Here is a 54,992-nt window from a genome sequence, read left to right as displayed (position 1 = left end):
GGTATTATAACCGGCACAGCCCAGCCCTACCATTAAACGGGTGAACAGCAGGCCGCCGTAACTGTTCATCCATGCGGTGGCCAGACAGAAGAAACTCCAGACGGTAGACATGAACTTTTCCTCGCGGATTACCGGGACTACAGTCGTATAGAAACGATATTGAGGAAACTGGGGAACTATAGAGATAGTTTTTTCGATGTCACTGAAATCGATGGTTTCTCCTGCGATTTGACTGTATAGTGTCTTGGGGCCCAATACTTCCATTACGACCATATCGGCCAGGCCTTCTTTTAAAATACGACCTAGAAGTTCGCTGTTTTTGCCGTTGGTATCAATTTTAAGCTTCATGGCTTTGCTTTTTAAATAACGCAGGAGAGTTAAAAAGTCTTCACCATATTCGGGATTGCCGCGGGAAACATTGAGTCCGTCTACCCATTCTTTATGCATGACACCTATTTCAACAAATCCGTCGAGGTTTGTGCCTGATTGCAAATAGGCAAGTATAGGTCCTAACCCCTGGCGAATTTTCGTGCCATCGGTAAATATGGGAAAAACAATACCCTCTGAATTTCTATAAATAAATTTACGGTTTTTAACATAGAACTGTTGAAAATCTTCTTTTCCTTCATTTTTAACATTTTTTTCAATAAAAGGTATACTCTGTTCATGTAAAAAATCTTTTGCTATTTTACATTTAATACACCCCGGCATTGAGAAAATTATATTATTCATAATCAATTATTACCTCCTACGATGCCTTTCTACCAACAATTTTATTTAGCCCGCGCTCCTTTATCTATTGTGATAACTACAACTAGTATGTAGTGATGGCTACAACTTTTTTGTTAATTAAATCATATACAGGTGTTAGAAAAACTCCCCGAAATGCTCCATCCACCAGCGGGCGTACAGTTTGTCCGCATCCTCATTTTCCAGAGTAACGCCTGCTGCCAGCCGGGAGTTACGGCCGGGCAGTTTATGGTATAGAAGGTACTGATAGGCTTCTGTGATCAGGAGGAATTTTTCTACGACGGTCTTATCATTAGGGTTTCTATCGGGGTGGTACTGCCGGGCCAAGCGGCGGTACGCCTTTTTTATTGCCTGGGCGCCGGCCTCGGGACTGACTCCCAGGATCTGGCGCGCCCTTTTTTCTAATGTACTGGTGCCAGGAGACACCGGTAGCTCACTCCTTTGGCGCCAAATTCGGACGGCCAGAAGGATTTTGCCGTTATACAGCGAAGATAACAAGGTTATGGTAAACTGTCAAGAGGTATATTAATAGAGGCCGGTGGAGGAAATTTGCCGGGGTGAAGGTAACATCTTACTTTTATTTCGGGGGAGGAATTATTTTTGCAGGATGACATTGCTGAAGTCCTGGTCAGCGCCGCTGAGATAAAAAAACGGGTTAAAGAAATGGGCGCGGCCATTAGCCGCGATTATGCCGGCAAGGACCTGCTGGTGGTGGGTATCCTCAAAGGGGCGATTATTTTCCTCGCCGACCTGGTGCGGGAGATTACCATTCCCCTACAGCTCGATTTTATGGCCGTTTCCAGTTACGGCGCCGGGACCACCACGTCGGGAGCAGTGCGCATCTTGAAGGACCTGGAAGTGCCGGTGGAAGATAAGCACCTCCTGATTGTGGAGGATATTGTTGATACCGGCCTGACTTTAAAATACCTGCTGGAAAATTTAAAGGCCCGCAAGCCTTTAAGTGTCCGTGCCTGCACCATCCTGGACAAGCCCGAGCGGCGGTTGGTGGATGTCCATGTCGATTACAGCGGCTTTTCCATCCCGGATTATTTTGTTGTTGGTTACGGCCTTGATTATGCCCAGAAATACCGCCATTTGCCGGACATCTGCGTCTTAAAACCGGAGGTTTACGCCCGGCAGAAATGAGATGGGAACGAGAATGGTTCATAGAGGGGGTTAGCCCTCGTAAGGAGCAACTTAAAAATTGCAGCTAATTGAGTGAGGTTAGGTGTGAAATGAGTAGTAATAACAAGCAACCTGCGGAAATAGTCCTGGTCCTGGACTTCGGCGGCCAGTACAACCAGTTGATTGCACGGCGCATCCGCGAAGCCGGGGTTTACTCGGAAATGATCCCCTTTAACACGCCCCTGGAGGAGATCCTGGCCCGGCGGCCCAAAGGTATTGTCTTTTCCGGCGGGCCGGCCAGCGTTTACAGCCCGGGGGCGCCGCGCATTGACCGAGCTTTATATGCGAGCGGCATCCCCATTTTAGGCATATGCTATGGCATGCAGCTCATGGCCCACGACCTTGGGGGCCGGGTGGAGGCAGCCGCAGGGCGGGAATACGGTAAGACCGAGCTTGAAGTAACGACTGACGACATCCTCTTTGCCGGGTTACCCCGGAACATGCAGTGCTGGATGAGCCACGGCGACTATATCAGTGCCCCGCCGCCGGGCTTCCAGGTAACGGCCCGCTCGGTCTACACGCCGGTGGCAGCCATGAGCGACCCGGGGCGCCGGCTTTACGGCGTCCAGTTTCACCCGGAAGTCAAGCACACGCCCCTGGGCCAGGAGATGCTCCGCCGTTTCCTCTTCCAGGTGTGCGGCTGCCGCGGTGACTGGTCGGTCAGCTCCTTTATCGAGGAGCAGGTAGCGGCTATCCGGGAGCGGGTGGGTGACGGCCGCGTCCTCTGCGCCCTGAGCGGCGGCGTAGATTCTTCCGTAGCCGCGGCCCTGGTGCACCGGGCCGTGGGCGACCGTTTAACCTGCGTCTTTGTCAATCATGGCCTCCTGCGCCAGGGCGAGGCGGAGCAGGTGCAAAAGACCTTCGGCCAGGCCCTGCAGGTGAACCTGATCTATGTCGACGCCAGCGAGCGTTTCCTGGCTAAGCTGGCAGGGGTGACCGACCCGGAAGAGAAGCGCAAGATTATCGGCCACGAGTTTATCCGCGTTTTTGAAGAGGAGGCCAGAAAGCTGGGGAAAGTGGATTTCCTGGTCCAGGGAACCTTATATCCTGACGTCATCGAAAGCGGCACCGAAACGGCGGCCGTTATCAAAAGCCACCATAACGTCGGCGGCCTGCCGGAAGACATGGAGCTGGAGCTAATCGAACCGCTGCGGCTTTTATTCAAAGACGAGGTGCGCCGGGTGGGGGAGGAACTGGGCCTGCCCGAGGAAATAGTCTGGCGCCAGCCCTTCCCCGGGCCGGGACTGGCCATCCGTATTCTGGGGGAGGTAACACCGGAAAAGCTGGCGATTTTACGCCAGGCGGATGCCATTGTAACCGAAGAGATCCGGCGGGCCGGTCTCTACCGGGAAATTTGGCAGTCCTTTGCTGTTTTGCCCTCCATGAAAAGCGTGGGTGTTATGGGCGACGAGCGTACCTATGCCTACCCCATCGTCGTCCGGGCCGTGACCAGCGACGATGCCATGACAGCCGACTGGGCGCGGTTGCCTTACGAATTGCTGGAGCGCATCTCTTCCCGCATCGTCAACGAGGTGCGCCACGTTAACCGGGTGGTTTACGACATCACCTCCAAGCCGCCGGCGACCATAGAGTGGGAGTAGGTAAAAAATTGCTAAGGCCAGGAGCGGTGAGTTATACTTTATAATGAGGGTTTGGTAAGGGGGGTTATTTATGCTCAGCAACTATACGGCACGTTATACAAAGATCAGTTCAGGTTACCTGGGACAACTGGTCGAGTGGCCTGAGGTAATAACTGAAGGGAAAACCCTGGAAGAATGTAGAGAAATGCTTAAGGATGCCCTTCGGGAGATGATTCTGGCCTATCGCCAGCAAAAGAAAGAAATTCCCCCTGGAGGCGCATTATTAGAACAGGTGCCGGTGGAGTTTTAGCAGTGTCTATAAAACGTCGGGACTTGATTCGTTACTTTGAGGCAAATGGTTTTTATTTACTACGGGAAGGTGCTAACCATTCAATCTATACCAATGGTATAAAAACGGTACCTGTTAAAAGGCACCGCACGCTGGACCGGATTACAGCCAATGAACTTTGCAAGCAGGCGGGTTTAAAGCCAATATTTTAAAAGCACGCTCCGTTTAAAAGTAGCGTGCTTTTTTTATTGCTTTCTTATATCACCCGCCGGGCGCCGCGGTAGCGCCGTCCCCAGTAGTAGGGGTCATCAATGTTATCAATAGCTACCCCCCGGGAACTGGAGGCGCTGATGAACTTGCCGTTACCTATGTAAATACCGACGTGGCTGATTCCGGTACCATAGGTGTTGAAAAATACTAGATCGCCTACCTGGAGATCCTCCTTGGCGACGTGACTGCCGCTGGCGGCCTGATCGGATGCGGTGCGGGGCAGTTCGATGCCCACCTGGCGGAAAACATACTGGGTAAATCCGGAGCAGTCGAAACCACTGGGGCTTGTCCCCGCCCAGCGGTAGGGGACACCAAGATATTGCCTGGCAATGGCGGCCACTCGTTTAGCGGTGGTGGTGGTAGTAGTTTCTTCCCCGCGGGAGGCAGGCAAGACGTTGCGCACTTCTGGCCCAGAGGAAGGGATGGATGCGGGAATCTCCAAGACTTGTCCAACTAAAATTAACGAAGAATGAAGGTTGTTGGCCGCCTGGATTTGTTCGACGGTGACGCCGTAGCGGCGGGAGATGGCCCACAGAGTATCGCCCCTTTTTACTTCATAGGGCTGGGCCAGGGCCACCCCGGCGGCTGCGAAAATAAAAGAACCGGCCAAGGCGGTGGTCAGGCAGTATTTACCCCACTTCTTCAATTTTCTTGGACCTCACTCTCTCCACACCTACGAGGTTAGTTGCCGGGTTCGGACCGAGAGTTAGCCCGGAGCCAGGAGGCTCTTCACCCCTAAATTATCTCTGCTTCCCGCCCTGCGCGGGAATTTGGTGTTAAAAAGTGTAACTATTCTATTTTAACGTCGAAAAAGAGAGAAGTAAAAAGCGCATTAAGTATGTCCGGCGCCATGAACTGCTAGAAAGGGCAAGAATTCCCCGGTTTATAGACTTTTTCTTTAAATTTCGGTAGTTTATTGATGCCCGGATTCGCACTTTGGATCAATCATCCTAAGCCGCCTATTTATGCGCCTTGCACATCCGGTTAAGTTTAACGCTGAATAGAGAGTGCACCATGGCGATAGGTTTTCTAACTTGAATGAAGAAAATTGAATGAAGAAAATAAATTTAACTATATAGACCAGTTATCGAAAAAAAGGCAAAGAAAGGAGGTTGAATGCTGGCCAGCGATAACAGGTCGAAAAATTCATTATTATTGGGGGGTGCAATATGTCTGGGCCGTTATTGCTGCTGGTAGTTGTTGCCGTCATTATTCTATTGATTCTCCTGGTTTCCAAGGTTAGACTAAATGCCTTCTTGGCTTTAATTGTGACTTCAATAGTGCTGGGACTTCTCGGTGGCATTAAACCAGTAGAGGTAGTGAAACTGGTAACCGAGGGTTTCGGCGGCCTGATGGCCAACATTGGTATTGTTATTGCCCTGGGTGTTATTATTGGAGAGTTTCTTGAAGCGACAGGTGGCGCTGAAAAGATTGCCGAATCGGTTCTAAAGGTAGTCGGTCGCGAACGCAGTGTGCTGGCTATGGGTATAACCGGCGGCATTGTTTCGATTCCTGTTTTTTGCGATTCCGGTTTTGTCATCCTTAATCCTGTCATCAAAGCCCTATCGCGGGTAGGTAAAGTCCCCCTATTTAGCCTGTCGACGGCTCTGATGGCCGGTCTTTTGACTACCCATGTCTTTGTCCCACCGACACCGGGTCCTATCGCTGCTGCCGGTATCCTGGGTGCTGACCTGGGTAAGGTAGTATTTTATGGGATCTTAGTTTCCATTCCGCCGATTATTGTTTGCTCCCTGTGGGCCAACTCCAGATTCATCCGTAACAAGTTCCCGAAGTTAGCGGAAGAAGATAAGATTATTGAAGACCAGGAGGCCGCCCGGCGAGCTAAATGTCCTTCCACGATACAGGCCTATTTACCCATAGTAATACCTATTATTTTGATTGTTTTGCAGTCTTTTGGTAACCAGTTATTACCCAAAGGAAGCAGCGCCCAGAATTTCCTAGGCTTTATCGGTCATCCTGTCACCGCCCTTTTAATCGGTACGGCCCTGGCCTTTACCCTGGCCCCTTTGGGTAACAAGGATATTTGGGATACCTGGGTAGGCCGCGCCTTGGAAAAATCAACGATTATTATCCTGGTCACTGCTGCTGCCGGTTCCTTTGGTAAAATCCTGGGTGCCACCGGCATCGGTGAATACCTGGGCAAGCTAATCGCGGGTAGTGGCGTCCCTGGTATTTTGCTTCCTTTCTTGATTTCCGCTTTTATCCTTACAGCCCAGGGCTCAGCAACGGTGGCCCTGTTGACTACTTCAGCCATAGTCAAACCCATGCTGCCGGCCCTCGGTCTTTCGCCGGAACTGGCTGTTCTTGCCATTGCCGCCGGTGCCGTGACCGTCGTTCATGCCAATGGAAGTTATTTCTGGGTGGTTGTTAAGTTTTCCAACATGGATATTACCGAAGGTTATTGGAGCGTCACCCTTACAACCCTTATCTTAGGTATTGTCGGCTTCTTAAGCGTAGCTGTTCTTTCCCTCTTTATTTAAACGTAATTTAAACGTAAGATTTCCGGCCAAGGTGTAAATCCGCCCTGTGCCGGCATGGATATTTCCCAAATTCATTTTAAGGAGTTAATCTGTCATGTGTGCCATGACCCCCAAAGAGCGTGTTCTGCGTGCTATAAATCGCCAGTGGGTAGACCGTATCCCTGTGGGCAACCCCACTTCCGTAGCTACTGTCGAGTCCATGGAGGCCTGCGGTGCTTATTTCCCTGACGTCCATCTGGACGCCGAGAAAATGGCCACCCTGGCTGCCACCGGCCATGAGATCCTGGGGTTCGATACCATTGCCCCTTACTTCAGTGTCCAGCAGGAAGCGGCGGCTTTTGGTCTCAAGATGAACTGGGGCGAAGTTGATTCCATGCCCGACGTTCTGGAAAATCCTTACGAGGAACCGGAGGACATTATTATCCCTTCCGATTTTCTGGAACGCCCCTCAATACGTACTGTACTAGATGCTCTGCGCATCCTGAAAAAGGAGTATGGCGACCATGTCTGCCTGGTTGGCAAGGTTATGGGGCCTTGGACACTCTCCTATCATTTGCACGGTACCCAGAACTTCCTCATAAAAACAATCCTGGAACCCGATAAAGTACGCCGTTTCCTGGATAAACTCAAAGGCCTCAGCGTCATGTTTGCCAATGCTCAGTTTGCCGCCGGAGCTGATGTGGTAACGGTGGCCGACCATGCCACCGGCGATTTGGTGAGCGGCGCCTGTTACCGCGACTTTCTCCTGCCAGTGCACCAAGAGATGACGAAGCAGATTAACGGCCCGACAATCCTGCATATCTGCGGCAATACCACCGACCGCCTGGATTATATCGCTCAGGCCGGGTTTACCTGTTTCCATTTTGACTCCAAGGTCAATCCCTGCCAGGCCCATGAGATTGTCGACGGCCGTATCTCCTTGGCCGGCAGCATTAACAATCCGGTCACCCTTTTCAACGGCACGCCCGAGGATGTGCGCCGGGAGGTAATCGCGAACATTGAAGCCGGTATCGAGATTATTGCTCCGGAGTGCGCCGTACCTCTCCGGACCCCAAATGCCAACCTGAAAGCCATTGTAACTGCAGTGGAAGAATATTGCCGTAACCATTGATCTCGGCCTGGTTGGCCCCTCTGCCATTGGCAGAGGGGTTTTACCTTTTGTTATCTGAAATGCTCTGCAGGTTGGCCTTCCTGAGAGCGTTTACTTTTTGCCAACTCGTGGATAAGTAGCGATGGCAGGATTGGGGCCTGTAATTGCGTATTTTATCATAAAGCTTGCCCTGAGAAAAAAATTAGCTTTTGTTAGCCAGGCGGTGGCACATTATCATTAAAGGCAGGATGTGGATGTAAGTATGGCCATGGGAAATATCGGAGGGAAAGGGAATGCTGCAGCAGGAGTTAATTCAGCCCTTGCTGGACCGGGTCGCGGCAACTGGTCGGGTGGTAATAGAAATAATCAACCCGGACGGAGTAGTAATAGCCAGTTCGGACCCGGGCCGGGTACATTCATTACGGCCGGAGGTGCAGGAGTTAACTGCGGCCGGGCTTTATTGCCGCCCGGTATCTTCTTTCGAGGTAGATGCTGGTGCCACGCCTGTGGTACCAGCAAAGGAAGAAACTCATTTTCTTCCTTTAACGGTGAACGAACAGCTGGTAGCCTGGCTGGGGTGGCAGGGGTCGTTCCCCGGAGAAACCGCGGCTCTATTACAAGCTTCCCTAGAAGGGATACTGGCAGCGGCCCGGCGCCGGGATGAGCAATACTATACTACCCGGGAAGAGGAGGCCCTTTTGAGTGCCCTCCTGGGGCGGGAGGCAGCTTCCCGGGCGGAGGAATTAAAGCTGCGGGCGCTAAATGCCGGGTATGACTTAAACCTTCCCCGGGCCGTCATCGTCCTGCGGCTGGAGCCCAAGGAGAATCGCTATTTTAATATTAATTTGCACCTGGGTTATGACGTTACCCGCGAACAGCTAAAAAGTGAAATCCTGGAACATGTAAAAGGGGATCTTTATATAACCGCCCAAGACCTGGTGGCCTTTTATAGTGAAGATTACCTGGTGATTTGTAAGGCCTTTTTAGATACTGATAATCTACCCCGCCTTTATCAGGCCCTGGATGTTATAGGGAAGCATCTATATGACCTGGTCAGTGGGAATCATCTTTTCTCCGTTCAGGTGGCCTACGGGAGTATTGTCAAGGAGGTTGCCGGTTTAAGGAGATCTTACCAGGAAGCGGTAGAGTTAATTTCCCTGGGGTCTGCGTGCGGTAAAAGCAACGGCTTCATTGATGCCGACACCATCCTCTTTGAAGCTCTGGCCTGTGCCCTGCCGGGCCGCCTGACCAGCAGATACCTGGAACCCCTCCTTCAGAAGGTTGAGGCAGCAGGCGAGGAAGGGATCCAGTTACTGGAGACTGTCGAAGCCTTTATAGATAACAATATGAATATTAAGCAAACGGCCGAGCAATTACACTTGCACCGCAATACCGTCACCAACCGCCTGGAGCGCATTAAGCAACTGACTGGGTTGGACCCGGCCACAGGTTTTCGCGCCATTTTCTGGCTAAAGATGCTGGCCGTTTACCGGCGCCTGGGCCGGCTCCACCAGCATGAAGATTGAGATTTAGAAAAGGGGTATGGGTTCATGGCAGCCAGGGAGCAAATGGCCGGCTGTGAGCGGGTATTAGCAGCTCTCAGGGGCAGAGATGTCGACCGTCTACCTTTAATTACACCCACCTCGGTAGCTACGGTGGAAAGCATGACTGCCACCGGCGTCTTTTTCCCCGAAGCCCATACCGATCCCTATAAAATGGCCGCCCTGGCGGCAACCGGCCACGAAATACTGGGATTTGATACCGTCGCACCCTATTTCAGTATCCTGCTGGAAGCAGCGACCCTGGGCTGTACGGTGGACTGGAACCCGGTGGACGCCATGCCGGCTATTAAAAAAAATCCCCTGCAGAAATGGGAGGAGTGGCGACTACCCCCGAATTTCCTGGACCGGCAGCCGATTAAAGCTCTTCTCACGGCTATCAGCCTGCTGAAAAAGCGTTACGGTCACCGCGTAGCCGTGGTGGGCAAGGTTATTGGCCCCTGGACCCTGGCCTACCACTTGTGCGGGGTACAGAATTTCCTTCTGGGACTGGTCCTAGAACCGGAGGCTGTACGGGATCTGCTGGGGCGGCTGGTGGCCGTTCCTTTGCTGCTGGCGGCGGCAGAGGTGGAGGCCGGTGCTGATGTCCTAACCTGGGCCGACCATGCTACGGGCGACCTAGTTAGTGCTACCGCCTATCGCGAGTTTCTCCTGCCTTTGCACCAACGGGCCGTTAAGGCATTGCCCGCGGATGTCCCGGTTATTCTCCATACATGCGGCCGGGTTACCGACCGGTTGGGCTACTTTACTCAGACGGGTTTTACGGCCTTTCATTTTGATTCCCGCAACCCGCCGGCCGAGCTCCTTATCCTGGCCAATGGCCGCCTGACCTTGGTAGGAGGCATCAATAACCCTCAGACCCTACTGAACGGCAGGGTAGCGGAGGTCAAGGTCGAAGTAGAAAGGCTGCTTAAGGCGGGCATCAGGCTGGTAGCGCCGGAGTGCGCTGTACCTTTGCGGACGCCGAACCAGAACTTGAAAGCCGTGGTCCAGGCAGTACGAGATTTTAGCCGCCGGCAACGGTAAAGGCCGCATTGCCTTGCCTGAGGCTGTGTGGTAAAATGTAAACAAAATTAGTATTTCCTGTGGGGAATTATGCCTTATGATTCTTTCTCGCAAATTGATCGTTGACTTTCAAGTTAAAGATCGAAAAAATCGACAGGGTTTCTTTTTCGTGGTTTCCGGGCCTTCCGGGGTGGGGAAGAATACCCTGTTGAACTATGCCCTGGAGCGGGTCCGGGGTATTTACTACCTGCCCTCAATAACCACCCGCCCTATGCGACCGGGGGAAGCCCAGGGCTTCCCGTATTTTTTTGTCAGTAAAGCTGATTTTGAAGCAATGATCGCTCAAGGAGCCTTCCTGGAATGGAAGCAGATTCATTCCGGGGACTACTACGGTACCCATTTGCCGACAATTTTATATGCCCTGGAGAACGGCTATGACATTATTACCGACATGGATGTCCTGGGATGCGTTGAGGTCATGGAGCGCTTCCCTGAAAATGTCGTCCCGATTTTTATTGCCCCGCCAAATATGGAAGAACTGCGCCAGCGGCTGGCCGGGAGGGAAAAGGACGCCGGGGTCATTGCCAAGAGATTGGAGCGGGTGGCTATGGAAATGAGTTATGCTGGTAAGTACCGGCACGTGATTATTAATGATGACCTGGAGCGGGCCGGCAGGGAACTGGTCAAGATTTTAAGGGAATATTCCCCAGAGTAATAATGGGTCTCAAAAGCGACATAGGCCTGATTCTAAGGTAATACTTCGTGCTGCAGCTCCCACATCCGGCGGTAAAGCCCTTCTTGCCGGAGAAGTTCCTCATGCCGTCCCCGCTGGACGATCCGCCCTTTATCCAGGACCAGGATCTCATCCATGGCCTCCAGGCCCGCCAGGCGGTGGGTTATGACCAGGGTGGTCCGGCTGGCCATTAAACGGTAGATAGCCTGCCTTACTTCCCCCTCAGTCACCGGGTCCAGGCCCGATGTGGCCTCATCAAGTATCAGGATGGGAGCATTTTTCAAAAGGGCGCGGGCGATGGCCAGACGCTGGCGCTGGCCCCCGGAGAGTTTCAATCCCTCTGCACCGATACAGGTTTCATATCCCCCGGGCAGGCTCTGGATAAATTCGTCCAGCCTGGCCTTCCGTGCGGCCTGCCGGATCTCCTCCCGACTGGCACCAGGCCTGGCCAGTAGGAGGTTTTCGGCAATGGTGGCATGGAAGAGATGGGTTTGCTGGGAAACTACAGCTATCAGGCGGCGCAACTCTTCCGGGGGATAGGCCTTGAGTTCATACCCACCCAGGCGGATAGATCCTTCCTCGTAATCCCAGAAGCGCAGGAGCAGGTTTACTAATGTGCTTTTCCCGGCCCCGCTGGGACCGACGATAGCCACCCGGCCCCCTTCGGGCACGGTAAAGTCGAGGCCGTCCAGGACCCAGGGTTCTTCCGGGGCGTAGCGAAAGCGCAGTCCTTTTACCTCCAGGTGGTAGTTTGCCGGCTGTGGCGGCGGGCCGGGCGGGTCCTGGACGGCAGGCCGGGTATCGATAAGGGCAAAGAGCCGCCGGGCTGCAGCCAGACTTGCTTCCAGGCGCTGGGGTATCATGGCCAGGGGCAGGACGGCCTCAAAGCTGCCAGCCGCTCCAAGGGCCAGCATGGCCAGGTAAACGCCGTCCAGTTGTCCGCTGGCCACCAGGGGGATGGCCAGCACCAGGACCGACCACAGGGCCAGGTTCATGGCCAGGCCTGACACGGCGGCCGCTAGGCCGGCCACTCCCGCCTCGCGGCCCTGGAGAACCAGTAGTTCCCGGCTCAAGGCGGCGATGCGTTCCTGCTGCTGTCTGGCGTATCCGCAGGCCAGGATTTCAGGCATGCCCTGGACGGTATCCACCAGGGAGGCGTTAAGGGCCGCTCGTATTTCTCCCTGCTGCCGGGTCGCCCGCCGGCCGGCAGCCTTGAGGCCCAGGGGTGCGATGATGCCGGCCCCCAGAAAAAATAACAGCCAGGCCAGGGCCGGTTTGATGGCAAAATTGGCCAGGAAAACGAAAACGGCCACCATGACCAGCAGGGCTACCAGGGGCGGGGCCAGGACGCGGAGATAAAAGTTTTCCAGGGTAGCCACATCGGCCACGACCCGGCTCAACAGGTCGCCACTGTGGTGGTCCGGCAGCCGGTCCGGGACCAGGGGCTCAAGGGCCCGGTAAAAGGAAACCTGCAGCTGGCTGAGGATGTGCAGGGTGACGCTATGGTTTACATAACGTTCCAGGTAACGGCTGGCGGCCCGGGAGATACCAAAAAAGCGCACCCCGACGATGGGGAGCATGAGGTCTGAAACCGGCGGGTGGAGGGCGGCGCTGGCAATGAGAAAGGCCGCGGTGGCCATGAGGCCGACGTTGCTGGCTATGGTAAAAAATCCAAGCAGGGTGGCTCCCAGTATAGCGGCCCAAGAGGGTGCAAGCAAACCCAGGAGACGGATGCAAGTGCTGGTGGTAGTTCTCCCCTTAAAATAGGTAGGGGGTAACTGCCGGTACAGGGCGGTGCAGTTCTGGGGGCCAGGGGCAGGCGTGCCTTTAGGCTGGTGATGTTTTTGGCGGCATGAAAAGTACGGCATATTGAGAGAGCGTGCGGAGCGGGCGGCCATGCTAACGGATTTACGCCGGTCATGCCCGAAGGTATAGTCCACCGCTCCGGTGAGGCTTCCGGAATGGAGCGAGTTAGCGGGCGCTGAGCTAACCTTCACCCTTCCGGCTGCGCAATGAAAGGCTGTGACCAGGCGGTAATAGGCACCCTGCCGCGCCATTAATTCCTCGTGCCGTCCTGCCTCCACCACCCGGCCGGAGGCCAGGACCACGATGCGGTCCGCCCGGTAGACGGTGCTGAGGCGGTGGGCGATAATCAGCACCGTGCGGTTTTCCATCAGGCGCTCCAGGGACGCCTGGATTAGCCGGTCAGTGGCTGGATCCAGGTTGGCCGTAGCTTCGTCCAGGATCAGTAAGGGGGCGTCCTTCAAAATGGCCCGGGCAATGGCCAGGCGCCGCGCCTGGCCGCCGCTCAAGCGCAGCCCCCGCTCACCGATGGGCGTATCATAACCCCGGGGCAGGGCGGCAATGAACTCATGGGCCCCGGCGAGGCGGGCCGCGGCCACCACTTCCTCCCGCGAGGCTTCCGGACGTCCCAGGAGGATATTGTCGGCTATAGTACCGCTGAAAAGGTAGGGATGCTGGGGAACCAGAGCCACCTGCCGGCGCCATTCCTCCAGGGGGATCCTGTTTAAAGGAAAGCCGTTGACGGTAATCAGCCCCCGATCGGGCTCCAGGAAACGCAGGAGCAGGTGGGCGATGGTGCTTTTCCCCCCGCCGCTGGGACCAACCAGGGCCACCTTTTCCCCCGGCCGGAGTTCCAGGGAGACCTCTTCCAGGGCCGGCCGCTCCCTATCCGGGTAAGTATAATGAACCCCTGCCAGGACAATATGCAGCCCCGGCTGCCGTACGCGGCTTTCCCTGCCCGGCGGGAGATTTCCTGTTTCCGCGCCTCGAGGCAGGGATTTGACCCTCACGTCCGCTACTGCCGGGGCCGGGGTAGTGCAAGGGCCTGCCATATCCAGAACGGCGAAGATCCGCCGGGCGGCGCTGACGCCGGCCAGGCCGGCATGAAACTGGCTGCCCAGGAGGCGCAGGGGCAGGTAGAATTCCGGGGCCAGCAGCAAGAGGAAAAGGGCCTCATTAAAGGGTATTTGGGCATAAACCAGGCGCAGTCCCACGGTGACGGCCACCAGGGCGGTGCTGATGGTAGCTACAAGTTCCAGCACCAGGGCCGAGAGAAAGGCCACCCGCAGCACTCCCAGGGTGGTGGATCGGAAACGGTCGCTGAGGCGGGCCAGGACTTCAGCTTGCTCCTTGCTGCGGCCGAATATTTTCAGGGTGGTAAGGCCCTGCAGCACATCCAGGAAATGGCCGCTCAGGCTGCTCAGAGTTTGCCACTGCTGTTGAGTGAGGGCTTCTGCCCGGTTGCCGATAAGGAACATGAACAGGGGAAGCAGGGGAGCGGTAAAAAGGAGGAGCAGGCCGGAAAACAGGTCCAGGGGGAAGACGAAACCTAGGACCATCAGGGGCACCAGGGCCGCCAGGGCCAGTTGGGGCAAATAGCGGGCAAAATAAGCCTCTAGGTCCTCAATTCCTTCCACCAGGACATTGACCAGCTCCCCGGTATGCTCATCCTTCAAAGGTAACGGACCTACGGCCAGGAGGTGGCCCACCAGGCGCCGGCGCAGGTCATATTTGATCCGGGCCGCGGCCCGGTGGGCCGCCACTTCTACACCCCAGGCCAGGCCCGCCCGGAGGAAAATGATGCCCAGGAGGGCCATGAGCCAGTGCCAGACACCCCGCAGATCCTGCCCTTCCAGGAAGACCCCGTTCACCACCCGGGCCAGGTAACCGGCCTGCAGGATGGCCAGCAAGCCGGCCGCCAGGCCCAGGCCGATGGTCACGGCCAGGTGCCAGCGCACCCGGCGTGCTTCGCCCAGGAGGTTCCTTTCCAGCAGCAAATTACCTTCCCCTCTCTCCGCAGGACCTTCCTTGCTCTAACCCTTTCTGGTGCGTATTCGAAAACTCCTGGCTAGCCCCATTCACCTTTTGCCGTACTTTCGAAACAAAAAGGGAAGTAGCCAGTTCCGGCAAGCCCCCGGCCTCCAACTCCTAATATTCCAGGTTTCTGGCCTTAACCCGCTGGCGGAATACCCAGTACGTCCAGCCCTGGTAAAGGAGGACCACCGGTACCAGGGTGAGGGCGACGATGGTCATAACTTTAAGGGTATAGGGGCTGGAGGAGGCCTGGTAAATGGTCAGGCTCCACCGGGGATTCAGGCTGGAAACCATTACCCGGGGAAAGAGGCCGCCAAAGAGAGCCGCAGTGCCCAGGAGGATGGCCAGACCGTTCAAGATAAAAGCCCCGCCGTAGCTCCGGGAGCTGAGCGACCACCAGGCCAGGAGAAGGGCCACCAGGGCGCCCCAGGCGGCGATTCCGGGTACAATCCGGGTAAAGATGTCGGTTTCCCGGTAACTCATAATTAGCAGCAGGAGGAGGGCCGCCACAGCGCCGGTACCTATCTTTAGCCCCGCCTGCCGGGCGCGCTGCGGCAGTTCATCCCCGGTTTTGAGGGCCAGGAAAAGTGCCCCCTGCAGGGTGAAAAGGAGAAGAGAGGTCAAGCCCCCCAGCAGGGTGTAGGGAGAAAGGAGATCGAAAAAGGTACCGGCATACTGCATGCGGGCGTCAATGGGTACGCCCCGGATCAGGTTGGCCATGGCCACGCCCCAGAGGAGGGCCGGCAAGAGGCTCCCCAGGAAAAGCATCCAGTCCCAGAAGTTACGCCAGGCCGGGCGGTCATCCTTGCTGCGGAATTCAAAGGCTACCCCGCGCACGATCAGGGCGACGAGGATAAGGAATAACGCCAGGTAAAAGCCGCTGAAAAGGGTGGCGTACCAGTGGGGGAAGGCGGCAAACATGGCCCCGCCGGCGGTGAGCATCCACACCTCGTTGCCGTCCCAGAAGGGGCCGATGCTGTTGATGATGGCGCGGCGTTCCCCATCGCTTTTCCCCAGGAAGGGCAGCAGGATACCGACGCCGTAGTCAAAGCCTTCCAGGAAAAAGAAGCCGGCAAAAAGGACGGCTACCAGGATAAACCAGAGGACAGTTAGATCCATAAGGATACCTCCCTGGAATTATCTAACATCCTGGTGGCAGGAGTTGTCTCAACACCCTGCCGGGCGTATTTAGCCAGGAGGTAGACGTCGGCTACCGCCAGGACCCCGTACAGCAGGGTAAAAGCCACCAGGGTTGTCAAAATAGCGGCGGCGGATACCCCGGGCGAGACGGCCGCCTCGACCCGCTGCAGCCCGTAGACAATCCAGGGATAGCGACCGATCTCGGCCATCAACCAGCCGGCGGTGTTGGCGAGATAGGGCACGGGAATGCTCCAGAGGAGGGCCTTGAGGACCAGGGGTTTTTCTTCCAGGCGTCTCCGCCGCCACAGGTACAGGCTGTAAAAGGACAGTAAAATTAACCACAGCCCGGCGACGACCATCAGGCGGAAGCTCCAGAAGACCGGGGCGACCGGCGGGATATAATTGCCGGGGCCGTAGCTGGCCTCTGCTGCGGCCTGAAGATCCTTCAGGCCTTTAACCTCGCCCTGGAAGCTGTTATAGGCAAGAAAACTGGCCAGGGCGGGAATCTTAATCTCGAAGGTATTGGTCTGGTCTTTTGTATCAACCAGGGCCACCAGGGCCAGGGGGGCCGGATCGGCACTCTCCCACAAGGCTTCGGCGGCTGCCATCTTCATGGGCTGGGCATTGACCAGGTACTGGCCCTGGAAGTGGCCGACGGCCGCCACCAGCAGGCTGCTGATGACGCCCGTTATCAAAGCCAGCCGGAAGGAACGGCGGAAGGGCTCTAATTGGCTTTGCCGCAGGAGGTGGTAGGCACTGATCCCCATGACGAAAAAGGAGGCTGTCACAAAGCCGGCCAGGACGGTGTGGGGGAATTGATAGAGGACATGGGGGTTGGTCAGCAGGGCGAAGAAATCCGTCATCTCGGCCCGGCCGTTACGCAAGACATAGCCCACCGGCTCCTGCATAAAGGAGTTGGCCACCAGGATCCAGAAGGCGGAAAGATTGGTTCCGAAGGCCACCAGCCAGATGCAGGCGGCGTGAAGGGCTTTAGGCAGCTTATCCCAGCCAAAGAGCCACAGGCCCAGAAAGGTGGATTCCAGGAAAAAGGCGGCCAGGGCTTCCACAGCCAGGGGGGCACCGAAAATGTCTCCGACGAAGCGGGAGTACTCGGACCAGTTCATGCCGAAGTGAAACTCCTGGACGATACCGGTCACCACGCCCATGGCAAAGTTGATGAGGAAGAGCCTGCCCCAGAAGCGGGCCATGTTCTTGTAAGTTTCATCACCAGTGCGGACATAGATGGTTTCCATGATGGCCACCAGGACTGATAGTCCCAGGGTCAGGGGAACGAAGAGGAAGTGGTAAACTGAGGTAATCCCGAACTGCCACCTGGCCAGCAAGAGTGCATCCATAACTTTTCTCCTCCCCTCAAAAAACATCAAAGTATACCCAAATAGTATAGTTTATTTGAAAATAATCCCTCCTTTCAAGTCTTTACTCAATTTTTCCCGGCTAGCTCGGCGAAGTTGTAACGCTCCAACTCCCGGCGCAGGGCGTCCTGGACTGCGCCCAGGGCCCGGTGTACCGGGCAACAAGGAGCGCCGTGTTTATTACAGTACTCCGGGTCCAGAAGGCAGCGGTTAACGCTAACCGGTCCTTCTACTGCTTCGACGACATCCAGCAGGGTAATTTCCCGGGCCGGCCGGGCCAGGGCAAAACCGCCGCTGACGCCGCGGTAGGATTGCACTATTCCGGCCTGGACCAAGGAACGCATGATTTTAAGCAAGAAGCGCATGGGGATATCTTCGCGGGACGCAATCGTCTGGGCTTCGGCGATGGTGCCCGGTTCCAGTTTCGCCAGGTACAGGACGGCGCGGAAGGCATAATCGGTGGCCTGGTTTAAGCGCATGTAAAACTACATCCGATCTAAAGTATATTCATTTGGTATAGTTTATAGTAATAATAACTCATCCTATTTTTCCTGTCAAGTTTTTCTATTACCATCCTGTTAATACAGGGCCAGGCGGTCCAGCTCTTTCAGCTTATTGCTGAACCAGGCGGCATGCAGGTCTTCATCAATGAGGTGGCTCCAGAGGAGGTTAAAAAGGGGTTTTTCGGCAACTTTGAGAATCAGCCGTTTGTAGTCAGCCATGGCCTTTTCTTCTAAAGTAATGTTGGCCCAGAGGAGGGTGCGGGTATTGGTCCAGTTGAGGATGGTCCCGGCTGCCACCCCCAGGAGGGGAGCAATGATGGCTCCCAGGCGGGTCGGGGTGGCGCCGCGGCGGCTGATTTCCGCTTCCAGGTTGATGACGTGTTCCTGTTCCATAGCCGCTATCCGGGTCAATACCTGCCGCAGGTAAATGTCCGTTGCTGCCCGGGCCTGGCTCTTATAGAGGTCTACCTGCTCGATTTCCAGGCTGTAGAACCAGTTGAGGCTACGGATAAGGTCCTTTTCTTCCAAGCACGGCACCCCTTAATTAACCTTTACCGTAAAGGGTATAGTTATACGGCCGGGGCAATCTTCTTTCATTCAGGGTAAGCATTTTTCAGAATTCCAGCTTCCAGGGCCTCTGCTGGCGTCAAAGCTGGTATGGACAACTGCTGGAGGAAATGCCTGGCGTTCCAGCTAACATAGTGCGATACCAGTGGACCCATGTTTCGTACCGTATAGATAATTAGCGCATCGCCAAAGCTGGCCTTTTTGCTTATGATCGCCAGGATACTTTTTACTGTTAGGCGCGGCAGGTACTCCTTTGAGGGCGGGTAAATTTGCAGGTTGTAATGGGTCGACAAATGACAATAAAGGTTTAATAGCCGCTGCTCGTTTAAGTTATAGGAAAGGATACCACATACCTCTAAAACATTGAAGATCGATGTAATACCCTGTTGCTTGCCATGCTTGAGCCCGGCTAAAAAAGCAGCGTTTTCTTTATACTTAGGGTCACGGCGATAGCGCAGGTCGATTAGTAATACATCAGAATCTACGAATATCACTTTTGCCGCCTACTTTCCTTGAGAGCTTCGTGCCAGTCAGGGTAATATGGCTCGCTGGCTTCCAGGGCCCGTTCAATATCTGCCCACGCCTCATGATAGGGGAGAGGGGAAAATTCTTCGGGAGTGTCATTTTCAAAGGGTATTAGCCATGCCACAGGCTTACCCCGATGTGTAATGGCAAAACGTTCCCCAGCCCTAACCTTCTCTAATATCTTTCCGGTATAAATACGTAGCTCCTTGCTGGTGGCAAATTCCAATGCGTTTCCCCCCAAGAAGGTATTAGTTAGAACTTAAGTTTATCTTAAGTATATACTTGAAAATAACTCCAGTCAAGGAATCCCCGATATCCTGTTGCCAAAAAACGCATTAGCCCCGGTTACGATACCGGGGCTAATGCATTACCGGGTGGATAATCTTAACGCAGCGATACAACCGCCAGAACGACTGTCAGGAGCAGGCACGAAGAGATTACCCCTATATCCAGTAACTGGAAGGTCGAGGTGTGCAGGCTGGTACGGGGGCCGGCGCCAAAAGCGCGGGTTTCCATGGAGATAGCCATGGTCCGGGCCCGCTGGACGGACATGAGGAGGAGAGGGATGGCCAGGGGGATGAGGGCCAGAAAGCGCTTGATAATATTGCGGCCTTCCAGGTCGTAGGCCCGGGCCCGCTGGGCTTGGATGACCAGGCTCAATTCTTCCTGCAGGGTAGGGATAAACCTTAAAGAGGTTACCAGCATCAGGGCGTAAGTATAGGGCACCTTGAGTTTTTCCACAAAGGCGACAATCATATCCTTGGGCGGGGTGGTGGCCAGGAGAACGGGAATCGTGGAAGTCATGGCCAGCATCCTTAAAGCGAGCATGGTGCAGGCTTTGAGCCCCACGTCGGTGATGCGGCCGATGCCGGTGCCTGGTACCAGGGTAAAAACAACCTGGCCCTCGTCGATTAAAAAGACCTGAAAGAGGAAAAAGATGGCGGCAAAGATGATCAGCCCCCGGATGGCGGGCAAGATTTCCCGCAACACTTTACCAATCAGGGCGACGGCCAGGACCGAGGCCCAGAGGCCAAGGAGCGGCAGGGGGTTCTGGTAGACAAAGGCCAGGGTAATAACGGCCAGGGACCAGACGACTTTGGTAAGGGGGTTTAGTTCATGCAGGAAGGACCTGGCGGGCATCTACCTCACCCCTTAAAGCGGCGATAATTTCGGCATACAATTCTTCTACCGTCAGGACGGGGCGCAGGAGTCCCTGTTCCTGGTAAGGCCGGGCGAGCTGAATGGCCTGGGGAGGTACGAGGCCGGCGGCGTTCAGGATATCTTCCCGGGCAAAAACTGTCGCCACGGGCCCATCCAGGAGCAACCGTCCTTCCCCCAGGACCAGGGCCCGGCCGGCGAAGCGGGCCACCATTTCCATATCGTGGCTGACGAGGAGTACAGTGTGGCCCTGCTGGTGCAGCTTCTTGACAAGCCTCATTATTTCCAGGGCTTCGCGGTAATCCTGGCCGGTGGTGGGTTCGTCCAGGACCAGGACTTCCGGCTGCATGGCCAGGACGGAGGCCAGGGCCACCCGCTGGCGCTGGCCTTTGCTGAGCTGCCGGGGGTTAACGTCAAGATAAGGAGTGAGGCCTACGGCGGCAGCCGCTTCCGCCACCCTATCTGCCAGGGCCGCCCCTTTGAGACCTAAATTCTTAGGACCGAAGGCCAGTTCTTCCCTGACGGTGGGCAGGAAGATCTGGTGATCCGGGTTTTGAAAAAGGAAACCTACTTTACGGGCCAGTTCAGCCACCCGCGCCCGTGCCGTATCCAGGCCGCCGATGAGGATCCTGCCTGCTGTGGGTTTAAGAAGCCCGTTCAGGAGCTTGAGGAGGGTGGTTTTCCCGGAGCCGTTCTGGCCGATGACGGCCACGAATTCCCCGGACCGGATATGAAAAGACAGGTCCCTGAGGGCTTGGAAACCGTTGGGGTAAGTAAACTCTACATTTTCAACCCGGATCATTTTTTTGCGCCTCCAAATATAGGTTGCTATGTCCTGGACGCCTGGTGCCCCAGCAGGCGCCCCAGTTCCCGCCGGCCTTCGTCTACCTCCAGGGGCAGGTCGCCGTGATAGACGCCGGCCCGGCGTAGCATCCGGAACAGGGCTGTCACCGGGGGTACCTCCAGGCCCAGTTCGGTCGTCAATTTCTCCTGGGCCAGGATTTGTCGCGGGCTGGCATCGGCCACGATGCGGCCCTTGTTAAGACAGACCAGCCGGGGGACCCGGGGGGCGAGGACACTAATTTTTTGTTCAATCAACAGGATGGTTATACCATAGTCTCGGTTGAGCCGCTGCAGGAGGGCCACGATTTCCAAGGTCCCCCGGGGGTCGAGTTCGGAAGTAGGTTCATCCAGCACCAGCACCCGGGGCCTTAAAGCCACGGCAGCGGCAATGGCCACCTTTTGCTTCTGGCCGCCGGATAATTCCCGTAAACTACGGTGGCGCAGGCTGGCGATGCCCACCATTTCCAGGGCGGCGCTAATGCGCTGCCGCATTTCTTCCCGCGGGACGGCCAGGTTTTCCAGGCCGAAGGCCAGCTCATCCTCAACTACTTCCGCCACCAGCTGGGCTTCCGGGTCCTGGAAGACGCTGCCGATAACCCCGGCCAGCCGGGCGCAGGGGGTTTTTGCCGTGTCTAAACCGGCAACCATTACCCTGCCACCCATACGGCCTCCCTGAAAATTGGGGATGATGCCGTTCAGGGCCAGGGCCAGGGTGGTCTTGCCGGCGCCGGTAGGGCCGGTCAGGCCTAAAAATTCTCCCTCTTGGACGGTCAAGTTTATTCCGTCCAGGGCTGGCACCTGGCTTTCGGGATAGTAAAAAGTAAAATTCTCTACTTTAATAATGGGGTCCATGAACCGGCCTCCGCGCTGCTGCGCTCCGTCAGGTTAAACATTTTTCAGCAGTTGTTTTAAGGGGAAATAGAGTACCTGGGCCAGGACGGCGTTAAAGATGCCGGTAACAATAACTACCATGAGAAGATAAGTGTAAGCTGGATTTTTGGGTAAAGTAGCAAAGAGAGTTATTGCTTTAAAGATAGTAATGTACGTAAAACCGCTGGCAAAGGTACCCAGGAAGGTGACTACCAGAGGTTTCACTACCCTGAAGAAGCTGTTTTTGTCAAAGGGCAGGTAGAGTAAAAGGGCGGTAACAATAGCTCCTACCGGTTCGCTGGCAAAATTCAGGTAGGGCAGCAAGGATTTGGTGGTCAGCTGGCAGACGGCGGCTGCCACCAGGCCGATCCCCAGCACCTGGGGCAGGCGGGGCCTGAGGAGCATGATGGCCAGGACATACATACCGATGACTACGTTGGGGGTAATGCCAAAGAAAGGTGGGGTGATCATCCTGAGTACCGCGCCTGCTGCCAGCAGGACGGCCACCACGACCACGTCCATGGCCTGCAGCCCCTGCTTTTCCACCCGGGTTACTTTGACCTCTTCCATTGATAACTCCCCCTTGATGATGAATTATTACTGCCGGCGGGGCTGCCCCCGAAACGGCTGGATAAATAAAAATCAGCCTGACGAAAACCGCCAGGCTGTTATTGCCTAAAACTCCGGCCAGTCTCGTCTCTCCTCATCTAAACTAAATACTCCCCTCAACTCGTTCCTCAATTGTTACCTTTAGGATATCAGGGAGAGCTAGTTTCTGTCAAGGAGTTAATTTGGGTAAATTCGATACAAGTTTTACGCCGGCGGAGCGAAAAAAGAGCGTGGCGGCAACCGGATTGAATTGGAAGGGGCTCCCCTGAGCCGGGAAGGGCAGCTGTTCCTGCCGGCCCGTTATGTTGCCGAGGCCCTGGGATACCGGGTTACCTGGTCCCCGACCAGGCAGCTGTTCCTGGTGACCATCACAACCTAATACAAAACCATCCGGGAGCCAGCAGATGCAGGGGTGAGGCCTTAACGACAGAGCGGTATTAAGATATTATAACAGGATATTATACCAGAAACGTTACAGATCCAATTCAAGCCCCAGCCGGCGCGGGATCGCCCGTTGCTGGCCTGAAGGACCAGGGGGCCACGTATCCGGAAGGACGTGGCCCTTTTCCTGTACCCTTTTTGCCCCGGCCGGCGTCTTTTGTTATAGAGAAACAAAAAGGAGGAGGTGGCCGTTGTGGCAGGAGTTGTACCGGCTGGCTTACCGCTACCTGATTAGCCTGGGCCTGGCCCGCGAAGACGCCGAAGACCTGGCCCAGGAGACTATGGTGGCGGCCTGCCTGCACCTGGACGGGGTGCAACCGGGAAAACTGCAGGCCTGGATCATCGCCGTCGCCCGGCACAAATTTATCGACTGGCTGCGCCGAGCCGGTAGGGGAGTATCCTTGCTATACCTCCCGGATGCAGAACCGGATGAAGCAACCGGGGGGCCGGAGGAAAGGGCCCTCCGGGAAGAAGGGCGGCAGGAGATTATGGCCGCTCTGAACCGGCTGGAACCAACGGAACGGATGCTTCTGGTACTAAAATATAACATGGGGCTCAAGGGGGAAGAAATAGCGGCGTATATGAAAATGAAACCCAATACGGTAAAAGTAAAGCTCTACCGGGCCAGGCAAAGGTTTAAAGCGGAATATAACAGGATTCTGGAGGGGCGAAAATGAAAAAGGAAGGAAAGGAAAAAGAAGAAGTATTTTTCGAGGAGGCCCGTTTTCTCCGTCGGGTGCGGTGGCGCAGCACGCTGCGGTCAGTTCTGATCAGCCTGGTGGTACTGGTAACAGTTTTGAGCCTTTTTTATATTGGTACCCGGTACCTCCTCGACCTGCAGGGCAACCGTATCGGGCTTTATTACCCGGAGCTGGTTCGCTACAGCACGCCGAACACCGTGGCCATTGGCGGGCCGTGGCGCGACGAGGGCTGGCTGGGGCGGCAGAAGGAATACCTCCTGGTGCGTATGGTCGGAGATCGGCCTGTTTACGTGGGCACGGCCACGGTGGAGTTCCAAATCTGGGGTGGAGAATTAATCTGGGACCCTGACTATACTGTAGTTAAGGCTGCCAGCGGTAAGGACTACTTCCTGCCGGGTATGGTACCGGTACTGAGGTTCTTTCACCCGGCAGTAAAATACGAGCAGCTGCCCCGGGAGTTTGACCGGCTGGACAGCATCCCCCCAGGGGATACAGTAGAAATGGCCCTCTCCTTTGACCGCCTGCTAACCAAACAGGAGATGGAGGCCCTGCTGCCCGCCGGCGTAGAGCCCCTTTGGGGAGCGATTGCCGCCCACAGCAACGAGGAAATCGCTGCGGCCAGCCAGAAAGACCCCGGCATAGGGAGCTACCTGGCCAACCGGCTGGTAGGTATCCCCCTGGGGGGATGGCTCAACGGGGAAAGGCAGCTTACCGAGGCCCAATTTATCGATGAGATCCGGCGTTTGAGCGAGGTGCCAAGTTATTCCTCCGCTACACTCAAGCGTACTGCGGCTTACCTGCAGCAGAACGGTATCCGTTACTACGGCCTGGTAGTGGCCGGTAAACCAGGTGACCTGAACAAATTGCGGCAAAACCCGGCCATTACGGCGGCCATTATAGGCGGTGTTACCGGTGAAGGGTAGTACAGAAGGACTGTTACGGCTCTCGGAGGGAGCAGGGTGGTAGGGATTAAACCTGCCACCCTTTTTATTTCCCTTGCCGGGTCCTTGACAGGGGCTTCGATTGTGCCTATACTGTATATAGATAGTATATACAGTAGTTTCTTATGACCGGCAATCCCGCCAGCGGTGGGAACGGGTCACCCGAAAGCGTAAAAGGGGAGGGATGCCTTTGCTCCTCAAAGTATCCGGGGAAAACCCGGAGCCTATGTACCAGCAGATCATTAACGAAATTCGCCGCCTGATTCTCACCGGCGAGCTTTCCCCGGGGGACCCCCTGCCTTCCATCCGCGAGCTGGCCCAGCAGCTAACCACCAGCGTCATCACCACCCGGCGGGCCTACCTGGAGCTGGAGCGGGAGGGTTTGCTTACCACCCGCCAGGGGGTGGGGACCTTCGTAGCCCGGGTCGACCGGGAAACCGCCCGCGCGGCGGCCAGGAAAATAGTGGCCGGATTGCTTAACCGGGCCCTGGAGGAGGCCCGCAGGCTGGGGCTTACGGATGAGGAAATCAGCGCCATTTTCGACGGTATCCTGCAAGGAGGTAATGGCAAACCATGACTGCCGCCCTGCAAGTACAGAACTTAAAAAAGTCTTTCCCCGGTTTTACCCTGGGGCCCTTATCCCTGGAACTGCCCGCCGGTTATATCATGGGCTGCATCGGTCCCAACGGCGCCGGCAAAAGCACCACCATTAAATGCCTGTTGAACCTTTTCCACCTCGACGACGGAGAAATCCGGGTATATGGCCTGGATTCCCGCCGGGACGAACTGGAAATTCGCCAGGTGGTGGGTTACGTTGCCGAAACCCACCCCTATTACCAGGACATGACCGTGGCATGGACGGCCGGCTTTTACGCCCGCCTTTACCGTCGCTGGGACGATGGGCTGTGCCGCCGGCTCCTGGAAAAGTTTAATGTGCCCCGCGACAGGAAGATTAAAGAACTTTCCAAGGGGACCCGGGCCAAACTCTCCCTGGCCCTGGCCCTGGCCCACCGGCCCCGCCTGCTCATCCTGGATGAGCCTATGGCCGGCCTGGACCCTGTGGCTAGGCACGACGTCCTCCAGGAGATGCTGGCCTTCATCCAGGACGAAGAACGGGCTATCTTTTTCTCCACCCATCTCATGGAAGACGTGGAGAAGGTGGCTGATTATGTGGTGGTTTTAAACGAGGGCAGATTGCTCCTGTGCCAGGAGAAGGACGACCTCCTGGCCGACTGGAAGAGGTTGGCCTTCCCTGCTTCCCGCCTGGAGGAAGTGAAGCCCTGGCTGAAAACCTGGCAGCAGGAAGGCGGCCGTTGCCTGGGGGTAACGGGCAGTTACCGCCACCTGCTGCAGCAACGCCCGGAGGCGGCCCGGTACCTGGAGGCGAGTCCCTTAAAGCTGGAAGACCTGCTCCTGGCGGCCGTAAGGCAGGAAAAAACCGGCCGCAACTGAAGTTGAAGAGGGCCATAAAGTGAAAGCTATTTTCTCGCCAAAATTAAATTCCAGGGGGAGAAAATCATGTGGACACTTATAGCCAAAGACCTGAGGGTTTTGCGCTCGAGTATCTTGACCTATGCCTTGATGGTTGCGGCCATGATCCTGTTTTTTAGCCGGATGGAAATGGGGAGCGCCTTCATTGCTACCTGGAGCATCGTTTTACCCTACGTTTTTAGCGGCCGTATATGTTATCAGGAGGAAGTAGACGGGGGCCTGGGCTTGCTACGCTCCTTGCCTGTAAGCCCCGGCGCCATTGTGGCCAGCAAATTTGCCGGCGGCCTGTTGCTAACCATAGGCGGCTGGTTCATAGGGATCGCTGCGGGCGGCCTGGCGCACTGGCTGGGCTGGTTTGCGCCTCAGGGCGGGAGCAGCTTCCAATTCATATCCCTGGCTTTCCCCCTGGCCCTGGTGCTGGTTCTGGAAGGATTGTTTTTCCTGGCCTTTTTTACCTGGGATTATAGACGCGCTTCTTATGTAATGCTCTTGCCCCTTCTGGGCTTTTTACCCCTGGCGTTCCCCTCCTTTTTCCGCCCGGTCATCAGGTGGGTGGTGGATCGTATAAGTGTAGATTCCTGGTATTACCTCATGGGATTGCTGCTGGCATCCCTGATCTGCTACCTGGCCTTCGGGTTGCTGGCCGCATGGGTGTTCACCCGGAAGGATGTAGGATAGGATTACCTGCTATAAATTTCTCGGGCCGGCAGGAGAAATCTGGCAGGGTAGAGAATTACTAAAAAATAAGAGAGGTACAGGGGGAAGAACAGCGAAAGGGGAGAAGAGAAAAGTATGAAAAAGTGGTTTCAGGTGTTGATACTTGCCGTGGGCCTGATCCTGGCCCTGGCGCCGGCGGCTGTGGCAGGTGCGATCACCGCCGATGAACTTCGCCAGGTATTTCCCCAGGCTACAGCGCCGGGGAAGACCCTGACCCGGGGTGAGTTTGCCGCCCTCCTGGCCCGGGCGGCGGGGATGCAGGTTACGGCCGACACTGCTGGCACCCGGGGGGATGCCTGGTACAGCTCGGCAGTAATGGCTTTGAAGGAAAAAGGTGTCATCAGGGGCTACCCCGACGGCGGCCTGCACACCGACCGGCCGGTCAGCCTGCTGGAAGCGGCGGTGATGGCCTCCCGGGTCCTTGGTTTGCCGGATGGTGTCGCCGCGCCGGATGTAAAGGGGTCCCTAGGACGGGAGAGCTGGGGTTACACCCCCTATGCCTGGCTGGTACGAGTCGGCCTGCTGCAGCCCGGCCAGGACGCGGCCGCGATCCTGACCGTGGATGAAGGCGTTGCTTTCCTGGCCATGGTTTTTGGCAGCGACCCGGAGGCGGAAAAGATTGTCCAGGCCGCCAAGCAGGCCCAGGCTAAGGTCAAAGACCTGAAATTCGCCGGCAGCATGGCTATAAGCGCGCGCTTGCGGCCCGGGGTTGCCGGGGAAGTGCCAGCAGTATCCATGCAGGGCAATATCATGAGCGAGTTTAGCTATCCCTTGAACCTGCACCAGAAGGTAGACATGACCCTTAACCTGCCGGCTGAGAAAACAGCGGGTAAAGACCTGCCTCCGGGCGGTAAGATGCAGATGACCATGGAACAATACCTGGTGGACGGGACTATGTACCAGAGGGTGGAGGCCTCGGGCATGGCGGAACCCCAGTGGATGAAACTACCCAAAAACGCCCTGCCGGACCTGGAAGCCCTGGTAGAACAGAGCAGGAACGCGGCGGGGTTACCGCCGGGGCTAAAGGACAGTTTCCACTTCCGCTACCTGGGCGAGGGTATAGAGAACGGGCATAAGGTTCACCGTATCGCCTACTACGGGCGGATTGACGACTGGCAGGCCCTGATGCAGGCCCTGCCCGGTGGGTTGACCCCGGAGATGGAGCAAGCCCTGAACCAGGCCGGCGGCGTCTTGAAGTCCATTTCCTTCTGGGGTGAGGAAGCCGTCGGCGTGGAAGACAACCTTACTTATGCCTCGGAAATGACCGGCCTAGTCGCTTTTGCGAATAAATTCCAGGGAGAAACCGTGCCCCTGGAAACCATGACCATCAACATGAAGGTTACGGATTACCGGTATAACAGCGGCGTAAAGATCCAGGTGCCTGCCGAGGCCCTGGCGGCACCGGAAATATCATTGACACCATCAGAACCGGAAGCAAAGCTGTCCGGGAGTCAGCAGATATAAGAGTGAGGCCCTGACTAGGGCGGTACTAGAATTTTCAAGCTTCCGCAGGCGGCAGCTTAAAGGACCATGGGGGCCACGTATCCGGAAGGACGTGGCCTTTTTCTGTACCCTTTTTGCCCCTGCCGGCGTTACCGGCCAGCAGTAAGCCGGGTGCCTCGCATCTGGCCGGCAGCATCCCGCGCCTGCCCCCGGAAGATTTGTTGCCGGTTTTCGATGTTATCTAGACGTAATCTTGACATGCTGGTTGCCAGGATTTTATAATTTAAACGGGGTGAATCATATGCGACAAAAAGTGGGTACGGCCATTAATCCCCGGCTTCTTCACAGGGCTAAACTGGTAGCAAAAAATGAAAGAAAACATCTCAATGATATAATTGAGGAAGCGTTGGAGCAATACCTTTACGGTAAAAAAGGAACAGGAGACGGAGAAACTTCTATCGTTAAGACGACGAGAGGAAGTATACCATCCCGGCTTGAAGTGGTAAAAAAGATCCTGGAGGAGGAAGACTTTTTTGAGGTTTGACGAGTTGCCCGCCGGCAGCCAGATTTTCGTTGATGCCAACATTTTTATTTATCACTTCAGTGGGGTATCAGAGGAATGCAGTTCTTTCCTGGAGCGCTGTGAAAGAGAAGAAATCGTGGGTTTTACGACAACGAATATCCTGCTGGAAACCATGCATCGTTTAATGATGCTGGAAGCAGTAACCAGAGGGCTGGTTACCCCGGGGAATATAGCCAAAAAGCTGAAGGGTAAACCGGAAATAATTACAAGCCTGGCGACTTACGCTGAGCAGGTAAAAAAAATTCCCGCCATGAATATCAACATTGTACCCCTTACCCAGGACTTATGCTACCAGGCGTTGACCTGGCAACAGCAATACGGCCTAATGACCAATGATTCTATCCTCCTGGCAGCCTGTCAGGAGTATAAGTGCTGGAATCTGGCCTCCAATGACCGGGCATTTGCCGGGGTAAAAGAAATAACCTTATGGCAACCTGCTGATGTAGAGTAGTATCCGCAAGAGGGAAGCCCCATAAATACCAGGGGGTGATGACTTTGCGTGTAGGCGCGGCCCAGATGTTTATCGCCGACAGCCTGGCCGTCAATGAGGCGGCAATCTTACGCCTGGCCGCGGAAGCAGCCGAGAGGGGTGTAGAACTGCTGGCTTTTCCAGAAATGAGCCTGACGGGATATAACCCGGCCGTCCTGGGTCGGCCCAGTTTTAAAGAGGAACTGAAGGGTAGCCTGGACAGAATTGCACGGGCAGCAGCCGATCTGGGTGTGGGTTTGATTGTCGGCCGGGCCGAGTTCGCAGGCGAACGATTGTTCAATACCGCTTCGGTGTTCCTGCCCGACGGCAGCGTCCATAACTACCGCAAGATCTACCTGACGGACACCGAGGCCCGCTATTTTACCCCGGGCACCGGGCACCTGGTCTTTAGCTATAAAGGATGCCGGTTCGGGGTTATCATCTGCCGCGACCAGAATTACCCCGAACTGGCCCGGCAGATCGCGGCGGAAGGGGCCCGGGCCCTGTTCATCCTTTCCGCCCACTACTACCAACCAGGCGAGGCCCGCTGGAAGCAGCCCAAAAACCGCGCCCTGCCTATCGCCAGGGCGGTGGAGAACCGCTGTTACGTTCTCCTGGCGAACGCCGTGGGCAGCCACATCGGCATGGTGAGCCTGGGTAACAGCCTGATCGCCGACCCGGAGGGAGGTCTGGTAGTTATGGCTGATGAAGCCTCGGAGACGCTTTTAACATACGACCTGCCGGGAGATAACATACTTTAAGCTAGATGGAAGCAGGATAATCAGCTGTAATTATTGAGGAGTGTTGACTATGGATGCCCTGGAAGCCATTGCCAAAAGGAAAAGTGTACGGGACTACAAGAAAGACCAGATTTCTGATGAGGCTGTAGCGGCCATCATAGCTGCCGGTCAAAATGCTCCCAGCGCCGGTCCCTATCATATTACGGTGGTGCAGAACAGGGAGCTGTTGCAGTACATTTCAAATACCGCCTTGGAAGCCATGAAGAACTCAGGCAATGAGTTTTTAATGAGCCGCGCCGCATTACCGGGATATGACCCTCTCTACGGCGCCCCTACCCTGTTCCTTCTTTCTGCCCCGCAAGGGCCTTATAGTCTTGCCACCGCTTCTTGCGCTGCCACCTGCATGATCATCGCCGCAACAGCTCTGGGATTGGGTTCATGCTACCTGATTACCCCAACCCTTGCCTTCAAAGCCGATAAGGGACTTGCCGCCAGAGCGGGCATTCCCGAAGGTTACGAAATCATGTGCGCTGTAGTTGTAGGCTACAAAGCAGGAGAGAAATTTGCTGTGGAAAAGGTAAAAGAAAACACCGTTAATTATGTAAAATAATATAACGAGTTTCCGGATTTAATAAGCAGGCCCGGCATTTTTACCGGGCCTGCTGTCATGCATATCGAAGTTTTATATCCCATCTTTATTTAAAACCGGAAAGTCTACCTTACCGCTAAATGTGTAATTGTATTACCGCGAAACCCTGCGGAAAGCTAGATAAGAATAAACTATGGTGCTACTAACAGTTATAAGGATGCAGACCATGGCCAGTATAAAGTTGAACGGCGGCGGTAGGAAGGCTGCGATGATAAAGGCGATCCCCCCCAGGATAAAAGCATAACCGGAAAAGCGGTGGGTACGCCGCCAGACTTCCTCATTGGCCAGGGTCCAGGGGGTACGGACGCCGAAGAAGTAGTTGTGACGTGCCTGGGGTAGATAGTTGCCGATCAGGATAAAGAGCAGCCCTACCGCCAGGGGTACGACCCGTGCCACCAGGTCGGCCGGGCCGCCCAGGGCCACCACCAGGGTGGTAGCATAAATTATTCCCATAAAGAGGACCAGTCCCAGTCGTACCATCTGGTAGGCCCGGTCGAAGCGGGAGTAGTTTTCTCGCCTGGGATCCAGGTAAGGGACCAAAAGCAGGAGCAGGTAAATACCGCCGGTCATCAGGGGCAGGGCGAAGGCGCCCCAGAAGCGGTTGAAGTAATTATCAACCTCGCCCCGGAAGTTCCAGTGGGCCGGGACCAGGTCCGGCAGGCGGGGATAAAGCAGGAGGCCGGCAAACAGCATCGCCGCCAGAATTAGCAGGGCGGGCCAGTCGCGGGCCAACATTTTTCTGGTAACGCGATACCTATTTTCCATTTTTTTCTGTACCCCCTTTTTCAGCAGGTTGCCGCTCCCTTATTGTCTCCAACAAGTCTAACAGCCATCCCGCAATATCCTGAAAAACGGTGGTGTTCAGGGAATAGATGACGTACTGGCCCTTCTTTTCGTCTTGCACCAGCCCCGCATCCTTGAGGACACTGAGGTGGTGGGAGATAGTCGGCCAGGAGAGGTCGAAGGCTGCGGCAATCTCCCCGGCGGCCATATCTCCCTTTGCCAGCCGGCGAAGGATTTCCCGGCGGGTGCCGTCGCTAAGGGCTTTAAAGAGGGTATTTAACCCCATCGCCTTTCACCTTTACCCTTCCGGATATTTAGAAGAATATCTAATTAACCATAATATAACCCTTATGGATTACACCTGTCAAGTCGTGGATAATATTACCCTGTGCCGATCCTGTCGTCTAACAAAACTGCACCTTGCAACACCGGCTTTAATTTGGTTAAACAAACCACCAACAGAAAACTCCCTGGCCTCAAAGACTGGTGTGGTTTAAACAGTCCGGTTTTTAAGCTAAAAGCTATAGCCCCGGTTAACCGGAACTATAGCTTTTAGTTTCCAGCGGTTAACATATTGTTTTTAGCCGGTAGCCTCCGGCGGGTATAAGGGTTTAATTACCTATTGTTCCCAGAGCTTCATTGAGAGCGGTTACGCCTGTGACAGGCAAGGAAATCCTGCCGGCCTTACGTCCCTGTTCGTCATAACCGATAGCAAAAATTTCAGTGGCCAGGATAGTTGTCCGGGGGATGGGGAAGGTCCAGATCTCCTCGCCGCCGGTAGCAGCTTGCTGGGTAGCCTGGCCGAGGAGGGTATAATCCTTTTCGGTTATCCCCGTCCCGGTGGGTATGGCCCAGATTTCCACCTGGGCCAGTTGTTTTCCCTTGATTACCAGGTCGGGTGGAGCGATAGTGAAGGAGTCGATACCGGCAACGAGGTTTTCCTCGTTGTTATTCGCCGGGGTGGGGGATTGTACCGGCATGACGGAGTTTACCCGCATGATGGCCCCCCGCATGTAAATATTAGACTCGTTGGTGAGGGTGCCGATAACCATCACCACCTGACCGGCGTATTTTTCCAGGTCTTTAGCCACGCCCGTGGAGCCTTCCTCTGGTAAAAGCACCAGGCGGTCAGTGCCGGTTTCCAGTTCAAAGTGACGACCTTCAACGTTGCTGACCACCAGCTTACCGGTGGCCTTAATTTTTTTATCCAGGTGATAGATGCTTATCCAGGCCGGGTAGTAATTGCCGTAGTAGCCGGCCGTGCCGCCTAAGTTTCGCACCAGCTCTATCGCCGGTCCGCCGTCCAAGGGCTGCCGGTACAGAGAGCCGCCTTGAGATGGGTCCAGGCGCAGGAAATAAAGGTCCTGCCCATCCGGGGAGATGGAGGGGTAGTAGTCGGCGTTATCGGGTGTACCGACTGTCAGGGGCCGGGCCTGGCCGTCGCCCGTTGCTAGCCAGATGCGGTGATCGCTTACCAGCACCCCGGATAGTTGTTTGCCTTCCCAGGCTGTCGTTTCCAGGCCACGGCAGAAGAGGACGCCATCGTCCGGGGCAGGCAGCCATAGGGGCTGGCTATCCACCCGGCCGGGCTGGTCGTAAAAATCGATGTTGCCCTCCGGCAGGTTGACAACACACAGGCGCTTGTTGGCCGTCGCTTCCCGGCCGCTGCCCTGGATAAAAGCGAGTCTGTTGCCGTCCGGGGACCAGGCTAGCCACTGGCGGTAGGGCAGGCAGATACCCAGGTTAAGAGAGCGGCCGGGATTATCTAAGTCCAGTACCTGGAGGGGCACCCCGTCAGTGGAGAGGGAAGCCGCGTTGTAGTGCAGGTAGTAGGCCAGGTAGCGGCCGTTGGGGGACCACTTTAACCCTATGGCATAGCTGAAATAGATCTCATCCACCGCTGTCCCAGCCTCACCCAGGGTAAGCAAATTATGGCGCTCGCCCGCTAAGGTCAGGCGGTCGATACGCAGGGGATGATTTTCAGTGCGCGGCAGGGATATGGCCAGGCTCTTGCCGTCCGGCGCCCAGGCAAAGTCTTCCACCGTTTCGCTTCCGTCCGGTAGCAGAGTCGTAATCCGGGCACTGGCGTCGTCTTGGATGGCGGCCAGCTTCAAGTTCATATCCGGAGCATAGCCTCCGCCGGGACCCTGGGTGGTATAAGCCAGGATATTGGCGGCCGGTGACCACGCTGCCTCGGCCAGCACCGGCCGCGGGTCAACCTGGAAGGCGTTGCTCCCGTCGGCCCCGACCACCCAGAGGTAGGGTTTGGCGGCGCCCTCTTCCTGTTTTTCCCGTAACATGAAGGCCAGCCACCTGCCGTCGTAGGACCAGCCCAGGATCGTCGCCACGCTGCCTTCTCGCGTTACCTGCACCGGGGCAGCTCCGGCCCGGCCGCCTTCCAGGAGATAAAGGATGCCATTACTGGTAAAGGCCACCCTGGCCGGGAAAGGCGCGGCGTACACCCGCTCCGCCACCGGGGGTAAGGGGGTAGTAATGGCTACCGTCATAGTTATAGCATTCCAGGATATCTCGGCGCCCAGGGCTTCCGCCAGGAAGCGCACCGGGGCCAGGACGCGGCCATTTAGTATCTCCACAGGTACGGTCAGGGATAATTGTTCCTTATCTTTGTATACGTTTCTGCTGCCGACAACCATCTTAAGGGTCGTTCGCGGTCCGGCAATGACGACCTCCCCGGTCCCTTCGTTCCAGGTTACCGTAGTCCCGAGGGCTTCGCCCAGGGCCCGGACGGGGGCCAGGACATGGCCGTCCCGGATTATGGGCGGCTCATCCAGGGCCAGTTCCCGGCCGTCCACGGAAATATGGATGCCTTCGGCGCCGGCCGGGGCGGCACCGGTAAAGATCCCGGCCAGCAAACAAAAGAAAACCGCCAGGGACAGGAGTTTAAAGGGTTTTAAAGGCTGGAGCACGGACAATACCTCCCTAATGTTTTTCTCTATATTATTGACGCCAGGGGGAGGTATTTGTTCCGGTTAAACGGTGATTATATACACAGTAGCGGCGATGGCGATAAGGGCTGCTTCAGGTAACACCAGCATCCGCAGGACCTGCCGCAGGTCGGCGCGGAAGAAATCGACCGTCAGGGACAGGCAGAGGTGCATGGGCGTAAACATGGCCCCCGTAAAACCGGCTATAAAAACAAATACCGCCAGGGGCATATTTATATGACCGCCAGTAGCAGCCATAACTACGGGGAAAATAATGCCCATGGAATAAGAAACCGTGCCGGTAATTAGGCCCACCAGCAGGGCGAATATGCCAAAAACCACAAAATCAGGAACGGCCAGACCCTCCAAGAAGTAAGAAAGGCTGGCTACGGCCCCGGTTGTCAAAATCGTTTGTTTAAAGAAAAAAATGCCCAGTACGAGGAGGAGGATTTTTACCTGGACGGTATCCCGGTAGAGGGATAAAAGATGACGCGGGGTATAGCGATGGCGCACCAGGAGCACAGCCAGGACCAGCCCTACGGCTATAAGAATCCGCACCTGGAGGAAGAGGACCATCAATACCACAACCAGGACAGGAAGGATGTTAAGGAATACTTCTTTAATGAGGGGGAAAGAGCCGTTACCGGGGCATTTTTTTTCAGCCGGGATACGGCGTAGATAAGGCCATCCCAGCAAGGCTACCAGCAGGCCGTAGGGAACCAGGGCCTGAATTAATTTTGTCAGGGGCAGTTCGCAGACCTGGGAGGTGATTAGAAGGCTGGGGTAAAGGGGAAGGCAGTACTCCCAGATATGACGGTAATAATAATTGATAACGCTTTTTTCCTCGGGGGAGAGGGTTGTATCCGCCGTCGCCTGGGCGACCAGGGGCGCAGAAAATAATGCTCCGCCCATGGAAGGCATCAGGCCGATAAAGGCGGGCAGCGTGGCCGCCAGGAGGCGGCGACTGGGAAGAAGATTAAGTAAACCGTCCAGCATCCTTGCCAGATAGCCTTCCTTTTTTAGCAAACCTTCGAAAAGCATAATCAGGACCAGGACGAGTTCCAGCTCGATGGTAGACGGGTCTCCAAGGGTCTGCCAGAAGGCAGTCACAAAGACGTTCAAGGGAAGACGGTAGAGGATGGCCAGGAGGCATGAGCTGCCGAAAATAACCGGTGCCAGCGGGGCACGCTGCCAGAGGAGCACCATCATCAGGGCAAAGACGAGGATAAGTTTTAAGGCCGGCATAGATGCACCTTCCCGGAGTTTTCTATCTGGCGTCGCCCGGCAGATAGGTGTTGATAAATTGGCAAAGTTAACACAGTCACTTTCTTGCTTCATCTTACTATACCCGGATGTTGTTTACAAGGCTTCCGTTTTACCCGGCTGGTAAATTACCTTTTTTGTTCCCTGCTCATGTGTTAAAATTAGGAACGAATTATCAATTAAAGGAACAGGTGATTGTCAGGTATGAAGGTAACACGTATGGTTATCATTCTTATTTTGTTGTTGCTATTTCCAACGGCGGCCGCCTGGGCCGACCCCTGGCAGGACTACCGGCGCGCCGGAGAGCTGGAGGCCGGTGACCCGGCCACGGCTGAAAGCCTCTACCGCAGCGCCGTCGCTGCTTTTGAGGCCGGTGGCGATCTGATTAACGCCGGCCTGACCTGGCAGAAGATTTTTCGCCTCTGTGACCGCCAGGGTAAACTGGTCGAGGCAGGGGCGGCCTACGTGAAGGAGGCCGCCCTCTTCCAGCAGGCCGGAGTACCTGACTGGGCCTGGGAGGATACGGCCCGGGGTGAGAGCCTGAAATCCATGCTACGCCTCTTTATCCCGGTGCCGGACCCTGGGCGGATAACCCTAGCTAAATTTGAGCCGGCTGCCGGCACCTACCTGGGCCTTTACGAAGAGCGGGGGCCTGCCGGGAACGACTACAACCGGGTCAAAGACCTTTACGGTCGCCAGCACGCCCTCTATTTAGGCTACGGCCACATCTACGGGCCGGGCAACTTTGTTTTACCCCGGGATACAATGGAGAAAGCCCGGCAGGTGCCCGGCGCGGGCCTGGTCCTGGCTCTGGAGCCCAACGGCGGCCTGGGGGGCCTGCGGGAGGAGGACCTGACAGCCATCGCCCGGGAGCTCGCCGCCGTTAAAATCCCGGTTTTTCTCCGTTTCGCCTCGGAAATGAACATGGAGGGCACCAACGCCTGGCATGGCGACCCAGCTGCCTACGTCTCCTGGTTTCGCCGGGTGGCTACCATAATGCGCCGGGAAGCCCCCAACGTGGCCATGGTCTGGAACCCCTTTGATATCGTCCAGCCGGAGGGGGTCAAAGCCACGGCCCTGGAATATTACCCCGGCGATGAGTATGTCGACTGGGTGGGCGTCAACTTCTACAGCGACTACTACCTGAGCGGCCGCGCCGACCAGCCGGGAGCTGGACTTGATCCCCTGCAACGCCTGGACTACTGGTACCGCATTTTCGCCGGCAGCAAGCCCCTGATGGTGGGCGAGTTCGGCATTGCCCATACGGTGTTGAGCCCCGGCCGGGCCGATGTCAGCCGCTGGGCCGCCTTCAACATTCGTAAATTCTACCGCACCCTGCCCCTCCTCTACCCGCGGGTCAAGGCTGTGGTCTACTTTGATCTCAACGAAAGCGACCCCCTCTACACCCAGGCGAAGGTGAGCGATTATCGCCTGGATGACAACCCGGAGGTTTTGACCGCCTACCGGGAGGCCATCGCCGGCCCCCACTACCTGGAACAGATCGGCCAGAAGGCCCTTGGAACCTACCGGGAACTCGAGGACCACATGGCCATCCGGGGGGCAGTCACCCTGGGGGCCGCCGTCAAGCTTTACGACCCCTTCATCAGCAGGGTGGAATATTACTTAAACGGCGAGCTTCTGGGTAGCCCTACCAGCCCGCCCTACCAGTTGACCATTGACTTCAATCGCCTGCCCGGTGAAGGCAGCCTGGTGGTAAAGGCCTATGACAGCCAGGGCCGGGAAGCAGTGAGTCGCGCCTTTACTATTTATGGAAGCGCCGTGCCGGTGGCCATCTTTACCCTGGGGCAAAAAAGTTACAGCAGCAACGGCCAGGTGCAAGAGATGGATGTCGCACCTCTGCTGGAAAACGGCCGCACCTACGTCCCCCTACGCTATCTGGCCCTGGCTCTGGGTGTTCCCGAGGAGGGGATTGGCTGGGATCCCGCCAGCCAAACGGTGACTTTGAACAGCGCCGGCCATATCCTGAAGTTTTATCCCGGCCGGGAGGAAATGGAACGCGACGGCCGCCGGGAAACCCTGGATGTAGCCCCCTTGAACCGTTACGATCGGGTTTTCCTCCCGGCCCGCTATGTCGCCGAAGCCCTGGGGTACCGGGTCACCTGGTCCCCGGCCCGGCAGCAGCTGCTGGTAACCAGGGAATAATAAAAGGTGTGGACCTGCAGGCAGAGGTATATTAGAAACCCCTGGCTCCGTTATTAACGGGGGTTAATAGCGTATGGGCCTTAGCCGGGGTGGGATACTAATGGCAAGGTAAAAATAACAAGGGGTTGCGGATAGAAATGGGTCAGGGCCAGCCATACATACGGCCCCAATTGCCGAAGCAACAGCTCCAGTTGACCAACCTGGACAAAGTCTTCTGGCCGGAGGGGCTGACCAAGTTTGATCTCATCGAATATTATGTCGACATGGCCCCCGTTCTCCTGCCTTACCTGCGGGACCGCCCCCTGGTCCTGAAGCGCTACCCGGACGGCATTACAGGGGAGGCTTTTTACCAGAAAGAGTGCCCTGCCTATGCCCCGGAGTGGGTAGCGACCCTGCCCGTCTACCACGCCGATAGCGATAAAACCATCAATTACATTCTCTGCAATAACGAAGCAACCCTGGCCTGGCTGGCCAACCAGGGGTGCATCGAGGTCCATGCCTGGCTCTCCCGTGCCGGCCGCCTGGAATACCCGGATCTTGCCGTCATGGACCTCGATCCTGCGGCAGGGGCGACCTTTGCTGAAGTGCTGGAAATCGCCCTCCTGGTCAACCAGGCTTTAAAGGAATTCCACCTCATTGGTTACCCCAAAACTTCAGGCGCCAGCGGCCTGCATATTTTCATTCCCCTTTATCCCCGCTGGACCTTCCGGGAAGTCACGGCTGCCATGGGATACCTGGCGCAGCTCATTGTCCAGGTTTACCCCCGCAAAGCCACCACCGAACACCTTATCCAAAAGCGCCGGGGCAAAGTCTACCTGGATTACCTGCAAAATGTACGGGGGCGGTCCATGGCCTTTCCCTACAGCCTGCGGCCTCTGCCCGGGGCCCCGGTTTCCACCCCGCTGACCTGGGAAGAAGTGGCGGAGAAGAAGATTGCCCCCGGAGATTTTAACATCCATACCATCCGGGGCCGGCTGGAGAGGTACGGCGACCTGTACCGGGACCTCCTGGAGCGCCCCAATGATTTAACACCCCTGTTAGAGCTGGCCATATAAAGCAGCAGGGTATGCTTAGCTTTGGCAACCGGAAGGTTTATGTTAAAATGAAATAAAGCCGCGGTGAATTATAAGCAAGGGGGAAGTTACATGTCGATAAAGGAAACCGAGCTCCCCGGTATCGGCAAAAAATTCCAAATAGAGACTCGCAGCGGGGATAAGATGGTCATCGTCGTGCACGATGATGGCCGGCGGGAGATTTATCATTTTGACAGTAATGACCCTGAGGAAAGCATCTCCATGGTCACCCTGGACGACACGGAAGCGCGCTGTGTGGCAGGTATTCTCGGCGGTATGGCCTACGTACCAAAAGCACTGGAAACGGTTGAAATGGCCCTGGATGACATGGTTTTTGAATGGTATAAAGTGGAGAAGGATGCCCAATCAATAGGGAAAACTATCGGGGATTTGGATATCCGCAAGAAAACTGGCGCTGCCATTATAGCTATAATTAAAAAAGACGAAAAAGTCCTCAACCCGGGACCGGAAGAAATCATCACCCCGGGAGCAACCATTGTAGTTTTAGGGGACAGGAAACAGGTAAAGGCGTGTAAAGAGCTGATTTTGCACGGGGGCATATAGTTATGCCCGAACAGGTGCTCCTTGAAATCGGGCTGGCATTAGCTATCGTAGCTTTTGCTGGAATCCTTGCCGCCAGGTTCCGCATTTCTATTGTACCGCTCTTGATCCTTGCCGGTATGGTTGTAGGCCCCCATGCGCCGGTAATCGGCATCCTGGATTTTCGCTTTATTAAAAGCGCGCCTTTAATAGATTTTATGGGGCGGGTAGGGATACTCTTTCTCCTTTTCAGCCTCGGTCTGGAGTTTTCCGTCGGGAGATTATTAAAGGCAGGCCGTTCTATACTGGTGGGCGGGTCCATCTATATGGCCATAAATTTTACCCTGGGCATGGTTCTACCTATAATTTGGGGTTGGCCGTTGCGGGAAACCCTGGTGGTAGCCGGGCTTATTTCTATTTCTTCAAGCGCCATCGTTGCCAAGGTTCTGGTTGACCTAAAGCGAACGGCACGGCCGGAAACCGAGATGATCCTGGGGCTTATGTTATTCCAGGACGTATTCGTAGCAGTGTATCTATCCATCATATCCGGTCTGGTCCTTACAGGTTCGGCCTCACCGCCGAGCGTGTTGAAATCAACCTCCCTTGCCCTGGGATTTATGCTGGGCTTAATCCTCGCCGGCCGCAAACTGGCACCGTTAATTAACAGGCTGTTTAACGTTCCTTCCGATGAAGTTTTTATGCTCATGGTCTTCGCTTTCCTCACCCTGGTAGCCGGTTTTTCCGAGACTATCCATGTGGCGGAAGCTATTGGCGCCCTGCTGGTGGGTTTAATTTTGGCCGAGACAGACCATCTCGACCGCATCGAGCATATTGTCGTGCCGTTCCGTGATTTTTTCGGGGCCCTGTTTTTTTTCAGCTTCGGTTTGAGCATCGACCCTTTAACCCTGGGAGGCGCCGTCGGGCCGGTCCTGGTTGCCGTTGCGGCAACATTAATTGGTAATTTTCTTGCCGGTATTATTGCCGGGCGGATGGCCGGTTATTCGTACCGGGGGTGTACCAATATCGGGCTTACCATTACCCCCCGCGGGGAATTCTCCATCATTCTCGCCAATCTGGCAAAGACCGGCGGGTTACTGCCGGTGCTACAACCCTTCGCAGCCTTATATGTGTTGCTCCTGGCCATTCTAGGGCCCTTGCTGACAAAGGAATCCAAGTGGATATACAGCCAGCTGGCGCGCATCTTTGGCTGGCCTGCCTTGAAAGAAACAAATAAACCCCGCAGGTCGGTATAGTTAAAAGGAGCCTTGGCCATAGGCTCCTTATTAAGTGAGTGATTTCTACTTAACTACCGGATAGCCTGCCTTCAGCCAACCGTTGTTCATGCCGCCGTTAAGGGAACGGGCTTTGAAGCCGTGATCTTAGCTAACCGAGCGGCCGGGAGCGGGTACTGAGCGTATAAAATTTAAGTAGGAGAAAAAGGAGTCGAAGAAGAAGAAAAGACCTCACCGGTTGTCCTCCCAGGGCAACCGCCCCTACACAAAAGCCCAGGGAAGGTGAGGTCTAATGTTAAAGATTCGCGACGTTGTAGAAATAATCCTGCTGGTAATAAAAGAAATGCATCAAATCCTAACCACATGCCAGGATTTTGCCGAATTAGAAAAAAGGATATACAGATTGGTGCAAACTATAACCCTAAAGCTGCTATTAACAGCATGCAATTATTTAGACGAAGAACTAATGAAAAGTAGAGACAAAGAACGACTAAAGCTCATCCACACAAAAACACGGGAAATAATCACACCATTTGGAGAAGTAATGTTTAAGCGGAGATATTACCGGGACCTTAAGACAGGAGAAGGCAGATATCTTTTAGACGAAGCACTGGGATTAGCACCACGGCAGCGTCTATCGCCATGGACGACAGAAATAGCGGTGCATGTGGCAGCAGAAATGCCATACCATAAGGCCGCAATATTGCTAAGGGAATTAACGCTAGGGGCTGTAGACATACGTGCGATGACGATATGGGATGAAGCGCAGGAAGCCGGGAAAAAGCTATTAGAGCAAGCAGAGGAAGAACGGCAGGCGGTGTTTGACCGGGGGGAATTACCGAAAGGGTGGCGGCAAAGCCGGGAATTGCGAGTAGAAGCAGATGAAGTATGGGTAGCAGGACGTGACAACGGCAAAGGACGGAGAAAAATAGCGATAAAAATAGGCGTAGGATATGAAGGGAAGGTAAAGGTAGGACAAAACCGGCGAAGTTTACAAGAACGGCAGGTAGTGGCCGGAGTAACAGAAGGCAAAGTATTCTGGGAGGAAGTAATAGCCCAATTAGGGCGGCGTTGGGACTTAAGCGCCGTAGAAGAGTATTACGTAGGAGGAGACGGCGCCTCATGGATAAAACAAGGATTAGAATACTTTCCCAGAGCAACGTACCGATTAGACCCCTTATCTAAAAAACAACTGGGAAGGGATCTGTCAGACAAAAGCAACCGAAAGGCTGGGAGCGATAGAAGGCCAGGTATTCCACCACATAGCCCGGAGAATGAAACGGCATGGAGCACGTTGGAGTAATAAAGGTGCCGACCATCTCGCGCGCCTGTTGGCGGCCCGTGCCAACGGTGAATTGAAGGAAGCGACCAGGCTGTTCTGGCAGGCACAACCCGAAACGATCCGTCAGGCTGTTGGAGATAAACCCATACGAACCGAAGGCCGGAAACACGGCCAAGATCCAGAAGAATGGTTACGGGCCAGTGTACCGGCACTGTATGGTCCAGCATCAGGTGAGCCATGGGTAAAATATGTACTCCGTGTTCTTACAAAGGAATTACCAAATATTGCTTAAATTAGGTTATATTTCTTTATACCTATCTGTGTAGGGGCTCCTACTGAATCTTGACACGCACGCATGCCGAAGAGAATGGCCGCTGGGTTGCCCGCCAGGGCGATATTTACATCGTCGAACTGCAGGCTGGGCAAAATAACCTGGATGACCTTCCGGACAACCACAGTTTTGACTCTGAAACCAGGACGTTCTACCACAAAAAGCACGCCCCGGTGGCTGTACCTCCCGGCGTAAAAGCCGTGAGAGTCTACAGGCAAACGCAGATTCACCCGCTGGGTGGCAGGGACTACGCTGATTGAGAGATAAAACAAATCAAGAGAGCCCGGCTTCGGGAATAACGCCCTGAGCCGGGCTTTTTGGTTGACTGACCGATACGATAACAGCGGGCCATCTTCCCCCGGCCCGCGCCCCGAAATCTCCTCTGGGAAGGAGGCGAAGGAGGCGCGGGACAGGGGGAGCCCGCGCCTGAGAGCATGACGCCGCTGGTCGGACTCGTGCCGGCGGCCCTGGCGGCCGCCCTGGCCCGGCTCGGCCTCTGGCTGGCCCTGTCCGGGCGCGGGAAAACTTAGTTGGGCCGTTAAACACCAGGATTCCCGGCGCGGTCCTTCCGGCGGCCGCGTTGAGGGCGCAGGGGCTGCGAGGCGGCCCCGCAGATCATCACTCCGAATGGAGGTGATCGCGCGGGGCTGCCCCAGCCGGAGAGGCGCCGGCCCCGCGCCTTGCGATGAGAGTTAACGCTGTAAGCGTAAACGTGGAAGCACAGGGCCGGGAGCGGCCCTGGTTCGAAGAGCTGGCGGCCGTCTTTGCGGCCGTGCGGGGGGCCGCGGGAAAGGCCTGCTCGGCCGCCTGGAGGTTCGCCTGGTACGGCTCCCCGGCCAGGATGGCGTGGGCGGAACGGCAGGCGGCAGGTTTCGGCAGTGAGGCCGACAGGACGCTCGCCTTACTGCTCCTTTCGGCCGCATTGGCGGCCCTGTCGCTCGCCGCGGCTGCGACGGCGGCCGTTTTCGGCGGCCTCTGGCTTCTGGCCTGGGCGGCCGAGCGGCTGGCCGGGCGGCTGGCCGCCGGAAAGGACGCCGGCGGGGCCGTGCGCGGCTCCCCGAAAGCGGGGGAGGCCGCATGACCCGCATCCCGGTCGGCAGAATTTACCATGAACCGCTTTCCCGGTTCGGGCGGACGATAGCGGACGGAGACGTCTATATTGTCCCTCCGTGGAAGGCGAGGGAGATAATCCGCCAACAAAGCCGCGCCGGGCTGGAACGCCTGGTGCGGGCCATCGAGTGCGACATCGACGAGCTGACCTGGGACCTGGAGGCCATTTCCGACCCGGAAAAGGCCGCCCGCGTCCGGCGAGCTATCGCTGATTTACAGGCCGCCCTGAGTTTTGCCGAAGAGAGGCTGGCCCGGTGGGAGCGGCTGGGCAACAGGGGCAAGGTGGCCGTGCTGGGCGGCAGCAAGCCTACCGCGGTTTCCTGACGGCTCGCTTTCGCCCATCGTTCCTGCGAAGGCCGCCGAGGGCTTTCGCCAGGGAGCGCGAAACCGGCGGGCCGCTGGGGCCCGCCGTTATACAAGCAAATGAAAGGAGAGACCGCAAATGTTCGATAAACTCGCCGAGAGACTGAGCCAGTCGGAGACCGGCCTGGCCGCCTTGACGAACCTGCTCGCGGCCATGGTCCAGGCCGGGCGGGACACCGCAGCCCTGGAGGCGGCAATCGCGAGGGCACTGGGCGTGGGGCCTGGAGAAGCGTCCCAGCCTGACAGGCAGGCCCAGCCGGCTCAACCCGCCCAGGGCGACGACGGTTTGGAAACCGGAATATTCCACGTCCTGGAGGTCCGGGAGAGCAGGCCCGGCGTCGTCAGGGCTTATTGTCAGGCTGAGGACGGCGGCAAGCAGGCCGTCTTCGCCAAGAACGGCAATTCCCGGGCACTGGCCGGGGCGGTCGGCAGACAGGTGACGGTCAAATACCGGAGGGGAGATAAGGGCTTGATCGCCGTGGAAGTGCGCCCGGTCGCCTGACCGGGCCGTTTTTTTTGTATTGACGGTCCTGGAGGCCAGGCCGGGCAGCTCGCCCGGCACCGTCAGGGCCTGGTGCGAAGGGGCGGAAGGGAAGGTGGTCGTCTACGGGAAGAACGGTGCCGGTGAGGCCCTCGCCGGGGCCGTAGGTAAGAAGGTCCAAGTTAGGTACCGCCACGGAAACAAAGGGTTAATTGCCGTAGAAGTCAGACCGGTTTTGTAGTTGACAAGGCCAAACAGGAGCGGATTGACATCGGCACGACGGAAAGACTATACTAAAAGAGGGTGCGGCGAGTGCTAAAGATAAAGGGCTTTAAGTGGGATGCATGGAATATTGGTCATATTGCCAAACATGGAGTGCGACCCGAGGAAGCCGAAGAAGTGTTTTTTAATGAGCCACTTTTCCGGAGGGGCCGCGGCGGAACTTACACGGCGCTTGGCCCTACGGACGACGGGCGGCTGCTGACGGTAATATACGCCGTCAGGCCGGGCGGTGAGGTCTACGTGGTGACGGCCCGTGATATGGACCGCAAGGAAAGGCGGCTCTACCGCCGCGAAAGGAGGCACTGAGGCAGTGAAGAGAGAAAAGACATTGCCGGAATTCAAGAATGAACAGGAGATGGCCGAATTCTGGGATAACCACAGCGTGGCGGACTACTGGGACCAGCTTGAGCCGGAAGAGGTCGAGCTGGCCCCGGAGCTGGCGGCAAAGGCTGCTGAGCGGCAGAAGACCAAACGCATTACCTTACGCTTGCGGGTTTCTCAGATTGAAACGGCTAAAGAAATTGCGAGGAAGAAGGACATCCCCTATCAGACCCTCATGCGGTCGTGGATCGCTCAGGGGATAAAGCGTGAGCTGGCCGGAGGGGAGAGGTAGGCGGATGCCCGGCGAAAGTATTAAGAGCATGGGCTATGAGGTCCGCGGCGCGTATCCCGTTGGGAACCACCATCTGATCCTGGAATTCGAAACCGGGGAGTACCGGGTGGTGGACATCCGCCCCTTTATAAAGGGGTCGGTGTTCGAACCCCTGAAAGACCCGGCGTTTTTCAGGCAGGTGAAGGCGGACCCCGAATCGAGGATGGTAGTATGGCCCAACGGGGCGGACATTTGCCCGGACGTGCTGTACGCCGAGAGCGTCCCGCTCGAGCTGCCGAAAGAAATTGGCGCGTAGAGCAAAAGGACGAGCGACCTTTCGTGGGCGGCCTGTCTTCCCAGGCCGTTCTTCGTTTATACGGGCCAACGACCGGCCCGCCAGGACCGTTCTACAAAAGGGAGGAGCTAAAGTTGACCGGCGAAAAAAGTCAGCCAGCCAAAAAAAACCTGACCGTCGAGGAAGTCTTCAGGAGGGCCGAGCTGGAGCGCCGCGTCCAGGAGCTGGTGGAAAAGGCCGTCCGGGACAGGATCTCCATGGTGGCGGCCGCGAAAGCGGAAGGTAGAGCAGAAGGTATGATGGAGGCAAAGCAGGAAGCCGTCCTCTGGTACCTGAAGAAGAGGTTTGGCGGCGTCGCCTGTGGGGACAAGATACGGCAGGTAAAGGACGCCGAAACCCCTCGACAGGCTCTTTGACAGTTTGCTTGACGCCGGAACCCCGGAAGAAGCCGAGGAAGTCATATCCCGCGTGTTGCCGCAATAGCGGCTCGCGGTTTAAAGGGATAGACTGCCGAATTTCCTGAGCGGAAAGCGGGGCCGGCACTTAAATGTTTTCTGGGAGTGCTGGAAAAGATATGTCTTTGCCGGATATAATATTGGCAGAAGTGAATCAGGACTCAGTCATAGAAGGCCGCAACCAGCGAAACGTGGCTATTGTAAATCGATTTGCAGAGGCTTGCTCCGAAATACCGGCTCAAAGCTGGCTGTTGAGCACTTCTTAACTATCACCAGCAAAGCAAGATGTTTGTCAAAGGGGGAAAGCGTACAGTGGCAGATGGTTTAATTAAATCCGATCCCAAGGTCCTCATGGGGAAACCCGTGATTGCCGGGTCCAGGATACCCGTAGAGCTTATTCTTGAGAAGCTTGCGGCTGGCGAGACGGTGGAACAAATTATGCAGGCCTACCCGCGCCTCACTGAAGAGGGAATCCGGGCAGCTCTGGCATTCGCCGCAAAAGCTATTCGGGCTGATGTAATTTATCCGGTGCATGGCTGATGAGAACGTAGACCGCGAGATTGTTGTTGAGCTTAGAAAGCGCGGATACCAGGTCACCTATGTGGCAGAGATGGACCAAGGTATCTTAGACGACACACTTTTGGATTTGGCCAATAAAGAGAAGGCAATACTGATAACAGCGGACAAGGACTTTGGGGAAATTGTCTTCAGACAGCAACGCGTGACTGAGGGTGTTGTCTTAGTGAGACTTTCCGGCCTGCCGCAAGAGGTTAAGGCCAGGTTGGTGGTTTTATCTATTGAGAAGCACCTTGCGGAAATTACAGGTGCCTTTACCGTGATTACCCGTAACCACATCCGCATTAGAAAGATAAAGCCTGCCCTGTGACTGTGACAGGGGCGCTGCGAATTAAATCCCCAAAACCTAGGCAACCTTGCGGGCCAGAGATATTGCGCATACTACTATGTGATAAATTTACCACGCCTCGAAGCCCACAGACTCCTTGTTGGGTGTGTTGTGCTGAGAGGCCCAGGGTATCACTTTAATAGGGAAGGTCCGCGTGCTTAAGAAAGGAAACAATTATCCTCAGCCCTTACTGGTGTGCCGCAATTAATGGCGGGAGGGATAACGGTGGCTACGGTAGAGGAAATCCTTGACGAAATCAGGCGTCACAGCAGGGAGGAGAGGGAAGTACTCTTCCGCACATTAGAGTATGAAAGGGCGAAAGGGGGGGTGCAGGGCGGTTCAAGAAGGCAGCCGGTTCCTGGGCTGACTTTGACGCCGACAGCTTCGTGGCGGAAGTCTATGCGCGGCGGCGCGGAGGGGAGAGGGCGGTACCAGAGTGGTAGTCCATGCATAATACTTAGTTGATACCTTTTTGTTTCACGGTAGTCCCTGTTTATTTTATCACTACCAGCCTTCCAAGGTGTTGCAATTCGACGTCCTTCGTTAGGTTCCGTAGATAAAGAAAACTTTAGGACTACACCTCGGTTTCTAGTTTTGCTTTGTCTACCTGTCAATTACCGCCGACACGAAATATCTTTTCATGTGCTTTTTTATAAACCTTGCCTGCCAAACGGGATGTAAGAATTTTGGCTGTAAATACTCCGATGCCACATGGTGTTACTGCAATAAAATTAACGCAAAGTACCAGGATATTTTCAGAGTAAATTGAGACTCCGACATGTACCAAGCACAAAGATTGAAGAAAAAACCGATGATCAAAAAAATCGCGCCCACTTTTGCCTCTGCTACCTGTCGACAGCGTTCTCGAAGGACATAAGGATTATAACCCCAGCATTGAGTTGCACCCTCAGCTATCTGCCATGATCTAGCAGTAATAAAACTTTGGGCGATCCACCACGCACCAATCAGGTCGATAGAACATCCGATGCTTCCCAAAATAGTTGCAAGTTTCACGATTGACCAACCCTCCGTGAAAAAATGCGAGACAAATTGGCTTTTATAAAACCCATAGCTAAACTACCAGAGCCAAATCGCTTGGCATTGTGTGCGTTGCGCGGGGTTATGATCACATTGGGAATGATTTTGGCGTCAATATAAAAATCCACATTTATGGTCATTTTTGAATTCCTAAATATGGTAAGAATAAGTCGCCAAAATAGTCAGATTAATTCCCCAATTAATAGTCATATAACCTCCGCATTTATAGTAATCTTTCTGTCCCTCTTTTGTTGCATATGGCCCTCCCTCAGCGGTAGCCTGAGAAGAAATACAGCATGAGGCAGTAAATGAGGAAGGAAAACAAGAGGAGCAGAAGTTTGTAGATACGGAACACCAAATAATTGCCGCCCTTTCACCTTGTTCTCAGCCTATGCTTTGCTTTTTAGAGGTCTGATACTCCGAATTGAACGCACGCTGCTAATATTATTGATGTTTCAATTGCACTAATCCAGCTTACGAGGACCTGCTGCATCGAGCCAAGTGCTATTTTGTTAGGGTCTCCAAGAGCTTTTCCTCAAGCTGATCTGGCATATAGTTTCTCGGCTGCTGGAGGATCTTCCGCAGTATTCGGCGCAAAATCTCTTCAGTTGTGAGAGCAATTTCCGTAAGTTGGGGGTCATCCGGGCTGTAGTCCCCGTGTACAATTCTTGAACGCATTTCGTAAGACATCTTGAGTTTCTGATACACTTCCTTTTCCTCCATAAATATTGCTCCACGGAGCGCCAACCGGAAAGATAACTCCTGTCGACTGGAAGGCGAAAAGAGACCCTCAAGCGCTATCCAATGTGCTATGAGCTTCCACTCGGCAGAAACCTGGTCTAAACCTTCGCTCCATTTGCGCAATGCTAGCTCTACTCGTTGTTTGCTACGGTTGTCGGAGAAGGCAATCTTTGCCCGGTCTCTCTCCAGAAGAGTTTCCGATATGCAATGATATAACTCTTTAAGCTCGGTGTACTTTTCTTGGTCCACTATGTGAAGCAAGCGAGGGGGTGGGACAACCCGCTGCTCGAGGGAGTAACTTTGCTGCTCTCCAAGAAGTACTTTTCCTAAGATCCCTTGCCCCCTTTCAATTTGGAACGGCACGAAGATGCGGTCCCCGAAAAGCAATCTCAAGGCGATAACCACACATTCTATTCTCTTTTTGTCTTTTTCTGGAAAGCAAAGTTGTTGTTTAAATATCTCCATGTCCTTTTTCATTTCTACCACGGTAGTGAAAAAAGAAGGAAGAAAAGGAGGATATTCAAGAAACTCTTCTATTTCTTCCAAACTAAGCGATCTTACCTGGAGATCACTCTCTAATTGAAGACAACAGTCGCTACAATTAGGGGAGACATGGATTCCTACCACCGGGCACTGCAAAATCTTGCTACAGTAGGGGAGACGCCGTAATTCCTCCTCTACCTTATCGCAGATACGGTTGAAGGTTTCCTGCTGAAAATCAAAACTGTTGGTTTCCGCAAAGTAGGCCTCAATAATTGGCCTGATCTTGGGAAATACCATCGTACGGTTCCCGGAAATCAAATCCCCCGTAGCACTAGTCAGAAAGGCTTGTGAAAGCCTTTCGGATCGCGTGATTATCTCCATTATATTGCCAAACGTTTCTTTCTCCCACGCCCTTAAACCAACCATCAAGGTATCAAGAGCACGGAGATCAGGCTTCGGCTTGATACCGATAGGCTGAATACTTGGTATTCCGTCTCTAACTTCTACCTGGTACTTTCCCGACGGCCTTTGGGGAAAAGAAATGTCTCTTTCCTGGACAAATTCGCATATCTCCACCAAGAATCGCTTCAAGGCTTCACGAAATTCCTTTATCACCCTGGCCTCACCTCTGAAACCCTCTTCAGATTCTTTGAGGCTTCTATGCCTGGGCATGCCACCACAATTATGGCCTGCACACCCTGCACGGCCTGTACCCGGCGCTCAGGGCCTCCTCCCTGCTCCCGAACTCCACCCGGTTCTGCGGTGCTATCTTCTGCGCCCACTCGCACGTGGGCAGGTGGAAAATTTTCGACCGCGCGTTGCCTATGTAGTGGGTGCCGCTGGCCTGCTTTCCGGCCCCGCCGCCCGGCGCCGGGACGGGTGCTGCTCCCCACAGCCCCTTGCCCTGCTCCCTGGCCTCCCGCTGGAACTTCACGAACATACCGGCATACTTCACGTTGGGGGCGACGGTCATGACCTGGGCGTAGCCGTCCAGCAGGAGCCGGGCGTTGAACATCTTGGCGCGCACTTCCTCCTCGGAACCGGAGGAGGGCTGTTCCAGCCACACGTAGGCCAGCAGGCGGCCGTAGTTGTCCCTCTCCTGGACGTCGAGCTCAAGCCAGACCTTCTTTCCCGTGAGCTACCTTTCGGTGTAGGCCTTCGCCTCTCTGCCGTAGGGCTCCTCTTTTATGCCCAGGTCGGGGTGGCTTATCTCCGGGCAGTTGACGCCGATCATCCGCACCCGCTCGTCCCGGCCGTTGAGGTTCACGTGGACGGTGTCACCGTCGGAAATGGAGGTGACGGTGGCCTGGATCGCACGCACGGCGGCTAGGGCCGATGTTGGTGACGGTTGCTGCGTCTGGGCGGGGGACTGAACGGCGAGCTGCTCCTGGGCCGCCTGCCCCTTGTCCGGTGCGGCTTGGGGTGGCGCTCCCGACGCGCAGCCCGAGAGCAACGCCAGGGCAAAGGCCAGCAGGGTGGCGGCTAGGCTGGTGAACTTTAGCCGGGTTATGTTGCTACGCAAGTTTACTCACCCTTTTTTCGCACCAGGTAAACTTGCAGTAGTGTCGGAACAGTAGGGCATAGTTCGGTATTTTGGCTCCTGAAATTTGTTAATGTACTTTCTGTCCAGAAGCTCATAGGTTAACAGAAGGGGCTAGTGGTAGATTACCCATAGACGATTATTACAACTCTCCTCTGAATGCTTTGTCCAAAATCGCCTGCTTTAGGCGCTGAAATTCGGCCTCGGTTTTAGCTTGGACACGCTTAAGCATCGTTACCTGCTTTTGAACTTGGGCTAGATAGGCCACGATCCGGCGCTGTTCGTCAAGGGGCGGGAGGGGGATAAGGGTATTGTAAACATCATTATCGGTTACCGCCGGGTAACTAGCTCCGCGCATTTTACCAGCGGTAAGCTGGTCAGTTACGAAATCAGAGCGGCACAAGTGAAACAAAAACTCTGGTTCAGCAAATTCCCGATTTGCACGGATTACGCAGAAGCCCGTCGAACAAATTTGTCCGTCCAAATCAAAGGATACTAGAGCGATGTTTTTGAGATAAGGACGGGTGGTAGCAAAAATTACGTCACCGGTTCGGATTACCTTACGTGCTCGGCTAGGTGCATCCTGCCCTAAAATCACTTTCGGCAGCGTTATTTTACCTATGGTATTGTCTATAGCAGAAATGTCAACGTATACAAAGCAGGTTGAAGGGTTCTTGGTAGGATCCCGCCTTTCGGTAGGAAGACACACCTCCCCCAGCCTTACCCACCGCCAGCCATGCGGAAGAGCCGACCCAGGACGGGGGAAAACTTCGGCCAGAGCTGCCTGCATGAGGCGCTCGGCGTCTTTTTGGGCTTCAGTTCGCAGTCGGCGCGCCTCCCGCACCCGCGCCATCAGGGCTTCCACTTTTGCTACGATGCGCTGCTGCTCGTCAAGGGGCGGGAGGGGGATGAGTGTTTCTTCAAGCATCTTTGTATTGTATCCCGCCTGCCCAATCCATTTATTACATTTCTGGGCGAAAAAACCCCTTTGCCATAAAACCCTCATAACAAGAGCAAGCCACTCTCCAGCGCAAATTTCGCGCCTTGTACGAATAAGCGTGATGTGGTTAGAAAAAGCAGCCTTCATAGGCTGAGTCACTAAAGCAGTTTTCCCAACAAGCTCAACGCTATTGGTATTATTGAAAAGCACATCACTTGGCTCTAAAAGTACATCTTCTTCACGGATAGAATCCATAGGAATAAAGAACTTTTGCGTAAGATCCAATGTTCCGTCCGTACCGATATTGTATGGCCTTAGGTGAAGTAGGTCACCCCCGGTAACGTCTCTTTTACGATGGGCGAACCCAGATCGAATCTGAGTAGCAACCTCCCCCAGCCTCACCCACCGCCAGCCTTCGGGTAGCTCGTAAGGGCCGTCAGACACGGCACTCCCCTCCATTCCGGTCGTTGCTCAACAGTTCATTCAGTTCTTCCACAATGCCTAAAATCTCGCGCTCCTTCTCCAAAAGCCTTGCCACAATCTCCATTGGTGACGGCAACTCCTCCCCTTCTGGGCGGTTCGGGTTACGGGCGGTGAGGTCATAGCCACGCTGCTTAATCTCCTCTACTGGCACAATCCACGAACGCTCAGATAGGCAAGCCTCGCGGGGGCCCAAACCCTTGCGGTAGGCGTCCCAGGCCCGCCACAGCTGCCGTGCCTCATCAAAGTGCTCGTCCTGGATAGGGCTACCTTTGCTGAACTTCTTTAAACCCTCGGGCAGGGGTAACTCGTAGTACCAGATCTCCTTCGTCGGGCCCGGCCGCTCGAAGAAGATGAGTGCAGTCTTCACATCCGAATAAGGGGCAAAGGTGCCTGGTGGCAGGCTCACGATGGTATGTAAATTGAACTGCTCCAGGAGATCCCGTTTCACCTCGGCAAAAGCCCCGCCGCGAAAGAGCGTCCCCTCGGGCACGACCATACCGCAGCGGGCACCGTCCTGGGGCTTGAGCTTCTTCATGATGTGCTGGAGGAAGAGCAGCTCCGTGGCATTGGACTGGACGGGAAAGTTCTGCTGGATGTGCCGCCCCTCCGTTCCCCCGAAAGGCGGATTGGTTACCACCACGTCGAAGCGTTCGAAGATGTTCCGAACGTTTTCCTCGAGGGTATTCTTGCGCGTAACCCGCGGCACAGCCACTCCGTGCAGGACCATGTTTACCATTCCCAGGAACGCCGGAACGGGCTTTTTCTCCTGCCCGAAAAAGGTGCGTTCCTGCAAGGTGAGGTGGTCCTCTATAGTTCGTTCCTTCTTCTTCATTCGGAGGTAGGCCTCAACCAGGAAGCCGCAAGTCCCGCAGGCCGGGTCGTAGACCGTCTCCCCTATCTGGGGATCCACCAGCTCGACAACGAACCGCACCACGGGGCGGGGGGTGTAAAACTCTCCCGCGAGGCGGTTTTCATTCCCCAGGCGGCGCAAGAGGTCCTCGTACACCTGGGAAACGGTGAAGATGTCGTCTTGGCTGTGGAAGTTGATCTCGTTCACGATCTGGATAACATCCTTGAAGTTGTAGCCCGAAGCGCAGACAATAACGTTGCGCTCGGCAAAAAGGCTCCTAATGGTCTCGCGTAAGGAGTCGCCACCCAGGCTCCGGAGGTAAGGGATGAGGCGGCCGTGCACGAAGGCTAAGAGGTCGTCAGCAGGCAAGTCCCTCGTCGCCCAGTTGCGCCACCGGTACTCCGGGTCGAGGACCGGAACGTAAGGACGCCCGTCCAGTTCGGCCTGGGCTTCCCGCTCCTCCTCCTGGGCATCCAGAAAACGCAAGAAGAGGAGCCACGCGAGGTGTTCTACGTACTCCATGATGCCGGTGCAGTTGTTATCGCGGCGCAGGATGTCACACGCCCGCCAGATTTCATTGGCGAGGACTTCGCGCGTCTGCGGGCCGTTCATGCTATACCCTCCCCAAGTTTTTGGAAACCTTGACGAATAACCTGTGCCATTCGTTTCCGCCTCTCTTCGAGGAATTCGGCATAGGCCATCGTTTCCCAGCCATCTGGTAAGGCATGCCAGAAATACATCTGCTTGATCTCTTCAGGTTCCCATCCCTTCTTAAGCAGGGGTATATATTCCGCAGGAGGTTTGTGTCCGATAACAAGTGTGTTATCGGCCCACTCCGCGATGGCCAAATTGGCAACTTGATTTACTTCGCGACGATCTTGAATCCCCAATTTGTCTAGATAGGCCTTAGGAAATAGGTGATGGCGATCTAAAGCAGCTTTTTTCGGTTTGATGTATGGGTCGAGGAGATCGGCAACCTTGTACTTGGAAAAGAAAGCTTTTGCATCTAAAAGCACTAAGGAGGCAACGTAAGCAAGGAAAGCCGGACTGCGGGGAGCTGCGGTCGCCAGTTTGTCTGGCAAGGTAATGTTCCAGAAATCCGCGGTGAACTCGTTGTCAATTTTCCGGCGCAAGTGCGTAGTAAAGTCTTGGGCTGTAGATAGGCCACGCAGGTCAGCGAGATCTTGTTCCATCCGTGTTTCGGGCGAATCAGTGTATCGTCCGGTAAGGCTCACCATAAAAAACCATTGTGCGATTATGTTCCGCAGATCAGGAAGAGGTACCTGAAAATCACGTTTGCCTATAAGGTACAAAGCATAAGTGTAAAGCAAGGCATATTCGGAAGAAATTAGGTCTTTCCTTCGATAACCCGCCTGGCGGACCAATTTAATGAACTCATGCCAGTTGGTCAGATCCAGGGTAAAATCTTGCGCTTGCTGTAAAATCTGGAATTGTTCATCGCGTTTCTCTGGGGAAAACTCGCGGGTCTGGAGGTCCTTGCCGCGTAAAATGGTATATGCATCCGAAAGTCTTGCACGCCTAAAGCCTAAGGCAATGCCTACCCGAAGCAAGCGATCAGGAGCAGGCTGGAACAAAGGGTTATAGGGAGATGGCCTGCCATCAGACTCCACCTTACGAGCTTGCTCACAAAATCTTTCGAGCGCTTTCCGGCCATCCTCCCAAAATACCGACATCAGCGTCAAAATGAAGTTCGCCTGGTTGAGAGGCGTGCCTTTGCTGTTGATACGCACAAAAATCTCCGCAACACTTTCCTCATCCAGATTAGAAGAGAGTTCAAGAGCAACCAACGGAAAGTGTAATAAATTCTTCAAGCGGTCAATTGCCGCATCCAGACGGTCTTCCTCTTCTTCGGGAATCGCTTTTTCTCGGCGCAGGCGTTCGAAGAACTCTCTCACTACGCGCTTGCTTTCCGGCGACCAGAGGAGGCTAATGTCCGCAATCCATTCCGGATCACGCTCAATCGCCGCATTCGTTACTTCAAATTTGCCATCTTTCGGTCTGAAGGCCATCTTTATCCGCCGCCGCTCGCCGTTTTTGTCTAAGACCTCGTGCCCCTTTATAACTGCGTAAAGGGAGGTAACGCGCTGTTGACCATCAACAACTAGAAGTCTTGGGACCTTTTGTCCGGTAATCAGCGAAATAGAGCGCCCATGATCCGGCAAACCGTTCTCCCAGAAAAGGAGGTAGCCAATGGGATATCCGCGATAGAGCGAATCGAATAAGTCGCGCACCTTTACGTA

The 54,992-nt window shown here is 55.3% G+C and carries 63 protein-coding genes and 1 riboswitch (2 of these 64 running past the window's edge); of the genes, 36 read left to right on the top strand and 27 right to left on the bottom strand.

All coding sequences use genetic code 11. The features are described 5' to 3' along the window. A protein-coding gene (locus MHFGQ_RS11715) for an MFS transporter (protein WP_170066184.1) crosses the window boundary here: on the bottom strand, positions 1-447 show its 5' portion. It extends 129 nt beyond the left edge of the window; the window shows 447 of its 576 coding nt (coding positions 1-447); its start codon is at positions 445-447; its stop codon lies off the left edge, out of view. A 420-nt stretch (positions 448-867) separates the two neighbouring features. Continuing rightward, positions 868-1,176 carry a J domain-containing protein gene (locus MHFGQ_RS14010; RefSeq protein WP_211292854.1) on the bottom strand — a complete coding sequence of 103 codons (309 nt, stop codon included), beginning with the start codon at positions 1,174-1,176 and terminating at the stop codon, positions 868-870. A 174-nt stretch (positions 1,177-1,350) separates the two neighbouring features. On the opposite strand from MHFGQ_RS14010, the gene hpt reads away from it, so the two are divergent. From hpt to MHFGQ_RS11690, 4 genes are all read left to right on the top strand, one after another. Beyond that, entirely contained in the window at positions 1,351-1,896 is a 546-nt protein-coding gene (gene hpt / locus MHFGQ_RS11705; RefSeq protein WP_106004795.1) for a hypoxanthine phosphoribosyltransferase, read from the top strand. A gap of 89 nt (positions 1,897-1,985) precedes the next feature. Then, a complete protein-coding gene (gene guaA, locus MHFGQ_RS11700; protein ID WP_106004796.1) occupies positions 1,986-3,536 on the top strand; it encodes a glutamine-hydrolyzing GMP synthase in 1,551 nt (516 codons plus the stop codon). Between the two features lie 70 nt (positions 3,537-3,606). Then, positions 3,607-3,825, top strand: a complete 219-nt coding sequence (locus tag MHFGQ_RS11695) for a type II toxin-antitoxin system HicB family antitoxin (protein WP_062280062.1) — start codon at positions 3,607-3,609, stop codon at positions 3,823-3,825. A 2-nt stretch (positions 3,826-3,827) separates the two neighbouring features. Then, the gene (locus MHFGQ_RS11690) at positions 3,828-4,016 is read left to right on the top strand and encodes a type II toxin-antitoxin system HicA family toxin (RefSeq protein ID WP_062280059.1); all 189 of its coding nucleotides are present in this window, start codon (positions 3,828-3,830) and stop codon (positions 4,014-4,016) included. A gap of 44 nt (positions 4,017-4,060) precedes the next feature. Here the strand turns inward: MHFGQ_RS11690 and MHFGQ_RS11685 are convergent, their stop codons facing one another. After that, positions 4,061-4,720, bottom strand: a complete 660-nt coding sequence (locus MHFGQ_RS11685) for a C40 family peptidase (RefSeq protein WP_106004797.1) — start codon at positions 4,718-4,720, stop codon at positions 4,061-4,063. A 10-nt stretch (positions 4,721-4,730) separates the two neighbouring features. Continuing rightward, positions 4,731-4,860: riboswitch (cyclic di-AMP (ydaO/yuaA leader) on the bottom strand. A 383-nt stretch (positions 4,861-5,243) separates the two neighbouring features. On the opposite strand from MHFGQ_RS11685, the gene MHFGQ_RS11680 reads away from it, so the two are divergent. The 5 genes from MHFGQ_RS11680 (at position 5,244) to gmk (ending at position 10,944) form a co-directional block, all read left to right on the top strand. Continuing rightward, positions 5,244-6,575 (top strand): GntP family permease, encoded by a 1,332-nt coding sequence (locus MHFGQ_RS11680; protein WP_106004798.1) that lies wholly within the window; start codon positions 5,244-5,246, stop codon positions 6,573-6,575. 94 nt (positions 6,576-6,669) lie between these two features. Beyond that, positions 6,670-7,686: an MtaA/CmuA family methyltransferase gene (locus tag MHFGQ_RS11675; RefSeq protein ID WP_106004799.1), complete on the top strand. Its 1,017-nt coding sequence runs from the start codon at positions 6,670-6,672 to the stop codon at positions 7,684-7,686. 272 nt (positions 7,687-7,958) lie between these two features. Continuing rightward, positions 7,959-9,191: a PucR family transcriptional regulator gene (locus MHFGQ_RS11670; protein WP_106004800.1), complete on the top strand. Its 1,233-nt coding sequence runs from the start codon at positions 7,959-7,961 to the stop codon at positions 9,189-9,191. Positions 9,192-9,215: 24 nt separating this feature from the next. Then, entirely contained in the window at positions 9,216-10,250 is a 1,035-nt protein-coding gene (locus MHFGQ_RS11665; protein WP_106004801.1) for an MtaA/CmuA family methyltransferase, read from the top strand. A 76-nt stretch (positions 10,251-10,326) separates the two neighbouring features. After that, on the top strand, positions 10,327-10,944 hold the full coding sequence (gene gmk / locus MHFGQ_RS11660) for a guanylate kinase (RefSeq protein ID WP_106004802.1): 618 nt from the start codon (positions 10,327-10,329) through the stop codon (positions 10,942-10,944). A 32-nt stretch (positions 10,945-10,976) separates the two neighbouring features. Here the strand turns inward: gmk and cydD are convergent, their stop codons facing one another. From cydD to MHFGQ_RS11605, 11 genes are all read right to left on the bottom strand, one after another. Then, positions 10,977-14,759 (bottom strand): thiol reductant ABC exporter subunit CydD, encoded by a 3,783-nt coding sequence (gene cydD / locus MHFGQ_RS11655; protein ID WP_343105558.1) that lies wholly within the window; start codon positions 14,757-14,759, stop codon positions 10,977-10,979. 154 nt (positions 14,760-14,913) lie between these two features. Next, on the bottom strand, positions 14,914-15,918 hold the full coding sequence (gene cydB, locus MHFGQ_RS11650) for a cytochrome d ubiquinol oxidase subunit II (RefSeq protein ID WP_106004803.1): 1,005 nt from the start codon (positions 15,916-15,918) through the stop codon (positions 14,914-14,916). Beyond that, positions 15,909-17,294 carry a cytochrome ubiquinol oxidase subunit I gene (locus MHFGQ_RS11645; protein WP_106004804.1) on the bottom strand — a complete coding sequence of 462 codons (1,386 nt, stop codon included), beginning with the start codon at positions 17,292-17,294 and terminating at the stop codon, positions 15,909-15,911. Before MHFGQ_RS11645 ends, cydB begins: the two co-directional genes overlap by 10 nt. 86 nt (positions 17,295-17,380) lie before the next feature. Then, positions 17,381-17,791 carry an RrF2 family transcriptional regulator gene (locus tag MHFGQ_RS11640; protein ID WP_106004805.1) on the bottom strand — a complete coding sequence of 137 codons (411 nt, stop codon included), beginning with the start codon at positions 17,789-17,791 and terminating at the stop codon, positions 17,381-17,383. A gap of 99 nt (positions 17,792-17,890) precedes the next feature. Further along, positions 17,891-18,352: a ferritin-like domain-containing protein gene (locus tag MHFGQ_RS11635; protein ID WP_236712922.1), complete on the bottom strand. Its 462-nt coding sequence runs from the start codon at positions 18,350-18,352 to the stop codon at positions 17,891-17,893. 56 nt (positions 18,353-18,408) lie between these two features. Further along, positions 18,409-18,876: a hypothetical protein gene (locus MHFGQ_RS11630; protein WP_106004806.1), complete on the bottom strand. Its 468-nt coding sequence runs from the start codon at positions 18,874-18,876 to the stop codon at positions 18,409-18,411. Next, on the bottom strand, positions 18,873-19,133 hold the full coding sequence (locus MHFGQ_RS11625; protein WP_025773319.1) for a type II toxin-antitoxin system Phd/YefM family antitoxin: 261 nt from the start codon (positions 19,131-19,133) through the stop codon (positions 18,873-18,875). Before MHFGQ_RS11625 ends, MHFGQ_RS11630 begins: the two co-directional genes overlap by 4 nt. Positions 19,134-19,291: 158 nt before the next feature. Next, positions 19,292-20,047 (bottom strand): energy-coupling factor transporter transmembrane component T family protein, encoded by a 756-nt coding sequence (locus tag MHFGQ_RS11620; RefSeq protein WP_106004807.1) that lies wholly within the window; start codon positions 20,045-20,047, stop codon positions 19,292-19,294. Beyond that, a complete protein-coding gene (locus MHFGQ_RS11615) occupies positions 20,022-20,867 on the bottom strand; it encodes an energy-coupling factor ABC transporter ATP-binding protein (protein ID WP_106004808.1) in 846 nt (281 codons plus the stop codon). Before MHFGQ_RS11615 ends, MHFGQ_RS11620 begins: the two co-directional genes overlap by 26 nt. Before the next feature lie 26 nt (positions 20,868-20,893). Beyond that, positions 20,894-21,760, bottom strand: coding sequence for an energy-coupling factor ABC transporter ATP-binding protein (locus MHFGQ_RS11610; RefSeq protein WP_106004809.1), 867 nt, complete (start codon positions 21,758-21,760; stop codon positions 20,894-20,896). A gap of 33 nt (positions 21,761-21,793) precedes the next feature. Further along, on the bottom strand, positions 21,794-22,348 hold the full coding sequence (locus MHFGQ_RS11605; protein ID WP_062280010.1) for a tryptophan transporter: 555 nt from the start codon (positions 22,346-22,348) through the stop codon (positions 21,794-21,796). Between the two features lie 289 nt (positions 22,349-22,637). Between MHFGQ_RS11605 and MHFGQ_RS11600 the strand changes: the two genes are divergently transcribed. From MHFGQ_RS11600 to MHFGQ_RS11570, 7 genes are all read left to right on the top strand, one after another. Continuing rightward, complete coding sequence (locus MHFGQ_RS11600) at positions 22,638-22,766, top strand: stalk domain-containing protein (RefSeq protein ID WP_245907795.1); 129 nt, start codon at positions 22,638-22,640, stop codon at positions 22,764-22,766. 253 nt (positions 22,767-23,019) lie between these two features. Further along, positions 23,020-23,505, top strand: coding sequence for an RNA polymerase sigma factor (locus tag MHFGQ_RS11595; RefSeq protein WP_170066186.1), 486 nt, complete (start codon positions 23,020-23,022; stop codon positions 23,503-23,505). Continuing rightward, complete coding sequence (locus MHFGQ_RS11590) at positions 23,502-24,452, top strand: anti sigma factor C-terminal domain-containing protein (protein ID WP_106004812.1); 951 nt, start codon at positions 23,502-23,504, stop codon at positions 24,450-24,452. The genes MHFGQ_RS11595 and MHFGQ_RS11590 overlap by 4 nt, the downstream gene beginning before the upstream one ends. 208 nt (positions 24,453-24,660) lie before the next feature. Further along, a complete protein-coding gene (locus MHFGQ_RS11585; RefSeq protein WP_245907796.1) occupies positions 24,661-25,047 on the top strand; it encodes a GntR family transcriptional regulator in 387 nt (128 codons plus the stop codon). Beyond that, positions 25,044-25,922, top strand: a complete 879-nt coding sequence (locus MHFGQ_RS11580; protein ID WP_106004814.1) for an ABC transporter ATP-binding protein — start codon at positions 25,044-25,046, stop codon at positions 25,920-25,922. Before MHFGQ_RS11585 ends, MHFGQ_RS11580 begins: the two co-directional genes overlap by 4 nt. Positions 25,923-25,988: 66 nt before the next feature. Then, a complete protein-coding gene (locus tag MHFGQ_RS11575) occupies positions 25,989-26,639 on the top strand; it encodes an ABC-2 transporter permease (protein ID WP_106004815.1) in 651 nt (216 codons plus the stop codon). A gap of 114 nt (positions 26,640-26,753) precedes the next feature. After that, the gene (locus tag MHFGQ_RS11570; protein ID WP_106004816.1) at positions 26,754-28,142 is read left to right on the top strand and encodes an S-layer homology domain-containing protein; all 1,389 of its coding nucleotides are present in this window, start codon (positions 26,754-26,756) and stop codon (positions 28,140-28,142) included. A gap of 34 nt (positions 28,143-28,176) precedes the next feature. Here MHFGQ_RS11570 and MHFGQ_RS11565 read toward each other — a convergent pair whose 3' ends face one another. Beyond that, on the bottom strand, positions 28,177-28,317 hold the full coding sequence (locus MHFGQ_RS11565; RefSeq protein WP_170066187.1) for a hypothetical protein: 141 nt from the start codon (positions 28,315-28,317) through the stop codon (positions 28,177-28,179). Positions 28,318-28,422: 105 nt separating this feature from the next. Between MHFGQ_RS11565 and MHFGQ_RS11560 the strand changes: the two genes are divergently transcribed. From MHFGQ_RS11560 to MHFGQ_RS11545, 4 genes are read left to right on the top strand one after another with little or no spacing between them, the layout of a single operon-like run. Next, complete coding sequence (locus MHFGQ_RS11560; RefSeq protein ID WP_106004817.1) at positions 28,423-28,665, top strand: hypothetical protein; 243 nt, start codon at positions 28,423-28,425, stop codon at positions 28,663-28,665. Next, the gene (locus MHFGQ_RS11555) at positions 28,655-29,155 is read left to right on the top strand and encodes a type II toxin-antitoxin system VapC family toxin (protein WP_106004818.1); all 501 of its coding nucleotides are present in this window, start codon (positions 28,655-28,657) and stop codon (positions 29,153-29,155) included. The genes MHFGQ_RS11560 and MHFGQ_RS11555 overlap by 11 nt, the downstream gene beginning before the upstream one ends. A 44-nt stretch (positions 29,156-29,199) precedes the next feature. Next, on the top strand, positions 29,200-29,934 hold the full coding sequence (locus tag MHFGQ_RS11550) for a carbon-nitrogen hydrolase family protein (RefSeq protein WP_106004819.1): 735 nt from the start codon (positions 29,200-29,202) through the stop codon (positions 29,932-29,934). Between the two features lie 49 nt (positions 29,935-29,983). Then, positions 29,984-30,523 carry a nitroreductase family protein gene (locus MHFGQ_RS11545; protein WP_106004820.1) on the top strand — a complete coding sequence of 180 codons (540 nt, stop codon included), beginning with the start codon at positions 29,984-29,986 and terminating at the stop codon, positions 30,521-30,523. Positions 30,524-30,655: 132 nt separating this feature from the next. Here the strand turns inward: MHFGQ_RS11545 and MHFGQ_RS11540 are convergent, their stop codons facing one another. The 4 genes from MHFGQ_RS11540 to MHFGQ_RS11525 all read right to left on the bottom strand — a co-directional run bounded on the left by MHFGQ_RS11540 (position 30,656) and on the right by MHFGQ_RS11525 (position 35,628). Next, positions 30,656-31,327, bottom strand: coding sequence for an SdpI family protein (locus MHFGQ_RS11540; protein WP_106004821.1), 672 nt, complete (start codon positions 31,325-31,327; stop codon positions 30,656-30,658). After that, positions 31,317-31,631, bottom strand: a complete 315-nt coding sequence (locus MHFGQ_RS11535) for an autorepressor SdpR family transcription factor (RefSeq protein ID WP_106004822.1) — start codon at positions 31,629-31,631, stop codon at positions 31,317-31,319. Before MHFGQ_RS11535 ends, MHFGQ_RS11540 begins: the two co-directional genes overlap by 11 nt. A 325-nt stretch (positions 31,632-31,956) precedes the next feature. Then, on the bottom strand, positions 31,957-34,272 hold the full coding sequence (locus tag MHFGQ_RS11530; RefSeq protein WP_106004823.1) for a stalk domain-containing protein: 2,316 nt from the start codon (positions 34,270-34,272) through the stop codon (positions 31,957-31,959). Between the two features lie 63 nt (positions 34,273-34,335). Next, positions 34,336-35,628 carry a DUF401 family protein gene (locus MHFGQ_RS11525; protein WP_106004824.1) on the bottom strand — a complete coding sequence of 431 codons (1,293 nt, stop codon included), beginning with the start codon at positions 35,626-35,628 and terminating at the stop codon, positions 34,336-34,338. Between the two features lie 144 nt (positions 35,629-35,772). Between MHFGQ_RS11525 and MHFGQ_RS11520 the strand changes: the two genes are divergently transcribed. The 5 genes from MHFGQ_RS11520 (at position 35,773) to MHFGQ_RS11500 (ending at position 41,864) form a co-directional block, all read left to right on the top strand. Continuing rightward, on the top strand, positions 35,773-37,716 hold the full coding sequence (locus tag MHFGQ_RS11520) for a stalk domain-containing protein (protein WP_170066188.1): 1,944 nt from the start codon (positions 35,773-35,775) through the stop codon (positions 37,714-37,716). 137 nt (positions 37,717-37,853) lie between these two features. After that, positions 37,854-38,771 (top strand): non-homologous end-joining DNA ligase, encoded by a 918-nt coding sequence (ligD, locus tag MHFGQ_RS11515; protein ID WP_106004826.1) that lies wholly within the window; start codon positions 37,854-37,856, stop codon positions 38,769-38,771. A 90-nt stretch (positions 38,772-38,861) separates the two neighbouring features. Further along, positions 38,862-39,353, top strand: a complete 492-nt coding sequence (locus MHFGQ_RS11510) for a cation:proton antiporter regulatory subunit (protein ID WP_106004827.1) — start codon at positions 38,862-38,864, stop codon at positions 39,351-39,353. 2 nt (positions 39,354-39,355) lie between these two features. After that, the gene (locus MHFGQ_RS11505; protein WP_106004828.1) at positions 39,356-40,582 is read left to right on the top strand and encodes a cation:proton antiporter; all 1,227 of its coding nucleotides are present in this window, start codon (positions 39,356-39,358) and stop codon (positions 40,580-40,582) included. A 271-nt stretch (positions 40,583-40,853) separates the two neighbouring features. After that, positions 40,854-41,864, top strand: coding sequence for a UPF0236 family transposase-like protein (locus MHFGQ_RS11500; protein WP_106004829.1), 1,011 nt, complete (start codon positions 40,854-40,856; stop codon positions 41,862-41,864). A gap of 267 nt (positions 41,865-42,131) precedes the next feature. Here the strand turns inward: MHFGQ_RS11500 and MHFGQ_RS11495 are convergent, their stop codons facing one another. Continuing rightward, positions 42,132-42,392 carry a hypothetical protein gene (locus tag MHFGQ_RS11495; protein WP_146127123.1) on the bottom strand — a complete coding sequence of 87 codons (261 nt, stop codon included), beginning with the start codon at positions 42,390-42,392 and terminating at the stop codon, positions 42,132-42,134. A 467-nt stretch (positions 42,393-42,859) separates the two neighbouring features. Here MHFGQ_RS11495 and MHFGQ_RS11490 point away from each other — a divergent pair, with 467 nt between their 5' ends. The 11 genes from MHFGQ_RS11490 to MHFGQ_RS11440 all read left to right on the top strand — a co-directional run bounded on the left by MHFGQ_RS11490 (position 42,860) and on the right by MHFGQ_RS11440 (position 47,121). Next, positions 42,860-43,255 carry a hypothetical protein gene (locus tag MHFGQ_RS11490; protein WP_106004831.1) on the top strand — a complete coding sequence of 132 codons (396 nt, stop codon included), beginning with the start codon at positions 42,860-42,862 and terminating at the stop codon, positions 43,253-43,255. Further along, positions 43,252-43,608, top strand: a complete 357-nt coding sequence (locus MHFGQ_RS11485; protein WP_106004832.1) for a hypothetical protein — start codon at positions 43,252-43,254, stop codon at positions 43,606-43,608. The genes MHFGQ_RS11490 and MHFGQ_RS11485 overlap by 4 nt, the downstream gene beginning before the upstream one ends. A 118-nt stretch (positions 43,609-43,726) precedes the next feature. Beyond that, a complete protein-coding gene (locus MHFGQ_RS11480; RefSeq protein ID WP_106004833.1) occupies positions 43,727-44,149 on the top strand; it encodes a hypothetical protein in 423 nt (140 codons plus the stop codon). 19 nt (positions 44,150-44,168) lie between these two features. Next, a complete protein-coding gene (locus MHFGQ_RS11475; RefSeq protein WP_106004834.1) occupies positions 44,169-44,369 on the top strand; it encodes a hypothetical protein in 201 nt (66 codons plus the stop codon). A gap of 71 nt (positions 44,370-44,440) precedes the next feature. Further along, positions 44,441-44,716: a BrnT family toxin gene (locus MHFGQ_RS11470; protein WP_106004835.1), complete on the top strand. Its 276-nt coding sequence runs from the start codon at positions 44,441-44,443 to the stop codon at positions 44,714-44,716. A gap of 4 nt (positions 44,717-44,720) precedes the next feature. Beyond that, positions 44,721-45,023, top strand: coding sequence for a CopG family antitoxin (locus tag MHFGQ_RS11465; protein ID WP_106004836.1), 303 nt, complete (start codon positions 44,721-44,723; stop codon positions 45,021-45,023). Positions 45,024-45,027: 4 nt separating this feature from the next. Next, positions 45,028-45,318, top strand: coding sequence for a DUF2442 domain-containing protein (locus tag MHFGQ_RS11460; protein ID WP_170066189.1), 291 nt, complete (start codon positions 45,028-45,030; stop codon positions 45,316-45,318). A gap of 113 nt (positions 45,319-45,431) precedes the next feature. Beyond that, a complete protein-coding gene (locus tag MHFGQ_RS11455) occupies positions 45,432-45,713 on the top strand; it encodes a hypothetical protein (protein WP_106004837.1) in 282 nt (93 codons plus the stop codon). A 390-nt stretch (positions 45,714-46,103) separates the two neighbouring features. Then, the gene (locus tag MHFGQ_RS11450; RefSeq protein ID WP_425463827.1) at positions 46,104-46,292 is read left to right on the top strand and encodes a DUF433 domain-containing protein; all 189 of its coding nucleotides are present in this window, start codon (positions 46,104-46,106) and stop codon (positions 46,290-46,292) included. Then, complete coding sequence (locus MHFGQ_RS11445) at positions 46,285-46,638, top strand: DUF5615 family PIN-like protein (protein WP_245907798.1); 354 nt, start codon at positions 46,285-46,287, stop codon at positions 46,636-46,638. Before MHFGQ_RS11450 ends, MHFGQ_RS11445 begins: the two co-directional genes overlap by 8 nt. A 243-nt stretch (positions 46,639-46,881) precedes the next feature. Further along, on the top strand, positions 46,882-47,121 hold the full coding sequence (locus MHFGQ_RS11440) for a hypothetical protein (protein WP_106004840.1): 240 nt from the start codon (positions 46,882-46,884) through the stop codon (positions 47,119-47,121). A gap of 252 nt (positions 47,122-47,373) precedes the next feature. Here MHFGQ_RS11440 and MHFGQ_RS11435 read toward each other — a convergent pair whose 3' ends face one another. From MHFGQ_RS11435 to MHFGQ_RS11400, 7 genes are all read right to left on the bottom strand, one after another. Then, positions 47,374-47,670: a hypothetical protein gene (locus MHFGQ_RS11435; RefSeq protein WP_106004841.1), complete on the bottom strand. Its 297-nt coding sequence runs from the start codon at positions 47,668-47,670 to the stop codon at positions 47,374-47,376. A gap of 528 nt (positions 47,671-48,198) precedes the next feature. Further along, positions 48,199-49,590: a HEPN domain-containing protein gene (locus MHFGQ_RS11430; RefSeq protein ID WP_146127124.1), complete on the bottom strand. Its 1,392-nt coding sequence runs from the start codon at positions 49,588-49,590 to the stop codon at positions 48,199-48,201. 10 nt (positions 49,591-49,600) lie between these two features. Further along, entirely contained in the window at positions 49,601-49,984 is a 384-nt protein-coding gene (locus MHFGQ_RS14005) for an Ada metal-binding domain-containing protein (RefSeq protein WP_425463814.1), read from the bottom strand. Between the two features lie 72 nt (positions 49,985-50,056). Next, entirely contained in the window at positions 50,057-50,239 is a 183-nt protein-coding gene (locus MHFGQ_RS11415; RefSeq protein WP_211292856.1) for a thermonuclease family protein, read from the bottom strand. Positions 50,240-50,600: 361 nt separating this feature from the next. Then, positions 50,601-51,857, bottom strand: a complete 1,257-nt coding sequence (locus tag MHFGQ_RS11410) for a restriction endonuclease subunit S (RefSeq protein ID WP_106004843.1) — start codon at positions 51,855-51,857, stop codon at positions 50,601-50,603. After that, positions 51,835-53,343 carry a type I restriction-modification system subunit M gene (locus tag MHFGQ_RS11405; RefSeq protein WP_106004844.1) on the bottom strand — a complete coding sequence of 503 codons (1,509 nt, stop codon included), beginning with the start codon at positions 53,341-53,343 and terminating at the stop codon, positions 51,835-51,837. The genes MHFGQ_RS11410 and MHFGQ_RS11405 overlap by 23 nt, the downstream gene beginning before the upstream one ends. After that, positions 53,340-54,992, bottom strand: partial view of a GmrSD restriction endonuclease domain-containing protein gene (locus tag MHFGQ_RS11400; protein WP_106004845.1) — the 3' portion only. The gene runs 111 nt beyond the window's last position; the window shows 1,653 of its 1,764 coding nt (coding positions 112-1,764); its start codon lies beyond the right edge, outside the window — the gene reads right to left on this strand; it ends in the stop codon at positions 53,340-53,342. Before MHFGQ_RS11400 ends, MHFGQ_RS11405 begins: the two co-directional genes overlap by 4 nt.

The sequence above is a fragment of the Moorella humiferrea genome (assembly GCF_039233145.1).
In the GTDB taxonomy this organism is placed as follows: Bacteria; Bacillota; DSM-521; order Neomoorellales; family Neomoorellaceae; genus Neomoorella; species Neomoorella humiferrea.
Note: the sequence above shows the minus strand (reverse complement) of the source record. Positions and strands in the feature narration are given on the sequence as shown.

What these genes read in the sequence shown, in the direction of transcription:
- guaA (WP_106004796.1), top strand. Translation starts at nt 1,986, where the DNA reads ATGAGTAGTAATAACAAGCAACCTGCGGAAATAGTCCTGGTCCTGGAC.
- MHFGQ_RS11695 (WP_062280062.1), top strand. Translation starts at nt 3,607, where the DNA reads ATGCTCAGCAACTATACGGCACGTTATACAAAGATCAGTTCAGGTTAC.
- MHFGQ_RS11680 (WP_106004798.1), top strand. Translation starts at nt 5,244, where the DNA reads ATGTCTGGGCCGTTATTGCTGCTGGTAGTTGTTGCCGTCATTATTCTA.
- MHFGQ_RS11675 (WP_106004799.1), top strand. Translation starts at nt 6,670, where the DNA reads ATGTGTGCCATGACCCCCAAAGAGCGTGTTCTGCGTGCTATAAATCGC.
- MHFGQ_RS11670 (WP_106004800.1), top strand. Translation starts at nt 7,959, where the DNA reads ATGCTGCAGCAGGAGTTAATTCAGCCCTTGCTGGACCGGGTCGCGGCA.
- MHFGQ_RS11665 (WP_106004801.1), top strand. Translation starts at nt 9,216, where the DNA reads ATGGCAGCCAGGGAGCAAATGGCCGGCTGTGAGCGGGTATTAGCAGCT.
- gmk (WP_106004802.1), top strand. Translation starts at nt 10,327, where the DNA reads ATGATTCTTTCTCGCAAATTGATCGTTGACTTTCAAGTTAAAGATCGA.
- cydB (WP_106004803.1), bottom strand. Translation starts at nt 15,918, where the DNA reads ATGGATCTAACTGTCCTCTGGTTTATCCTGGTAGCCGTCCTTTTTGCC.
- MHFGQ_RS11645 (WP_106004804.1), bottom strand. Translation starts at nt 17,294, where the DNA reads ATGGATGCACTCTTGCTGGCCAGGTGGCAGTTCGGGATTACCTCAGTT.
- MHFGQ_RS11640 (WP_106004805.1), bottom strand. Translation starts at nt 17,791, where the DNA reads ATGCGCTTAAACCAGGCCACCGATTATGCCTTCCGCGCCGTCCTGTAC.
- MHFGQ_RS11620 (WP_106004807.1), bottom strand. Translation starts at nt 20,047, where the DNA reads ATGCCCGCCAGGTCCTTCCTGCATGAACTAAACCCCCTTACCAAAGTC.
- MHFGQ_RS11615 (WP_106004808.1), bottom strand. Translation starts at nt 20,867, where the DNA reads ATGATCCGGGTTGAAAATGTAGAGTTTACTTACCCCAACGGTTTCCAA.
- MHFGQ_RS11610 (WP_106004809.1), bottom strand. Translation starts at nt 21,760, where the DNA reads ATGGACCCCATTATTAAAGTAGAGAATTTTACTTTTTACTATCCCGAA.
- MHFGQ_RS11605 (WP_062280010.1), bottom strand. Translation starts at nt 22,348, where the DNA reads ATGGAAGAGGTCAAAGTAACCCGGGTGGAAAAGCAGGGGCTGCAGGCC.
- MHFGQ_RS11590 (WP_106004812.1), top strand. Translation starts at nt 23,502, where the DNA reads ATGAAAAAGGAAGGAAAGGAAAAAGAAGAAGTATTTTTCGAGGAGGCC.
- MHFGQ_RS11580 (WP_106004814.1), top strand. Translation starts at nt 25,044, where the DNA reads ATGACTGCCGCCCTGCAAGTACAGAACTTAAAAAAGTCTTTCCCCGGT.
- MHFGQ_RS11575 (WP_106004815.1), top strand. Translation starts at nt 25,989, where the DNA reads ATGTGGACACTTATAGCCAAAGACCTGAGGGTTTTGCGCTCGAGTATC.
- MHFGQ_RS11570 (WP_106004816.1), top strand. Translation starts at nt 26,754, where the DNA reads ATGAAAAAGTGGTTTCAGGTGTTGATACTTGCCGTGGGCCTGATCCTG.
- MHFGQ_RS11565 (WP_170066187.1), bottom strand. Translation starts at nt 28,317, where the DNA reads ATGCTGCCGGCCAGATGCGAGGCACCCGGCTTACTGCTGGCCGGTAAC.
- MHFGQ_RS11560 (WP_106004817.1), top strand. Translation starts at nt 28,423, where the DNA reads ATGCGACAAAAAGTGGGTACGGCCATTAATCCCCGGCTTCTTCACAGG.
- MHFGQ_RS11545 (WP_106004820.1), top strand. Translation starts at nt 29,984, where the DNA reads ATGGATGCCCTGGAAGCCATTGCCAAAAGGAAAAGTGTACGGGACTAC.
- MHFGQ_RS11540 (WP_106004821.1), bottom strand. Translation starts at nt 31,327, where the DNA reads ATGGAAAATAGGTATCGCGTTACCAGAAAAATGTTGGCCCGCGACTGG.
- MHFGQ_RS11535 (WP_106004822.1), bottom strand. Translation starts at nt 31,631, where the DNA reads ATGGGGTTAAATACCCTCTTTAAAGCCCTTAGCGACGGCACCCGCCGG.
- MHFGQ_RS11525 (WP_106004824.1), bottom strand. Translation starts at nt 35,628, where the DNA reads ATGAAGCAAGAAAGTGACTGTGTTAACTTTGCCAATTTATCAACACCT.
- MHFGQ_RS11520 (WP_170066188.1), top strand. Translation starts at nt 35,773, where the DNA reads ATGGTTATCATTCTTATTTTGTTGTTGCTATTTCCAACGGCGGCCGCC.
- ligD (WP_106004826.1), top strand. Translation starts at nt 37,854, where the DNA reads ATGGGTCAGGGCCAGCCATACATACGGCCCCAATTGCCGAAGCAACAG.
- MHFGQ_RS11510 (WP_106004827.1), top strand. Translation starts at nt 38,862, where the DNA reads ATGTCGATAAAGGAAACCGAGCTCCCCGGTATCGGCAAAAAATTCCAA.
- MHFGQ_RS11505 (WP_106004828.1), top strand. Translation starts at nt 39,356, where the DNA reads ATGCCCGAACAGGTGCTCCTTGAAATCGGGCTGGCATTAGCTATCGTA.
- MHFGQ_RS11500 (WP_106004829.1), top strand. Translation starts at nt 40,854, where the DNA reads ATGTTAAAGATTCGCGACGTTGTAGAAATAATCCTGCTGGTAATAAAA.
- MHFGQ_RS11490 (WP_106004831.1), top strand. Translation starts at nt 42,860, where the DNA reads ATGAGAGTTAACGCTGTAAGCGTAAACGTGGAAGCACAGGGCCGGGAG.
- MHFGQ_RS11485 (WP_106004832.1), top strand. Translation starts at nt 43,252, where the DNA reads ATGACCCGCATCCCGGTCGGCAGAATTTACCATGAACCGCTTTCCCGG.
- MHFGQ_RS11480 (WP_106004833.1), top strand. Translation starts at nt 43,727, where the DNA reads ATGTTCGATAAACTCGCCGAGAGACTGAGCCAGTCGGAGACCGGCCTG.
- MHFGQ_RS11460 (WP_170066189.1), top strand. Translation starts at nt 45,028, where the DNA reads ATGCCCGGCGAAAGTATTAAGAGCATGGGCTATGAGGTCCGCGGCGCG.
- MHFGQ_RS11450 (WP_425463827.1), top strand. Translation starts at nt 46,104, where the DNA reads ATGGGGAAACCCGTGATTGCCGGGTCCAGGATACCCGTAGAGCTTATT.
- MHFGQ_RS11445 (WP_245907798.1), top strand. Translation starts at nt 46,285, where the DNA reads ATGGCTGATGAGAACGTAGACCGCGAGATTGTTGTTGAGCTTAGAAAG.
- MHFGQ_RS11430 (WP_146127124.1), bottom strand. Translation starts at nt 49,590, where the DNA reads ATGCCCAGGCATAGAAGCCTCAAAGAATCTGAAGAGGGTTTCAGAGGT.
- MHFGQ_RS11410 (WP_106004843.1), bottom strand. Translation starts at nt 51,857, where the DNA reads ATGGAGGGGAGTGCCGTGTCTGACGGCCCTTACGAGCTACCCGAAGGC.
- MHFGQ_RS11405 (WP_106004844.1), bottom strand. Translation starts at nt 53,343, where the DNA reads ATGAACGGCCCGCAGACGCGCGAAGTCCTCGCCAATGAAATCTGGCGG.